The sequence below is a fragment of the Actinosynnema sp. NPDC053489 genome, from assembly GCF_044544865.1.
Classification (GTDB): domain Bacteria; phylum Actinomycetota; class Actinomycetes; order Mycobacteriales; family Pseudonocardiaceae; genus Actinosynnema.
This window is the reverse complement of record NZ_JBITXT010000006.1, coordinates 171,347-227,213: the sequence shown is the minus strand read 5'-3', so window position 1 is coordinate 227,213 and position 55,867 is coordinate 171,347. Positions and strand designations below refer to the sequence as shown.

Here is a 55,867-nt window from a genome sequence, read left to right as displayed (position 1 = left end):
GCGGTGATCGCGGAGCTGTCGCAGGAGAACGCGCGGCTGCGCGCGGAGCTGGACCGGCTGACGTCGTCGACGCTGGTGCGCGCGGGCCGGGAGTACCTCTGGCCGGCCGCCAGGCTCGCCCGCGGTACGCGTGACCTGCTGCTCGGCCGGGGCGGGCAGGAGCCCGACGGGGTGCTGCGCCGGGTCGGCAGGCGGGCGCCCGCGGTCGCGCCGTTGCTGGCGAGCCGGGTCCGGTCGGTCAGCGAGCGCGACGACCGGCTGCGGTTCGCGGTGGACGCGCCCGCGGAGGTCGAGGTCGGTCGCGGCCAGGTGGTCGAGGTCGAGGGCTGGGTCTCGCACGCCGACCTGCCGGTGCGCCAGGTCGCGGTGGTCGCGGGCGGGCGGGCGTTCCGCGCCACGACCGGCCACCCCCGGCCCGACGTGGCGGCGGCGATCGGCGGCGAGCCGAACAGCGGCTTCCGCGCGCGGGTGCCGGTGCGCGCCGGCACGGTGCCGCTGGAGCTGGTGGTGACCCTCGTCGACGGCACCGTGCTGCGGCGGGAACTGCCCGCGGTGCGCGGGCGCGACCGCGCCGGCCGTCCCGCGGAGGTCCGCTGGCCGGGCGACGGCCCGCGGGTGGCGATCTGCCTGGCGTCCTACCGCGCGCCGCGCCGCCACTTCGCCGCGCAGGTCGAGTCGATCCGGGCGCAGACCCACTCGAACTGGGTGTGCGTGATCAGCGATGACGGCTCGGGCGCCGAGGGCCTGGCGGTGCTGCGGGACGTGGTCGGGGACGACCCGAGGTTCGTCGTGGTGGCGCACGAGGACAACGTGGGCTTCTACCGCAACTTCGAACGCGCGCTGTCGCTCGTGCCGGCCGACGCGGACCTGGTCGCGCTGTCGGACCAGGACGACCTGTGGGACGCGGACAAGCTCGCCGTGCTGGTCTCCCGGTTCGCCGATCCCGCCGTGCAGCTCGCGTACTGCGACATGCGGCTGGTGGACGACGCGGGCGAGGTCGTCGCGGAGAGCGTGTGGTCCGACCGCGTGAACCAGTCCGCCGACCTGGAGCAGCTGCTGCTGCTCAACACCGTGACGGGTGCGGCCAGCGTGGTGCGCGCCGACCTGGTCCGGGACCGGGTGCTGCCGCTGCCGCCGGGCACGCCGAGCGCCTACCACGACCAGTGGATCGCCGCGTGCGCGCTGGCCGTCGGCACGATCTCGTTCGTCGACCGGCCGCTGCACTCCTACCGGCAGCACGGGGCGAACGTCACCGGCTGGCAGCGACCGCGCCTGGCCGACGGGCTGCCGGGCCTGCGCGGCCTGGCCGCCGCCGGCGTCGGGGTGGGCGTGGGGCGGCTGGCCGCCCGGCAGGCGGAACTGGACCACATCACCGAGCACGAGCTGCGCCGGATCGCCCAGTTCGCGACCGTGCTGCTGATGCGCAACCGGGACCGGCTGGACCAGGGCGACCGGCTGCGGCTGACCCGCCTGGCCTCGGCCGAGCGCCGGCTGTGGCCGCTGGTCCGGCTCGCGCTGGAGGGCGAGGAGCGACCGGGGACGGCGGGCGCGGAACGCAGGCTGCTGGCCGCCGCGCTGCTGCGGCGCGCCCAGCGCTGACAGCCCGGCGCTGACAGCCGGCGCTGATCTCGGGCCCCGCCGCCGAGCCGCCGCCGCCGAGCCGCCGCTGCCAAGCCGGCCCCGCCAAGCCGCCTCGTCGAGCCGCCTCGTCGAGCCGCCCCCGCCAAGCCGCCCCGCCGAGCGCCGCCGTCAGGCTCGCGGCACGACCGTGCACTCGACGAGCACCCGGGCCATCGCGGTGCGGAATTCGTCCGGCTCGTCCGGCACCAGGTGCGGCTCACGGCCGGCGGCGCGCGCCCACTCGGCGACGTCCGGCTCCCGGCACGACACGACCTCGGCCCACTCCAGCGACGCGAGGGTCGCGGCCCGCTCCCGCCCCGCCCGCACGGCGTCGGCGCGGGCACCGGTCGCGGCGAACCGCCCCTCCCACTCCGGGTGTGTCAACGACGCCAGGTCCACGGCTCGCACCGCGGTGGGCTGCCACCCGGTCACCTCGGCCGCGGGCACGTCGGTGCCCAGCGCCACGACCACGTCGTAGTGGCCGGGCCGGGACCGGCTCCACGCGGCGAAGTCGTCGGCCACCTCGACCTCGACCCCGGTCGCCCGCCACGCCGCCGCGTCCGCCTCGCCCGCCGCCGCGAGCAGCGTGACCGCGGCGGTCGGGTCGCAGCGCCGCCACTCGGCCACCACCGCGGCGGCCCGACCACCGGTCGGCACCCGGGACGCCAGCAGCAGCACGCGCACCGACGCCGGGTGGTCGCGCAGCCACCACAGCCGGTGCGGGTGCTCGTGCGCGCCGACCGACGGCGGCCGCGTCGCCAGGTCCTCCGACCACCGCCGGCGGAACACCTCGCGGTTGATGTCGGACAGCTCCTCGGCGCGCGAGGTGGACGACGTGCCGTGCCGCACGTGCACGACCCGCGACGCCGGCTGCACCCACACCTGCCACCCGCGCGCCCGCAGCCCGAACTGGAGGTCGGTGTCCTCGTAGTAGGCGATGTGGTACTCCGGCGAGAACCCGCCGACGTCGTGGAACGCCCGCCGCCGCAGCACCAGGCACGCGGCCGAGGCGTAGTCGACCACCCGCGGGTACAGCGGTTCCGGGTCGGTCCACCCGTCGCCCCAGCCCCGGCTGTACGCGTCACCGCCGAGCAGGCTCCCCGCCTCCTGCAACCGGCCGTCCGGGAACACCATCAGCGGGGCGGCCGCCGCGGCGGCGGGCGTGCGGTCGAGCAGCTCCAGCAGCGGGTCGAGCCAGCCCGGGGTGACCTCGACGTCGGCGTTGAGGAAGCAGACGAACTCGGTGCGGGCGTGCTGCACGCCGAGGTTGCAGCCCGCGCCGAAGCCGAGGTTCTCCGCCATCCGCACGACGGTCGCGCCGGTGAGGTTCTCCTCCAGCCACCGCCCCGTGCCGTCGGGGGAAGCGCTGTCCACCACGACCACCTCGTACGGGACGCCGGTGTGCCGGGCCAGCACGTCGAGGCAGTGCCGGGCCAGCTCGCCACCGCCGTAGGTGACCAGGACGAACGTGACGCGGGGCGTCACCGGAGCCTGCCGTAGACCGCGCGCGGCAGCCGGGTCCAGCGGAACAGCCGGGTGGCGCGCAGCGCGGCCAGCTCCCGCTGCTCGGCCTCCAGCCGCGCCACCACCTCGCGGTGCCGCTCGGCGAGTTCGCGGTGCAGCCGCCGCTCCTCCTCCAGCTCCGGCCCGTCGTCGCGCCGGTCCTCGAGCAACCGCTCGACCAGCACGTGCCGGTCCGCGACGATCCGCTCGCGCATCCGCTGCTGCGCCGCGCGCAGCGCCCGGTTCTCCTCCACCAGCGCCGCGAGCCGCTGCTCCAGCGACCCGCCGCGCGCGGCGAACGCCCGCTCGGCCTCGGCCGCCACCGCGTCGAGGTGCTCGTCCAGCCGGCGCACGGCCTCGGGCGAGCGGTCGTCGTCGCGCAGCGCCCGGCGGAACGCCGCGGCCAGGCCGCTGGGCCGCGCCACGACGCGGTCGGCGGAGGCGAACTGCTCCGCGCCGGCGCGCTCGGCACCGGTGGGGTCGAACAGCACCCAGCGACGGCCCAACGCGTGGGCGGCGGCGGCCACGTGCTCGTCGGCGGCGATCACGGCCGCCGCGCCGGACAGCACCGCGAGCCGGTCCTCCAGCACCGTGTCGGACGGCAGCGCGCGCCACCCCGCGTCGGGCACCGGACCGCCGGTGGGCAGCAGCACGACCTCGGCGATGGCCAGCAGCTCCGCCGTCTTCACGACCGCGGGCCGCAGGGCGGTGAACGACGAGGGCGGCGCCTGCACGACGAGGTAGCTGTCGCCCTCCGGGGGCAGCTGGCCGAGCTGGCGCAGCTGCGCCGCCCTGGTGCGCAGGTCCGCCGCCGGCAGCAGCCGGTCGGCCAGCAGCGCCGGGTTCGGCACGACCGCCACGTCGTGCCGCAGGCCGGCGGCGCGCAGGCGGTCCCGCGACACCTCGTCCCGCACCGACGCCAACGGCTGCCGCTCCACCCACCGGACCAGCTCGGCGGGCACGTCCTCGGCGACCCTGGCGCAGACCCACAGCGCGTCGGGGTCGACGCCGAGGCCGCCGGTGAAGAAGGGTTGCGCGGGCACGTCCTCGCCGTAGCGCCCGGACAGGTCGCAGCCGAGCGGGAACGACGGCGCGACCAGGTGCAGGTGGTGCGACCCGACCAGGTCCCGGACCCGGCCCGGGGTGCGCTCGCCCAGCGGCTCGGCCACGTGGCCGCCGTCGGCGCGCACCGGCCGGTCCCAGCCGAACGGCGCCAGCGCGCGCACCCGCCAGTCGCCCAGCCTGCGCGTCAGCTCCCGTTCGAGCACGCGGACGACGAGCTGGTCGCCGAGGCCGGGGAGGTCGCCGCCGCACCACAACCCGATGGTCCCGCCCGGCTGCCGAGGATGTTGTGCGCGCACGCGAGGACTCTACTCAGCGGGGTCGCTTGGCGAGCTCGGCTCGGATCAGTTCGATGTTCTGGGTGGACAGCACCGCGCTGTTGCCGGAGAGCATGTTGCGCTCCACCACCTCGATCACCACCGCGCTCGCGTCGGCCATCCGCGCGGCGGTGCCCCCCGGGTCGGTGGCGATGGTGTTGAGGTGCTGGAAGGTGAGGTCGGCGAACCCCGCGGACAGGTAGGCGGCCATCGGGGTGGCGAACGAGTCGCCGATCACCAGCGCCTTGGGCTTCACCACGCCGGTGCCGGGCGCCTGGGTGGAGTGCCGCGGCTCGGGGAACGGCTCGGCGAGCTTCTTCTCCCGCACGACCTTGCCGTCCGGTGCCAGCTCGTAGTGGTTGATCGTCATGGTCGCGGACTGGCCGAGCAGCGGCGGCAGGCCGGCCTTGGTCTCCGAGGAGCCCGCCGGGCGGAAGTCCCACGTGCGGGTCACGCCCTGCTGGACGCGCTCGGCGATGGCGCGGACCATCACCAGGCCGCCCTCGGTCGTCCAGTGCGAGTCGAGCTTCTGGTAGACGGGCTCCTTGCGCTCGGCGGCGGCGTTGCGCAGCACGCCCCGCAGGTCGATCGCGCCGGTCTCGCGCACCAGCCCGCGCCAGAACTCCTCGCGGGTCCTCGCGGCGCACTCCGCGCCGAAGTACTTGGCGGGCAGGAACTCCGGCACGGTCGTCACCTTGTCCGGCGCGACGACGAGGACCAGCTTGCGCCCGGACGACTCGACCGCGGCGCGCAGCGCGCGGAGCCGGTCGAACACCTCGGCCACCGGCAGCTTCGGCTCGCACGCGCGCTCGACGTCCTCGCCGAGGTAGAGCCAGCCGTCCTTGCCCTCGATGGCGCGGACGTACGCGGTCGGGTCGGGCCGGTCCAGCGACGGGTCCTTCGGCGGCACGGGGATCGGGCCGTTCGGCTCCTGGTGCTGGGTCGCGACGGGCGGCGCCTCGCCGAACACGCCCCGGCTGATGCCGCTCGCGGCGGCCACGGCCTGGTCGCGCAGCGGGATGTGGTCGTTCGCCCAGGCGTTGAGGCCCGTGAAGAAGCCCCAGCCCGAGGTGATCGACGGGAACTCGGCGAGCTTGCGGTTCTCGAACTCGGCCGGGCGGACGCCGACGAGCAGCAGCAGGGCGGGCGCGCAGAAGAAGACGACGGCGAGGGTCAGCGCGGTGCGCTGGCGGCTGCTGTGCCGGGGCCGGTAGAGGGCGTGCTCGCGGGGGAGCAACGACTCGGGCACCGCCGGGAGGCTCTTGGGCGGGTCGGCGCTCACGCCGGACAGCGTAGTTGGCGGCCGCGTCACTCGTCGGTGTTCAGAGGAAGGTGGGATTGACAAGACCCTTCGCGTGCAACCCACCCGCCATGACGGACGTCTCCCGGGTGACGGGCACCCGATGTCACGGAGGAAGCGGATGTGGCCCACTGTGATCCTGGTCACCTCTGGGGGGTTGGCATTTCTCGTGCGAACCGTTCGGGTGCTGCGCTCCGCTTCGAAATCCGGCGGTGTGCGACCCCGTATTGAGACCGCCCCACCGGTCTAGTCCCTATGGCGGCTTGTCCGCTTGCCGTACGATCATTTTCGGGTCGAACGACCTGTGCCTGCTAGGGGACCTCAGAACAGAGGTAGGTGCGTCATGGATCTCGCACTCAGCAAGGTGATCGAGCTGCGCGAAAGCGGGTTCCAGTTCCTCCACCTCCGGGACGAGGACGGGCAGCTGGACCGCATCATGGCGTTCAAGCAGCGCAAGGGGTTCATCGACTCGATCCTGTTCTGGTCGGAGACCGAGGCCCGCGCGGGCAGGCTGCCGGCCGTCCGGGACAGCCAGCGCACCGCCCAGGCGGTCTGGATCTACGAGGGTCCGCTGGTCGAGGCCGTGGACCGGTTGCTCGACCTGCCGGAGCCCGGCACGCGCAACGCGCCGACGCTGATGAAGAGGACGGCGTCGGACCTCGCGGTCGTGACCACGCTGCCGTTCAAGCTGAACCTGCCGCCCGGCGCTATCGCCTAGACATCTTCCGTTAACCTCACCCGCCGCACACAGAATGCGGCGGGTGTTGGCGTTTCTGTCACTGTGCGTAATTTTTTATCACATTACGAAGAACTTGCGGGCTCGGTCCACGTGCACCCGCGGCGCGTTCAACAATGAATATTCACCCCCGACGCGGGGACACCAAACCCGATTCGTAGGCCAGCACGACGAGTTGCGCGCGGTCCCGCGCGCCCAGTTTCGTCATCACGCGGCTGACGTGGGTGCGCGATGTCGCCGGGCTGATGACGAGGTGCCCGGCGATCTCCTCGTTCGACATGCCGGCGGCCACGAGCGCCAGGATCTCCCGCTCCCGCGCGGTCAGCTCGCGCAGCGCCGCCGGGTCGGGACGGCGGTGCTCCGGTCGGCTCGCGAACTCCTCGATCAACCTCCGGGTGACACTCGGTGCGAGGAGCGCGTCACCCTGGGCCACCACCCTGAGGGCGTGCAGCAGCTCCACCGGGTCGGTGTCCTTGAGCAGGAAGCCCGACGCGCCGGCGCGCAGCGCCTCGAACACGTACTCGTCCACGTTGAACGTCGTCAGGACCAGCACCTTCACCCCCGGCAGCTCGGCGCACACCCGCCGGGTCGCGGCCAGGCCGTCGGTGCCGGGCATCCGGATGTCCATCACCACGACGTCCGGCCGGTGCTCGTGGGCCCGCCGCACGGCCTCCTCGCCGTCACCGGCCTCGCCGACGACCTCGAAGCCGTCCTCGGTGTCCAGCAGCAGCCGGAACCCGGCCCGCACCAGCGCCTGGTCGTCGGCCAGCACCACCCTGATCACCACGAACCTCCCACGGTAGGACCGCCCTGACGGTGAAGCCCCGGGCCGACGGGCCCGCCTCCAGCTCGCCGCCGAGCGCCTCGACCCGCTCCCGCATGCCGCGGATGCCGGAGCCCGCGCCCAGCGCCGGCCGGTCGGCCCGCGCCCCTCCGTCGTCGGCGACGGTGAGGACCAGCGCGTCCTCGGTGCGCTCGAACGAGATCACGACCTCGGACGCGTCGGGCGCGTACCGCAGCGCGTTGGTCAACGCCTCCTGCACCACCCGGTACGCGGCGACGTCGACCGCGGTCGGCAGGGCGCCCGGCTCGCCGACGACCCGGGCGACCGGCACGGGCCGGACCAGCTCGGCCAGCCGGTCCAGGCCCGGGGCCGGCGTCGTGCCCCCACCGGTGCGCAGCACGCCGAGGGTCGCCCGCAGGTCGTCCAGCGCGTGGCCGCTCGCCTCCTTGATCGCCCTGAGGGCCTTCACGGCCTCCTCGGGCCGGCGGTCGGCGACGTGCGCGGCGACCCCCGCCTGCACGTTGATCATGGCGAGGCTGTGCGCGACGACGTCGTGCACCTCCCGCGCGATCCGCAGCCGCTCCTCCTCGACCTGGCGGTCGCGCCGCTCGCGCAGGCGGGTCCGGCGCAGGGAGAGCACGGCGAAGGCGGGCGCGGCGACCAGCGGGCCCCAGTGGCCGGTGACGTAGTACAGCCAGGTGGACGCCCCGGTGACGGCGATGACCGCGACGGGGTAGCGCCTGCGCCAGATCAGCGGCGCGAACGTCGCCGCGAACCAGACCCACGCCAACCACGCCATGCCGGTGACGGTACGGGAGCGCGACCCCGGTCGGCGTCGGCTCGGGAGCGACCCCCGGCCGTACGTCAGCAGCCGTACACCCGCCGCCGGCACCCGGTGTCCTCGACGCGTCGACCGGGTGAAGTAATCCACCCGGCGGGATGAGCGGGCTTGAACCGGAGCCCCGGTGCGCGGAACTTTCGCGCCCATGAACCTCAGGAAGACCATCGCCGGAGCCGCGGTCACCGTCGGCGGAGCCGCCGTCCTGCTCGGCCTGGGCGGCACGGCGCAGGCCGCCGACCTCGGCGCGCAGGTCCGGCCCGCCGTCGACGGCGAGCTCGGCCCGGTCGCGAACCTCGGCGACGCGGTCCGCGTCGACACCTCGGACCCGGCGGGCCCGATCGACACCCGCCCGCCGGGCGACGGCGACGCGCCGTTGGCCCTGGGGATCGGCCTCGGTCGCTGACGCGACCACCACCAGCCGGAGCGGTCCCGGCCCCCTCCCCCTCGGGCCGGGGCCGCTCCAACCCCGTCCGACCGGCGGCTCAGCGGCCGACCGGCGGCTCAGCGGCCGACGGCGTAGCCCTGGGCGCCGCGCGGGTTGGCGGCGGCGCGCAGCAGGCCGTCGCGCGGGTCCCGCGCCACGGCGGACAGCCTGCCCAGCGTCCACGGACCGGCGTCGACCACGGCGTGACCGCGTTCCCGCAGCTCCGCCAGCACGCCCTCGCCGACCCGCGACTCGACCACCACCTCGCCGGGCGTCCACGAGCGCGGGTAGAACGAGCTCGGGAACGCGTTGGTGTGCCACATCGGCGAGTCGATGGCCTGCTGGAGGTTCATCCCGCCCGCCGTGTGCGCGAGCCAGAACCCGAGCTGCCACTGGTCCTGCTGGTCGCCGCCCGGGGTGCCGAAGGCCAGCGCGGGCAGGCCGTCGCGCAGGGCCAGGGTCGGGGACAGGGTGATCCGGGGGCGCTTGCCGGGCGCCAGCGAGTTCGGCAGGCCCTCCTCCAGCCAGAACATCTGGGCCCGGCTGCCGAGGGCGAACCCGAGCGAGGGGATGGTCGGCGAGGACTGCAGCCAGCCGCCGGACGGGGTGGCCGACACGATGTTCCCCCAGCGGTCGACCACGTCGACGTGCACCGTGTCGCCCTTGACCGCGCCCGCGCCGGACACCGTCGGCTCGCCGAGCGCGCCGCCGGTCTCCTCGCGGCCCACGGCGTGCGGACCGCGCAGGACGTGCCGCGGCAGGCGCGGCCCGGTCGGGCCCGCCGATCCGGGCCGCAGGTCGAGCGAGGCGTCGTCCGCGACGAGCCGCCGGCGCAGGTCCGCGTACTCGCGCGAGAGGAGCACGTCGAGCGGCACGCCCTCGTGGTCGCCGTACCAGGCCTCGCGGTCGGCGAACGCCAGCTTCGCGCACTCCACCGCCAGGTGGACGGTCCGCGCGGTCGGGGCCCCGCCCTCGTACGACAGCCGGTCGGCGAAGCCCTCCAGCAGCAGCAACTGCTGCAGCAGCACGGGGCCCTGGGTCCACGCGCCGGGCTTCACCACGCTCCACGGCCCGAAGTCGACCGACACGGCGTCCTCGTAGGTCGCCTCCCACGCGGCCATGTCGGCGCCGGTCAGCACGCCCGCGTGGTCCGCGCCCGAGTCGTCGCGGTGCGCCACCCGGGCGAACTCGTCCACCTGCGCCGCCACGAACCCCTGCGACCACGCCCGCCGCGCCGCCTCGATCTGCGCCTCCCGGTCGGACCCGGCGGCCTCGGCGGCGGCGATCAGCCACTCCCACGTGTCGGCGAGCCGGGGGTTGCGGAACCGCGCGCCCGGCCGCGGCGGCTCGCCGCCGGGCAGCCACAGCGCCGCCGACGACGTCCAGTGCTCGCGGAACAGGTCGGCCACCGTCGAGATCGTGAACGCCGCCCGCTCCAGCAGCGGGAAACCGTCGCGGGCGTAGCCGACGGCGTACCCCAGCACCTCGCGCAGCGACTTGGTGCCGTAGTCGCGCAGCAGCGTCAACCAACCGTCCCACGCGCCGGGCACGGTGGCCGCGAGCAGCCCGCTGCCCGGCACGAGGTCCAGCCCGAGGTCCCGGTAGTGGCCGATCGTCGCGCCGGCGGGCGCCACGCCCTGGCCGCACAGCACGCGCGGCGCGGGCTCGCCGGCGGCGGCGAACACCACCGGCACCTCGCCGCCGGGCCCGTTGAGGTGCGGTTCCACCACCTGCAGCACGAAGCCGACCGCGACCGCCGCGTCGAAGGCGTTGCCACCGCTCTCCAGCACCGCCATGCCCGCGCCGGACGCGAGCCAGTGCGTGGAGGCGACCATCCCGTGCGTGCCGACCAGTTCAGGACGCGTGGTGAACATCCCGACAACCTACGTCGGCCCGCGGCGATCTGTTACCCCCGCTAACGAGATGGGTGCTGAAGATCTACTGAACCGGGGCCCGGCCCACCTCGCGCCCCAGCCCGTGCAGCTCCAGGCCCGCCCGGGCCAGCGCGTCGGCGTCGAGGTGGTTGCGCGTGTCCAGCACGGTCGACCCGGACATCACCGACGCGACCAGCGCCCAGTCCAGCGCGCGGAACTCCGGCCACTCGGTCAGCAGCACGACCGCGTCCGCGTCCCGCACCGCCTCGTACGGCGACTCGACCACCGCCATGCCCACCAGCGGCCCGCGGATCTCCGGGTCGTAGGCCACCAGCTCCGCGCCCTCGAACGCCAGCAGCTCCGCCACCGCCAGCGCCGGCGAGTCGCGCAGGTCGTTGGTGCCCGCCTTGAACGCCAGGCCCAGCACGCCGATGCGGGCGCCGGCCAGCGACCCGACGGCGCGACGCAGCTTGCCCACCACCCGCCGCTGCTGCCGCGCGTTGGTGTCGATGGTGGCCTTGACCAGGGAGAAGTCGACGCCGACGGCGTCGGCGATGCGGACCATGGCGTGCGTGTCCTTCGGCAGGCACGACCCGCCCCAGCCCGGTCCGGGCTTGAGGAACGACTGGCCGATGCGCTTGTCGTAGCCCATGCCCTCGGTGACGGAGGTGACGTCGGCGCCGACCAGCTCGCACAGCTCGGCGACCGCGTTGACGTAGGACAGCTTCATCGCCAGGAAGCAGTTGGCCGCGTACTTGACCATCTCGGCGCTGGCCGCGTCCATCAGCACGGTGGGCGCGCCGAGCCTGGTGAACAGCGCGCCGACCCGCTCGGCGGCCTGCGGCGAGTCCGAGCCGACCACGATCCGGTCCGGGTGCAGGAAGTCGCGCACGGCGCTGCCCTCGCGCAGGAACTCGGGGTTGGAGACGACGGCGACGTCCTCCCGCCCGAGCAGGGCCGCGACCCTGGTCGACGTCCCGACCGGCACGGTGGACTTGCACACCACGACCGCGCCGTAGGGCAGGACGTCGCGGATCTCCCGGGCCACCGCCTCGACCGCGCCCAGGTCGGCCGCCCCGCCGGCCCCCATCGGCGTCGGCAGGCACAGGAAGACCACCTCGGCGTCGGACACGGCGTGCCGCGCGCCCTCCACGAAGCCCAGCCGCCCCGCGGACCGGCCCTCCACGACCAGGTCGGCGAGACCCGGTTCCAGGATGTCGACCTGCCCGGCGCGCAGCCGCGCCACCTTCAGCGCGTCCACGTCGGCGCACACGACCCGATGACCGAGGGAGGCCAGGCACGCCCCCGTCGTCAGGCCCACGTAACCCGTTCCCACGACCGCGATCCGTCGGACGAACATGGGGTGACGGTGACACCCGGAGTTGGCCGCGGGTCAAACACCAGGCGTATGCGGAGAGTGAGGTCGGTAGTCCCCTGGGTGTACGGCGAAACACCCCTCGCGGCCGACGCGGGCGCCGGGCGCGCGGGGGCATGGTCGTAGCCATGGAACTCGTCCTCTTCTCCCTGCTCTTCGCGGGCCTGGCGGTGCTGGCGGCCGTGCCGTTGGTCGCATTGCTCCACCTCTCCGAGCACCGGGGGCTGAACGACCGTTAACCTCCTGGTCCCAGGACAGGAGGATGTATGGAGATCTCGGGTACCGCGGCGATCGTCACCGGCGGCGCGTCCGGTCTGGGCCTCGCGACGGCGCGGGCGCTGGCGGCACGGGGTGCGGCCGTGTTCGCGCTCGACCTCGCCACCGACGACGCCCCGGAGGTCGCGGGCGTCACGTACCTGGCGGCCGACGTCACCTCGGAGGAGGACGTCCGGGCCGCCGTCGACGCGGCCGCCGGTTCCGGCTCGCCGCTGCGGGTCGTGGTGAACTGCGCGGGCATCGGCCCCTCGGCGCGCACGGTCGGCAAGTCCGGCCCCCACCCGCTGGACCTGTACCGCAAGGTCATCGACGTCAACCTGGTCGGCACGTTCAACGTGCTGCGGCTCGCGGCGGCGGCGATGGGCGCCACCGAGCCGCTGGAGCACGGGCAGCGGGGCGTGGTGGTCAACACGGCGTCCATCGCGGCGTTCGACGGGCAGGTCGGGCAGGTGGCCTACGCGGCGTCGAAGGCGGCCGTGGTCGGGATGACGCTGCCGGCGGCGCGCGACCTGTCGTCGGTGGGCGTGCGGGTGATGACGATCGCGCCGGGCATCGTGGACACGCCGATGCTCGCGACCGTGTCCGAGGAGTTCCGGGCGGGCCTGGCGGCCGGCGTGCCGTTCCCGAAGCGGCTGGCGCTGCCGGAGGAGTACGCGCGGCTGGCCGTCTCGATCGTCGAGCACGACTACCTGAACGGCGAGGTCATCCGCATGGACGGCGCGCTGCGGATGGCCCCGCGCTAGAGGTCGCCCGCGAACGGCAGGTCGTCCATGGCGTCCGACGTCATCCACACCCGCAGGGCGTGGGTGGCGCGGACGTCGTCCTCGTTGTACTCCAGCAGCCGGCGGCGCTGGGCCGGGTCCGGCGCGCGGCCGTCCAGGCCGACCGCGTCGCGGTACCAGCGCATCGAGTTCTCGCCGCCCGCCTCGGGGTCGCGCCAGCGGAAGCCCGCGACCGGGGCGATCGTCTTCAGGCCCTTGCCGTGGGCGCACAGGAACTGCTCCTGCACGATGCCGAACAGGTCGACCCACGAGTCGGACGTGATGAACTCGCGCACCTGGGCCGTCGTCGGGATGCCCGGCTGCCCCTTGAACCGCTCGGCCGAACCGAGCAGCCAGCGGTTCTCCGCCAGCTCGTTGTAGCAGTACGCCTTGAACGACAGCCCCCGCGCGCGGGCGCGCAGGCGGACGCCCGTCAGCCAGCCCCAGAACTCGGCGAACGAGCGGGCCTCGTCGGCGCACGGCAGCGGGTCCCAGGTGGCGAACGCCCGGTAGCCGGGCTCCTCGCCGACGTCCTGCCCCGACAGCCAGCAGCCCCACATGTACGCGCCCAGGTCGCCGAAGCTCTCCATGTCCACGTCGACCTCGACGTCGGCGCGCGGCACGTCCATCCGGGACACCCGGCGGACCACGGTGAGGTCGCGCAGCCACGCGCGGGCCAGGACGACCGCGTCGGAGTGCAGCATCCCGACCAGCGGGACGGCCTGCTCGGCCGGGTCGAGGGCGGCCAGCTCGTCCACCGTGGTCACGCCGACCTTGCGCAGCGCCGCGGCGTCCTCGCCGCGCACGACGAGGCTGACGTCCCGCCCGGCCTTGAGGTCGGCCTCGCACACCGGCCACCACGGGCAGCTGCGGCACTCCACGATCCGGGACGGGCGGGCCAGCGGCTCGGCGCCGGTGGCGGCGGCCGACGCCACGGCCAGCCGGTCGGCGAAGCGGGCGTCGTACTCGGCCAGGGCGGTGCGGCCCGCCGGCCACGTCGGTGCTTCCAGGTCGTGCCAGACCACGACGTCGGCGTCCATGCCGATCACCCCGCCGGTCGCCCGGCCGCGGGCGGCGAACCCGGAGGCCTGGAGCTGGCGCTGCGCGTGGGCGAGCCGGAGCTGGTCGCGCGGCTGGGGCCGGGCCTTGCGCAGCGGGTCGACGCGCGCGCCGCCGGGCAGCGGGTGCGACAGCGGTGACGTGCGCGCACCCTGGCCCGGGTCGCTGACCTTGTGCCGGACCACGAGCACCGGCACGTACCCGGTCGCGTCGCGGACCAGCAGGTCGATGCCACCGCGCCGGCCGCCCAGCGGGTCGCGCGGCAGCGCCGCGCCCCAGATGAAGGGCACGCCCGCGCCCATGGCGGCGGCGGTCACGCGCTCCCGGTCGGCCGACGGCACGTCCTGCGGGACCTCCAGCAGCTCGGACCCGACGGCCCGGCCCAGCGCCGCGGCGACCGCGCGGCGGTGCTCCTCGGCGTCGGCCTTGCGCTGCCGGCCGGTCGGGTCGGGCGGCAGCGTGGGCGCCTCGCGCATGGTCGGATCGTGTTCGAGGTGCACCCGCCGCCGGCAACGAGTGACCACACCGGCGTCGAGCTGCACCTGGGAAGTCACCGGTGCAGCGTAGGACGCCGGGCGTGTCGCCGTGCCGGCAACCTCGCGGAGTCGAGTCGATCTTTTTCCGGAACGGCCTTAGGGTTTGCCGTGAGGAGGTGCGGCCATGGCGCGTGAGAAGGGCAAGGGGTTCACCCCGGGCAGGGCGAAGAACCTCGTGGGCGTGGCCAAGGTGCTGGCGCCGGCGTTGATCCCGGTGGTGGCGCCGGTGGCGGCTCGCGCCGCCGCGCTGCTGGGCGACCGCTACGACCGCTTCCGGGCGTCGCGGCTCGGCGTGCCGGTCGACCAGCTGACGCGGTACTCGGGCCGGGGCGCGCGGCTGCACGCCCGGATCGCCGGGTTCGCCGACGCGCTCGCGCAGCTCGGCGACGCCGAGCCGACCTACGTGCGGGACACCGAGAAGCGGCTGGCGCAGCTGCTGGCCGCGGTGCGGGCGGCGGAGCGGATGCCCGCGTCGCGGCGCAAGGCGGCGCACCGCGCGGTGTCGACCGACCTGGACGCGATGGAAGCCGACCTGCTCAAGCGGCTCGGCGTCTGAGCGCGGCCGGGTGCGACGACCCGGCCAACCGGCACGCCCGTTCGGAGCAGCCGCTACCGCGTCCGTGCGGTGGGGGCTCACGCCGGGGCGGTGCGACCTCCTAGGCTCTGGGGCGTGACCAGCCGGCCCGCCCCGACCCGCCTCGCGCGGGCCGTGCTGCTGGCCGTCACGTCCTCGGCGCTCAGCGTCACCGCGCACGGCGCGGCGGGCGGCGCGGTGACCGAGTTCGCGCCCGCGCTGCCGCTGGTGGTGCTCGTCGCGTTCGCGGGCACGGCGCTCGCCGAACGCGGTCGCCGGCCGTGGGCGATCCTGGCCACGCTGGGGGTCGCGCAGGTCGGGCAGCACGCGCTGCTCTCCCTCGGCCACCACGCCGCCGACGGTCGCGGCCTCGGGTTCGGCCCGACGGCCATGACCGCCGCGCACGCGGTCGCGGCCCTGCTCACCGGCCTGCTGCTGGCCCGCGCCGACGCCGCGCTGCACGCGCTCGCGGACGCCGTCATCCGGCTGCTGCCGCCGCTCACGCCGCCCGCGCCCGCGGTGGCGCTGTGGTCGCCCACCCCCTCCACCACGACGAACGCGCTGGTCGACGTGCTGCTGCGGCGCGTGCACGGCCGCCGCGGCCCGCCCGGCTCCTGATCACCCGAGTCCCCGAACACACCTCAGGCCCAGGAGCCACGACTTCATGTCGACGAACCAGTTCGGCGTGCGCACGCTCGCCAAGGGTGGCGCCGTGCTCGCCACCGCCGCTTTCCTCGCGCTGACCACCGCGGGCCTCGCGTCCGCGCACGTCACCGCGTCCACGCCGAAGGACGCCGTCCAAGGCGGCTACACCAAGGTCACGTTCCGCGTGCCCAACGAACGCCCCGACGCGGGCACGGTCAAGGTGGAGGTGACCCTGCCCGCCGAGTACCCGCTGGCGTCGGTCGGCACCAAGCCGACGCCGGGCTGGAAGGTCGAGGCGGTCAAGGAGAAGCTCGCCACCCCGGTCAAGAGCCACGGCCGCGAGGTCACCGAGGCGGTCCGGACCGTCACGTGGACCGCCGACCCGGGCACCCGGATCGAGCCCAACCAGTTCAACGAGTTCGACCTGTCGGTCGGGCCGCTGCCGGACAACACCGACAAGCTCGTCCTGCCCACCAGGCAGACCTACGACAGCGGCGAGGTCGTGGAGTGGAACGCCCCGCCGCCCGCCGAGGGCGCCGAGGAGCCGGAGCGCCCCGCGCCGGTGCTGAACCTGGTCGCCAAGGCCGGTGACGCGCACGGCGCGGCCACCGCGACGGCGACCGCCGACGACGACCACGGCGCGGCGGCGGCCGGCACGACCGACGAGACCGCCCGCTGGCTGGGCGGCATCGGCCTGGTGGTCGGCGCGCTCGGCCTCGGGTTCGGCGCGGGAGCCGTGCTGCGGTCCCGCCGCGCGGGCAAGCCGACGGCATGAGGCGCGTCGTCTCGCTGCTGCTGACCGGCCTGGTCGCGGGCGCGGTCGCGCTCGGCACGGCCGCGCCGGCGCTCGCCCACAACGTGCTGGTCGGCAGCGACCCGAAGGACGGGGCGAGGCTGGACGCGGGACCGGCGGCGATCACGCTGACCTTCGACCAGCCCGTGCAGGCGGGCGAGAAGTTCAACACGGTCACCGTCACCGGGCCCGAGGGCACGCGCTGGGAGGCGGACGGCGAGCCGACGGTCAGGAACAGCAGCGTCACCTTCCCGGTCCGCCCGCTGGGCCCGGCCGCCGAGTACGTCGTCGGCTACCGGGTCCTCTCCGCGGACGGCCACCCGGTGACCGGCTCGCTCAGGTTCACCCTCACGAAGGCCGGTGACGGCACGCCCGCGCCCGCGGCGGCCGCCGAGCAGGACCAGGAGGGCACGTCGTCCGGCGGCGTGCCCATCTGGGTGTGGATCGTCGGCGCGGCCGTCCTGCTGGGCGGTGGCGCGTTCCTCGCCCTGCGCGTCGGCGGCGGGGAGAGCAGCGGGCGATGACAGTGGACCGGACCACCACCACCGGGACCAGGTACTGGGTCGTCGGCGGCCTGCTGGCAGGCGGTGCCGTCGGCGTGTTCCTGGGCCTGGGGCTGTCCACGACACCGGAACCGGTGGGCGTGGCCGAGCCCGGGGTGGTGGTCCGGTTCGCGCACCCGCTGGTGCGCACGCTGCTCGACCTGGCCGCGACGGTCGTGGTCGGCCTGTCGCTGCTGCCGAAGCTGCTCGGGTTCAGCCGGCCCGCGATCACCGAGCCGGTGATGCGGGTCGCCCGGCCGGCGGCCGTGGTCGGCGCGGCGGTGTGGGCGTTCACCGCGCTGCTGTCGATCGTGATCCGGGCCTACGAGACCCGGCCCGACGCCGAGCTGACCATGCCGATGGTCGTGGACTACGTGCAGCGCGTCGGCGCGGGCAAGGGCCTGCTGTTCAGCGCGGTCTGCGCGCTGGTGTACCTGTGGATCGGCGTCATGGCCGTGCGGCGCGGCGAGTCGGTGCCCGCGGAGCTGCGCATCCTGATCGCCATGTTCGGCCTGCTGCCGCTGCCGGTGACCGGGCACGCGTCGAACTGGAAGTACCACGACTACTCGATGATCTCGATGGAGCTGCACGTGCTCGGCGCGGCGGCGTGGACCGGCGGGCTGGCGGTGCTCGTCGCGCTGGTCGCGCACCGGCGCGGGCTGCTGGCCGAGGCGCTGCCGAAGTTCTCCAAGCTGGCCACGCTGGCGCTGGCGCTGGTGTCGGTGACCGGGCTGTTCAACGGGTTGCTCGAACTCGCGCTCAACCCCGTCGTCACGCTGCCCGGCTCCCTCTTCACCACCTCCTACGGGCTGGTGCTGCTCGGGAAGGTCGGGTGCGCGGCGCTGCTGGCGCTGCTGGGCGCGAACATCCGCTGGCGGTTCCTGCCGCACATCGCCCAGCACAAGCCGACCGCGATCGTCGGGTGGGCCGCGGCGGAGCTGGCCGTCATGGGCGTCGCCTTCGGCCTGGCCGTCGTGCTGTCCCGCGCGCCGGTCGCCTGAGCCCTCCCGGCGGTTTCCCACTCGGGGCCCACCACCCGGCGACCGCAGTCGGCGAGTGGTCCGTCCGGTGCGGCGAACTGCGCCGAACGCCCTAGTCGGCGACCAGCCGGGAGGAAGGGTCGTCCCGCAGCCGGTCCATCGCCGCCACCGCGTCGCGACCGCGGCGTTCCAGCTCCCCGGCGTCGATCCAGCCGTTGGCGAAGCACCGGTAGTCGTCCGCGAGCTTCACCAGCTCGGCCAGGTAGTCGGCCGAACGGCGGCGGCGGTGCTCGTCGAAGGTCGCCAGGAACGGCAACTGGGTGTCCACGACCTCGTCCAGCATGCGCGCGGCGTCGAGGGCCTGCTTGACCCTCCGCCGCCGCACCACCGGCAGATTCCCGACCACGCGCACCTCGCCGACCCCGTCGTGCGTCCCCGTCGATGCCTCAGTCGCGCGGCGCGTGCCGGGTGTTACCGGTTCGTTCCCCCACGGGGGTCGTTTCAGCGGTAAGGGGTCCACGGGGTCGTGGTGTCGCCCGCGCGCAACGCCTTGAGCCGGCTGTGCAGCTCGTCGCGCACGCCGGGGTGGCTGCGCATGATCGGCAGCACGCTCGTGGTCAGCTTCAGCTCCCTGACCTCGCGCAGCACCGGGAACCCGGCCCACCCCGTGACGTCGAAGCCGTACTCGTCGGCGAGCTGCCGGTACCACTCGGCGGGGTGGCCGAACCGGGCCACGCCGACCGGCAGCGTGCTCAGGTCCCACTCGCGCGGCCCGACGCTGGTGGAGTCGAAGTCGCAGATCACCGGCCCGTCGGGGCTCGGGATCAGGTTGCCCAGGTGCGCGTCGCCGTGCACCACGCCCTGCGGCAGCACGGTCCGCAGCCCGGCCAGGCGGTCGGCGGCCTCGGCGCAGCGCCGCTCCAGGAACCGGCGGTCCGGCGCGGACAGCTCCTCGGCGTCCGCGATGCGCCGGCGCACGTCGTCCAGCGGCGCCCAGCGCGGCAGCTCGAACCCCGGCAGCGGCAGCGCGTGCACCCGGCGCAGCAGCCGGCCCAGGTCGCGGCCGTCGACGGGCCTGCCGCCGGAGGGCACGGCGTGCCACACGGTGGCCAGGTGCTCGCCCACCCGCACCGGCTGCGGCACGTCCTCGACCAGGCGCACGGCGGGCACGTCGTGCGAGGCGAGCCACCGCGCGACGTCGACCACCTTGCGCGCCCGGTGCCGCAGCTTGGTCGACCCGACGATCCGCACCACCACGCGGTCGCCGGGCAGGTCAAACACGGCGTTGCTGGTGAACTTCACGAGCCGCGCGCCGCGGTGCGCGAACCCCAGCTCGGCGCACAGCCGCTCGAGAACGGCCGTCAGCGCGGCGGAGGTGAACCTGCCGTCCAGGGTCCCGACTCCCCGCGGTTCAGGCGGCGCTGTCGTTGCCGGTGAACTTCGCCAGGCGTTCGGCGAGCTCACGGGCATCGGGGTTGTTGCGGCGCTTCTCGGCCTCGTGCTGCAGCGGCTTCATCCGGTCCTTGGTGCGGACCGACTTCAGGCCCTCCGACAGCTCGATCGCCTGCCTGCCCAGCCGCGCGCCGTGGTCGATGTCGCCGTCGAGCAGGTGGTTGATCGACAGCGACGTCAGGTTGAACGACCGGCTGCGGGTCATGTCGTCGCCGTAGCCGCCGATGGCCTTGGTCAGCGCGGGCACCGCGGTGCGCGTGTACTTCGCGTCCACCGTCTGCGCCAGTTCCGTGTGGACCGTCCCGATCATCGCCGACAGGTCGTTGGCGTCGAAGAACTTGGCCCAGGCGGGCGCCTCGCCGATGTTGGCGCGGGCGAACTCGTCGCGGGCGCGGCCGAGCAGCTTGAGCGCCTGGTCGTCGGAGCCCATCTTCGCGTAGGCCCACGCCTCGTTGGCGCACAGGATGCCGACGGCCAGCTCCGAGCCGGAGTTCTGCGCGGCCAGCTGGCCGAGCTGGAACACCTTCAACGCGTCGTCCGGGGCGTTCTGGTGCAGGTAGACGCGGCCCATCCGGTACAGGATGTTGGCCACCAGCTCTTCCTTGCGGCCCTGCTTGGCCAGGCCGAGCGCCTGGCCGAAGTGGTTGCGGGCCGAGTCGTACAGGCCGGTGTCGAACGAGGTCCAGCCGGCCAGGTTGTGCAGGTCGGCGAGCGCCACGTAGAGGCGCTCCTTGACCAGGTCGGTCGCGTTGGCGCCGAGCATCTGCTGGCCCCACGACAGCTGGGCCACCACGGCGTCGCGGCACGAGCCGCCGCCGTACTGGTAGTCGAGCGTGCGCAACGCCCTGGTCGCGGCCTCGACCTGGCGGACGTCGGTCATGCCGATCCGGCCGGGGGCCGGAGTCTGCGCGGGCGATGAAGCCCAAGACCCGGAGTCCGTACCGAACACGGCCGCGCCGACGGTGATGGCGGCGGCGTGCGCGAGGAACTTCCTTCGCTTCACCGACTCGTCCTCCTCAGAATGGGGTGACTCCGCCGTGGCGGCCACCCTCACTGCCGTGGCCTCGTCGTAGGCGAGGCCCATGTATCCCCTCGGGACACCCAAGCCCTGGGCGATCCGGGCCAGGACGTCGTAGGCCATGACCTGGCGTCCCTTGAGGATCTCCGAGACTTCGGACTGCGACTGGCCCGTCAGCGCGGCGATCTGGCGTTGCGAGACGCCGTGGCGTCGCAGCAACCGGTAGACCGCGCTGATCTCCCGCTTCGCCAGCGCGTCGCGCATCTCCTGCTGGTCCCAGACGTCTGGTGTAACAGGAGAGCTCGGCGAACCGATGGTGTTCAATTGCGCCCCCTCACAGTCCTTTGGGCGTCAACGGCAGAGTAGGGGCACTCCCCCGACTGCGAGAAGTACCGATCGGCGAGGCTGATCGGCCCTGCCGAACTCCGCTGACCGCTTACCGTGGAACGGCCACCGGCCAGCGCTGTGACGTCCCGATCCGGCGTGAATCATCGCAATCTGGGTTCCGGTAAGCGAGCGAGCACGGAGAGGACACGGTCGTGGAGCTGATCGAGCGGGCGGTGACCACCCCTGGTGGGTCGGCCGCGCCCGTCGGCGCCGCGGCCGCCCCTCCCGCACCCCTGGCCGTCCGGGAGTCGACCGACCTCGACCCCGGGTGGCGCGGCACGACCGGGCACCGTCGCTGGTGGCGCATCCGCTGCAGCGACGTGGTCGACCGGGAGCGCTGCCTCACCGTGGTGGTCGACCGGGGCCGCGTGGTCCTGGTCGGCCCGCCCGGTGAGACGGCGGTCCTCTCGGCCGACCAGCTCGGGCAACTCAGGGCCGCGCTCCGTGAAGCCGCCGAGCAGGCGGAAAGGTGACGGTGACGTTTCGGTGGACGAGATCCTCGGACAAGTTCTTCGCAACGCGGTGTGGGAGCGGCTGGACCTGCTCACGGAGCTGGCCAACGAAGCCGACGCCCCGTCCCTGCTGTCGGTGGCGCGGTCCGAGCTGCCTCGGCTGACCGAGGGGTGGCGGGCCCTGCTCGCCGCGCACGAACCGGACGAGAAGGGCAACTGCCCGGAGTGCTCCGGGCGGTGGCGGCAGCAGAAGAGCCCCTGCTCGGTGTGGCGCGCCGCGTACGAACACCTGGTCGCGGGCGGCCTCGCGCCGCGGCCCGCTCGGCACCTCCGCTCGGCGCCGGTGACCCCTCCGGTCACCCGGTCCCGCCGGGGAGTGGTGGTGCGAGCCCACTGACGGGCGGCCCCGACCTGTCGTTCCCCCGACGCGACCAGGTCGAGCACCCGCCTACTGGCCGGCGGTCCGGGACGTGCGAACCCCCGACCGCGACGAACGGACCGCCGGCCGGCCGAAAACCCCGCCAGGGGGACAACTCCACAGACATCCGCGGGCCGGTGTCGTGCACACCTTCCCTCCCCGACCGGCACCGGTCCGCGGGCACCAACCCGGCCCGGACGCCCGCACCTCCCGCGCGGACGTCCGGGCCGTTTCAGCGGTGGGTGCCGGTGCGCCAGGTCAGGTAGCCGGTGAGGCCGGGGAACAGCCGCCCGGCCAGGTCGAACGCCCTGAGCTGCCACGGGAAGACGACCTCGGCGCGCTCCCGCCGCACGGCGTCGGCGATCCGCGCGGCCACCTGCTCCGGCGTGACGGTCGGGATCACCCGGGCCAGCGCCGGTATCCGCTCCTCCGCGCCGGGGTTGTTGGCGAAGTAGCGGCTGCTCACCTTGCCCGGCACGACCTCGCTCACCCCGACGCCGGTGCCGCGCAGGTCCAGCCGCAGCGCCGCGGTCAGCCCCCGCAGCGCGTAGCGGGCCGCCGCGTACCCCGTCGCGCCGGGGATGGGCAGGCGGGAGACCGGGGAGTTGACGTTGACCACGCGCCCCGAGCCGCGCGCCCGCATCCCCGGCAGGAACTCCCTGGTCAGGTGCAGCGCGGCGGTGAAGGGCAGGGCGATCATCCCGGCCAGCTCGGCGGTCGGCGTGTCGTCCAGGAACAGCCAGCGGCCGACGCCCGCGTTGTTGACGAGCACGTCGGGCACGCCGACGAGGTCGTGGACCCGTGCGGCGAGCGCGGGGATCCCGTCGACGTCCGCGAGGTCGGCGGGCACGGCGAGCGCACGCCCGCCGATCGCCGTGATCCGCTCGACCTGCTCGTCGAGCGCTTCGGCGCCGCGCGCCACGAGCACGACGACCGAACCGAGGCCCGCGAGCGTCCGCGCGGTCGCCGCGCCGATCCCCTGCGAAGCGCCGGTCACCACCACCGTCTTGCCGGCCAACCGCACCGAACTCCCCCTAAGCCACCGAACGGACCCTGGTCACGAGCACCGCCGCGCACAGCGTGGCGGCGGCCGACACGGCGAACAGCCCCCGGTAGCCGCCCAGCGACGCCAGCACGGCGGTCGTCAGCAGGGGCGCGACCACCTGGGGCAGCGAGTTGGCGGTGTTGAGCACGCCGAGGTCCTTGGCGCGGTCCGAGGCGGCGGGCAGCACCTGCGTCAGCAGGGCCAGCGCGACCGCCCAGTAGCCGCCGAAGCCGACGCCGAGCAGCGGCGCGGCGACGAGGGCGGCGGGCCACGTCGGCCAGACCACGAGCAGCAGCGCGGCCACCGCCATCACGCCCGCCGCCAGCAGCACGTACGGCTTGCGGGCGCCGGTGCGGTCGGAGTGGGCGCCGACGGCGAACGCGCCGCCGGCCAGCGCCACGCCGTAGAGCAGCATCAGCACCAGCAGGCCGTCCTCGGGCGAGGGGTGCCGGACCACGTCGCCGAGGAAGTACAGCAGGTAGAGGGTGCCGAACGCGTTCCCGAGGTTGATCATGAAGTGGGCGCACCAGGCCCAGGCGAAGTCGGGGTGCCGCCGGGGCGACACCCACAGCTCGCGCCACCGCAGCGGCGGGCGGGCGGCGAGGGGCAGCCGGGCGTCCGGGGTGATCAGCACGAACGCCAGCGCGCCCGCCACGACCAGGGCCGCGCACGCCAGGTAACCCGCCGCGAGACCGCTGACCAGGACCGTCACCACGACCGCGCCGAGCACGGTGCCGAGCATCTGGGAGGTGCCGACGAGGCCGCCGACCTTGGCCCGCTGCCGCACGGGCACCCGGTCGGGCACGGCGGAGGTGAGGCTCGCGAGCATGCCGTTCAGCCCGGCCTGCACGAGGCACCACCCGGTCACCATCACCCCGACGGAGGACGCGGAGGACAGGACCACGAGGCCGGCCGCGCCGAGCAGCGCGCCGGCGAGCGTCCACGGGTGCCGGCGGCCGAACCGGGACGTGGTGCGGTCCGACGACAGCCCGATCAGCGGGTTGGCGATCAGCGCCACGAGCGCGCCGATGCCCGTGACCAGGCCGAACACCGCTTCTTTGTCGGCGGCGCGCAGCAGTTCCGCCTGCTGCGGCAGCAGCACCTGGATGGGCGCGTAGATGCCGAGCCACAGGCCGAGGTTGGCCAGGAACAGCCACGTCATCCACGAACGGCGGACCGGGACGACCGGTTCCGCCAGCGCCTCGGCGGTCACCTCCTGATCCGATCGCGGTACCACCCGTACGAGGCGCGGGGCGTGCGCTGCTGGGTCTCGTAGTCGACGTGGACGAGGCCGAACCGCTGCGAGTAGCCCGAGTCCCACTCGAAGTTGTCCATGAGGGACCACACGAAGTACCCGCGCACGTCGGACTTCAGGGCCTCCTCCAGGTGCGCGTCGAGGTAGGCGATGCGCTCCGCGTCGTCCGGTGAGTGCGGGTAGCTGCACCCGTTCTCGGTCACGTACACGGGAGGCAAGTCGACAAAGCGATTTCGCAACAGGGAGATCGTCTCGGACAGCCCGGACGGCACCACCGGCCAGCCGAAGCCGGTCTTCGGGTACTCCTCGATGTCGACCAGCTCGAACGGCAGCGGGTTGCCCTCCGAGGGCAGGCGCAGCCGGGTCGGGTTGTAGTAGTTCACGCCGTAGAAGTCGAGCGGCTCGGAGGTGATCGCCAGGTCGCCGTCCACGATCGGCAAGCGGTCGGCCAGCGAGTCCGGGTAGCGGCCGGCGAGCTGCGCGTCGGCGTAGAGCCAGTTGTGCAGCTCGGAGTACGCCTCGGCGGCCGGGCCGTCGTCGGGGCCGGCGGGCCACGCGGGCGTGTGGTTGTTGGCGGTGCCCACGGCACGGGCGCCCTCGGCCCGCAGCGCCCGCACGGCCAGGCCGTGCGCCAGGTTGAGGTGGTGCGCGGTCGGCAGCGCGTCGTACAGCAGTGACTTGCCCGGCGCGTGCTGCCCGGTGGCGTACCCGAGCAGGGTCACCATCGCCGGCTCGTTGACCGGGATCCACAGCGCGACCCGGTCGGCCAGGCGGGCGGCGACCTCGGCGGCGTAGTCGGCGAACCTGAGGGCGGTGCGGCGGTCGAGCCAGCCGCCCTCCCGCTCGACCTCCAGCGGGGTGTCCCAGTGGTACAGCGTGACGACGGGTGCGATGCCGGCTTCCAGCAGCTCGTCCACCAGCCGGTCGTAGAAGGCGAGGTCGCCGGCGAGGACCCGCGGCCACGACACGGAGAACCGGTAGGCGTTCACGCCGAGGGACCGCATCAGCCCGACGTCCTCGCGGTAGCGGCGGTAGTGGTCGCACGCCGTGGCCGCGTCGTGCCCCCCGAACGCCGGGAAGCCGTCCCACACGGACGGTCGCCTGCCGGCGGCGGTGAAGGAGCCCTCGATCTGGAAGGCGGAGGTCGACACGCCCCAGAGGAAGTCGTCGGACGGGGTCACTCGCGCCTCCCAGAACATGAAAGTGATTCGGATCGTAGGCGTGTTGCGGCCCGATGTGAAGTGGAATGGTCCAGCACCGGGCACTATGGAGACCCGCCACCCAGCAAGCAGGAGAGTCGCCGTGACCAGTACGACCCCGCTGCGCCGCCAGCCGGTGCAGCAGCGCAGCGCCAAGCGCGTCGAGCGGATGCTCGAAGCCTGCGCCCAGCTCATCGAGGAGGTCGGGTACGACGGAGTCACCACGACGCTGATCGCCGAACGCGCGGGCGTCGCCGTCGGCTCGCTCTACCAGTTCTTCCCGGACAAGCGGGCGGTCGTGCAGGCGCTGACCCTGCGCAACCTGGAGAAGTTCATCCAGACGGTGGACGGCCGGTTCACCTCGACCACCCTCGACCACTGGTGGGACGCCGTCGACTCGATCTTCGACGTGTACGTCTCGATGCACCGCGAGGTGCCCGCGTTCTCGAAGCTGCACTTCGGCGACGTGGTCGACATGCGGCTGCTCGACGACCGGCGCGACAACAACACGGTCATCTCCGACCGCATCGCGGAGATGATCTCGGCCAAGTTCGACATCCCGCTCGCCGAGCTCGAACTGCCGATCTCGATCGCGGTCGAGGCGGCGGACGGGGTGCTGAACCTCGCGTTCCGCCGCGACCCAGCGGGCGACCAGCGCATCCTGGACGAGGCCAAGGTGATGGTCCGGGGCTACCTGTCGACCAGGCTGCCCGACTAGTCCTTCAGCCGAACGAGTGACCTTCGCCCCGGTAGGTGGGAACGGTCCGCTCGACCACGCCCCCGCGCACGACGTGGTAGTGGGTGAACCGCTCGGCCAGCTCCCCCGCCTTGGCGTGGCGCAGCCACACGCGGTCGCCCGGGCGCAGGGCGTCCGCCGCCCGGCCCACCACCGGGGTCTGCACCTCGCCCGCGCCCTCCAGCGGCAGCAGCCTCAGCCCGACCGGCAGGTACGGGCTCGGCTGGCGGTCGGCGGTCGCGGTGCCGGAGGCGATGTAGCCGCCCGAGAACAGCGTGGCCACGTGCCGCTTCGGCCGGCGCACGACCGGCAGGGCGAACAGCACGGCGGGCCTGGGCCGGAAGCCGCGGTAGCCGTCGAACAGGGTCGGGCCGATCAGGCCCGAGCCCGCGGCCAGCTCGGTGACCGACGCGTCGGCGGCGGTGACCTCCAGGCTGCCCGTGCCACCGCCGTTGACGAACTCCAGCTCGGCGACCGAGCGGACGGCGGCGACCGCGGCCGAGCGGCGCTCGACCAGCTCGGCGGCCGAGTGGCGCTGCATCCAGCGCAGTGCCGCGCCGCGCAGGGGCCTGCCCGGCGGCCGGTCGCCCAGGCCCGCGATCTGGCCCTCGTAGGCCATCACGCCGACCAGCCGGAACCCCGGCCGGCGCGCGATCGCCTCGGCGAGGGCGCGCGCGTCGCGGGCCGTGTGCACGGGTGAGCGGCGCGGGCCGACGTGCAGGCCGGGCACCGGCCGCCAGGACACGTCCAGCTCCAGGCACACCCGGATCTCCGGGTGGCCGGCGCCGAGCACGTCGGCGACCAGGTCGAGGTGCGCGGTCGAGTCGACCACGACCGTGACCCGCTCCCGCGCCCTGTCATCCTTTGCCAGCTCCACCAGCGCCGCCCGGTCGACGGTCGGGTAGGCGACCAGCAGGTCCTCGGCGAGGTCGACCGACGACAGCCACAGCGCCTCGGCCAGCGAGTAGCACATGACGCCCGCGAACCCCGGCCGCGCGAGGACCCGCTCCAGCAGCGAGCGGACCCGGACGGACTTGCTCGCCACCCGGATCGGCCGCCCGCCCGCGCGGCGCACGAGGTCGGCCGCGTTGCTGTCGAAGGCGTCCAGGTCGACGATCGCGAACGGCGGGTCGAGCTCCTCCGTCGCGGCGTCCAGGCGCGTGCGGTGCTGCATGGCCCTCACCGTACTTGAAAGGTGAATAGGTTTCACCTACGGTGCGTGCAACGCGTCACATCCGGAGGTGGGCATGGCGACCCCGTGGACCAACTGGGCCCGCACGGCGTCCGCGAACCCGCACCGGGTGGAGCACCCGGCGAGCGTCGCCGAGCTGGCCGAGGTCGTGGCCGGGGCCTCCAGTGTCCGCCCGCGCGGCAGCGGCCACTCGTTCACCGGCATCGCCGTCGCGCCCGGCGTCGCGGTCGACCTCGACGCGTGGACCGGCGTGGTCGAGGTCTCCGGCACGCTGGTCACGGTCCGGTCCGGCACCACGCTGCGGCAGCTCAACGCCCTGCTGGACGTGCTCGGGCTGGCCCTGGCCAACCTCGGCGACATCGACGCGCAGACCGTGGCCGGCGCGATCTCCACCGGCACGCACGGCACCGGCGCGAAGCTCGGCGGCCTGGCCACCCAGGTCGTGGCGCTGGAGCTGGTGCTCGCCGACGGCTCGGTGGCGCGGTGCTCGGCCGACGAGCGGCCCGAGCTGTTCCAGGCGGCCCGGGTCGGGCTCGGCGCGCTCGGCGTGATCAGCACCGTGACGCTGCGGTGCGTGCCCGCGTTCGTGCTGCACGCCCGCGAGTCCCCCGGCCGGCTCGACGCGGTGCTGGAGGAGTTCGACCACCTCACCGCGGTCGAGGACCACGTGGAGTTCCACTGGTTCCCGCACTCCGACCGGGTGATCCTGAAGCGGAACAACCGCGTCGACGGACCGCCCGCGCCGCTGTCGGCCGCACGGCGGTTCTACGAGTACGAGCTGCTGGAGAACGGCGCGTTCGGCCTGGTCTGCAGGGTGGCGAAGGCCCTGCCTGCGACCACCGGGGCGCTCAACCGGGTCTGCGGGTCGCTGATCTCCGAGCGCGACTACTCCGACGCCTCGCACCGGGTCTTCGTCACCCCCCGCCGGGTCAGGTTCGTGGAGTCCGAGTACGCGGTGCCCCGCGCGGCGGTGCACGACGTGCTGCGGGAGCTGCGCGCGGTCGTCGCCGGGCTGGACCGCGGCGTGATCGTGCCGGTCGAGGTGCGGGTGGCCCGGGGCGACGACATCTGGCTCTCCACCGCGCACGGGCGTGACACGGCTTACATCGCCGTGCACCAGTACCTCGGGATGCCGTACCGGCGTTACTTCGACGCCTTCGAGCGGATCGCGAGCGCGGTCGGCGGGCGACCCCACTGGGGCAAGATGCACTCCCTGGGCGCCGAGGCCCTGCGCGACCGCTACCCCCGCTTCGACGACTTCCGGCGGGTCCGCGCCGAGGTCGACCCGACGGGCAAGTTCACCAACACCTACCTCGACCGCGTGCTCGGCTGACCGCCCGGGCGGCCGACCGGCAGGATGGCGGGGTGACCGGCGGCGGCAGGGGGCGCGGGCGTCCCGACACGGGGGTGCGCGAGGCGATCCTGGCGGCGACCGAGGCGATCCTCGCCGAGGCGGGCGTCGCCCGGTTGTCGACCAGGGAGATCGCCCGGCGCGCGGCCGTGGCCGAGTCCAGCATCTTCTACCACTTCACCGACCGGCTCGGGCTGCTCCAGGCCGTGGTGCGGCTGCACCTGCCCCGGTACCACGAGGTGGCGGCCGAGGTCGGGCGGAGCGCGGGCGGGGGCAGCCTGCGCGACAACCTCGTCCGCCTGCTCGACGCCCTCGACGCGTACTACCGCCGGATCACGCCCATCCTCGCCGCCGTGCAGGCCGACGGGGACCTGCGCGCCCGGTTCGCCGAGCGCGGCGCCGACGGCGCGGTGGGCCCGCAGCGGGCGCTGCTGCCGGTGGTCGACTACCTGGCCGAGGAACGCCGGCTCGGTCGCGTGCGCGCCGACCTGGACCTGGAGCCGGCCGCCCTGGTCATCGTGGCGACCGCGTACCAGCGCGCGGTGTTCCACCACCTGGGCGCGCCCGGCGGGCCCGCCGACACCGGGCGGGTCGTGGACACGCTCCTACCGGCCCTGGCCACTCCCTGACCCCTCGCCCGGACGCTCCCGGCGACCCCGCGCCACCTTTACTGAGTGACTACTCAGGAAATCGCGGCGGCCCGGGCGGAGCGCTGGGCCGCGCGGGTGGCGCTGCTGTCCACCGGCCTGCTCGCCGGGACCTTCGGCTACGGGGCCGTCAACCTGGTGACCGCGTTCCACGCCGTGCCCCTCGACGTCCGGCTGACGTTCCACTCGGCGCTGATGCGGGTCAACGGGCCGGTCGTGCAGCCGGCCATGGCCGTGGCGGCGGCCGGCTCGATCGCCCTCGCCGCCCTGGCGCGCGGACGGGCGCGGGCGGCGGCGGTGACCGCCGGGGTGCTCGTGGCGACCTCGTTCCTGGTCACCCGCTTCGGCAACGTGCCCATCAACGCCCGGATCAGGCAGTGGGCCGTGACGGCGCCACCGGCCGACCACGCCGAGGTGCTGCGGCGCCGGGAGGCGTTCAACGCGGTGCGCACGGTGACCGCCCTGGTGGCGTTCCTGCTGGTCACCTGGATCGCCACCAGGTCACGGGCGGGCGGGCGCGCCGGTCAGAACGCCTCGGCGATCGGGGTGTCGCCGCTGATCAGCTCGTAGGTGCGGCGGGAGGCGCCGGGGCGGTCCAGGAGGGCCACCACGACCGTCGCGACGTCACCGCGCGGTACGGAACCCCGTAGTGGTTTCTCGGACAGCTCCACCAGGCCGGTCGGCTCGTCGTCGGTCAGCCGGCCCGGCCGCAGGATCGTCCAGTCCAGGTCGCGTTCCCGCAGGTCGTCCTCGGCGGCGCCCTTGGCCGCCAGGTAGGCGTCGAACACCTCGTCACCGGTGGTGCGGCCGATGCCGGTGGTGCTGATCTGGACGAACCGGCGCACGCCCGCCCGCTCCGCCGCCTCGGCGAACAACGCCGCCGCGGCCCGGTCCACGGTGTCCTTGCGCGCCACCCCGCTGCCCGGTCCGGCGCCCGCGGCGAAGAGCGCCGCGCCCGCGCCGGTCATCAGTTCCGCGACCGAAGCGACGTCCGTCGCCTCCAGGTCGCAGTGGACCGGGACCCCGCCCGCGTCCAGCACGTCGGCGTGGTGGTCCGGGTTGCGCACCAGCGCCGTGGCGCTGTCGCCCCTGGCGGCCAGCAGCCGCTCCACCCGCAACGCGATCTTGCCGTGCCCACCCGCGATGACTACCCGCATGGTCCGACCGTAGGTCAGGACGCGGTCGCCAGCACCTGCTCGTACACCAACTCGTTGACCCAGCGCGTGGTCGCGGTGTCCTCCACCGGCACGGTCTCGTTGCGGCCGGCCACGTCCGTGCTCAGCTGCAGCTCCTCGTCGGCCAGCAGCACCGAGACGCCGTAGCGGCGCACCCGCGGCAGGCAGTTGGCCAGGTAGTCGTGCGTGAACACGACCGACGTGGGCAGCACCGCGGCGGCGTTGCCGAAGCGGGCGAACGGCACCGCCGAGGCCAGCGCGGTCCGCCAGTGCCGGGCCACCGCCAGCACGCCCACGATCCGCACCGCGGCGGGCGGCACGCGGCCGTCCATCTCCGGCCACACCCAGGTCGACACCGTGGTGCGGTCCGTCTCCGGGCCCGCGCCCAGGCACACCCGCTCGGCGTGCGCGTCGGCGAGCAGCTCCGCCACCACGATCACCTTGCGGCCCATCAGGACCATCTCGGGCAGCACCACGCCGTGCCAGCCGAGGCGCACCGCCGCGGAGGCGGCCAGCTCCTCGACGGAACCGGGCAGTTCGGGAACCGGGATCGCGGTCGCCGACAGCGCCCTGGCGTCGTCGGTGTCCGCGATCCGTGCTGGTGTGCTGCTCACGCCAGGGCCTCCTCGGCAACCACGGCGGGCTGTCCGCCGCGTTTCGACTCGTGCTCTGGATAAGGCGTACCAGGTGGGACCGGTCGCACCCCCGGGGCGAAAGGCGGTCTGCGATCGACGGCGCCGAGCGGTCGGTAACCGGTCGGCGGCCGGTGGGGCGACTTCGGCCCGGCGGTGCTGCCGTCCGGGTGACCCCGACGGCCCGCGAAGGCCGAAAGGCTGCTCAGCGTGTGCGTCCCGCGCCTGGATCGCCGGCCCGAGAGGGGACACCGGCCCCACCGCAACCCGCAACGCCGACCGCTCGCCGCACGAAACCGACCGACCGACGCCGCCACGTCCGGCCGCGGCCGGGTGGGTGATGGACATCACGCAGGTGTGCGCGGAGCGAAAACGGGGAAAACCAAAAGTCCCACCCACTGATGTGGGTGGGACTTCCGGTTTGGTGGGCGAGGGGGGAGTTGAACCCCCACGTCCTTTCGGACACACGGACCTGAACCGTGCGCGTCTGCCATTCCGCCACTCGCCCGGAGCGACGTGGAGAACACTAGCACGGTCCACGTCCGGGTTACCAATTGCCCCGTGTACCGCCACGTCAGCCCGGATACGATCGGGTTGGAAGTCGACCGGGTCGGAGGGTTGTCGTGGGCCTCGTACAGCGCTTCGAGCGCCGTCTCGAAGGCATCGTCGGGAACACCTTCGCGCGGGTGTTCGGCGGCAACGTCGTCCCGCAGGAAGTGGCCCAGGCGCTGCAGCGCGAAGCGGAGGACAACATCCGCGAACTGGCGGGCGGCAGGCTGCTCGCCCCGAACCACTACCAGGTCCTGCTGGGTCCGCAGGACCACGACCGGCTTGCCGGGGACGGCCAGGATGAACTACGCATCACCCAGCTTCTGGGCGACTCCATCCGGGAGCACCTCGAAGAGAGCGGATGGGATACCTATGGTGACGTCGTAGTCTCCCTGAAGCGCTCCGACGCGCTGCACACGGGACAGTTCCGAACCAGCTCGTCCGTCGACCCCGACGTGAAAGTTGCCAGCCGACGGTCAGCACCACCTCGCACTGCAGGAGACGGATCCATGAGCCAGCCTCCCGGCTACGGACAAGGACAGGGCCAGCCCGCCTACGACCCCTACGCACAGGGCGGCTACGGCCAGCAGCAGCAGGGCTACGACCAGGGGTACGGCCAGCAGCCCGGTTACGACCAGGGCTACGGGCAGCAGCAGCCCGGCTACGACCAGGGCTACGGCCAGCAACCCGGGTACGACCAGGGCTACGGCCAGCAGCAGCAGGGCTACGACCAGGGCTACGGCCAGCAGCCCGGCTACGACCAGGGCTACGGGCAGCAGCAGCCCGGCTACGGCCAGCCCGGGTACGACCAGGGCTACGGCCAGCCCGGCTACGACCAGGGGTACGGGCAGCAGGGCTACGGCCAGCAGCCCGGCTACGACCAGGGCTACGGCCAGCAGGGCTACGGCGACCCGGCCCAGGGCTACGCGCCGCCCGCGGTGCAGTCCGGCCCGCGCCAGCTCAACGCGACGCTGCACCTGGACGACGGCTCCAACCGCACCTACAACCTCAAGCAGGGCGGCAACGTCGTCGGCCGCGGCCAGGAGGCGGACTTCCGGCTGCCCGACACCGGCGTCTCCAGGAGGCACCTGGAGATCACCTGGGACGGGCACAGTGCCATGCTCGCTGATCTCGGTTCGACAAACGGCACCACGGTGAACGGCACTCCAGTGCAGACTTGGCAGCTCGCGGAAGGCGACGTCGTCCGCATCGGCCACTCCTCACTGGTCTACCGCACCCAGGGCTGACCAGTAGATTCCGGGTGCGCCGATCCGGGCGCAGGCGTGACGGCACTCAAGTCAGGAGCGGTTACAACCGGTGCCAGAGCTGGTGATGCAGCTGACCAGAGCGGGTTTCCTCGTCCTGCTCTGGTTGTTCGTGTTGGCTGCGCTTCGAGTGGTCCGCTCCGACCTGTACGCGGCGTCGGGGCTCCGCGTCCCGACGCCGAAGTTCGGCAAGGGGGCCGCCAAGGCATCGAGGGGCGCCAAGGCGGCCCGGCAGCTCGTCGTCACGCACGGCGCGCTGGCGGGCACGCGGATCTCCCTGGACGGCAGGCCGATCCTGATCGGCCGCGCCGACGACTCGACGCTCGTGCTGGACGACGACTTCGCGTCCACCCGGCACGCGCGGCTGTCGATGCGCGGGACCGACTGGTACGTGGAGGACCTGGGCTCCACGAACGGCACCTACCTCGACCGGGCGAAGGTCACGGCCCCACTCCGGGTCCCGCTCGGCTCCCCGATCCGAATTGGCAAAACGGTGATCGAGCTGCGCTCATGACCCTCGTCCTCCGATACGCGGCCCGCAGCGACCGGGGCCTGGTCCGCTCGAACAACCAGGACTCCGTGTACGCGGGTCCCCGCCTGCTCGCGCTCGCCGACGGCATGGGCGGCCACGCCGCGGGCGAGGTCGCCAGCAAGGTCGTCATCGCCGCCCTGGCCCCGCTCGACGACGACGAGCCGGGCGACGACCTGCTCGGCCAGCTCCGCGACGCGGTGATCGCCGGCAACGGCGCGATCTCCGAGCTCGTGCAGAGCGACCCCGACCTGGACGGCATGGGCACCACGCTCACCGCCGTGCTGTTCGCGGGCTCGCGGCTGGGCATGGTGCACATCGGCGACTCCCGCGCCTACATGCTCCGCAACGGCACGTTCACGCAGATCACGCACGACGACACGTTCGTCCAGTCGTTGATCGACGAGGGGCGCATCACCGAGGAGGAAGCGGCCACGCACCCGCAGCGCTCGCTGCTGCTGCGCGCGTTGACCGGCCACGAGGTGGAGCCCCGGCTGATGGTGCGGGAGGCCCGGCCGGGCGACCGCTACCTGCTGTGCTCGGACGGCCTGTCCGGCGTGGTCAGCATGGAGACGCTGGAAGAGGCGATCCGCATCCCGGACCCGCAGGCGTGCGCGGACCGGATGATCGAGCTGGCGCTCAAGGGCGGCGGTCCCGACAACGTCACGGTCGTCGTCGCCGACGTGGTCGACGTGGACTTCGGGGAGGACGCGCCCATAGTGGGCGGCGCCGCCGGCGACGGCGGCGAGGACCCGCCACCCCCCGACTCGCCCGCCTCGCGGGCGAGTTCCATCACCGGGCCGCGGCCGGCGCCGCCGCGGGTCGAACCACCGCCGCCGCCGGACACCCGGCGGCGGCGCGGCAGTCGCCTCAAGGCGCTCGCCCTGGTGGTGTTCCTGCTCCTGCTGGTGGTCGCGGCGGGACTGGGCACGCGCTGGTACGTGCTGCGGCAGTACTACGTCGGCACCGCGGACAACGGCGAGGTGTCGGTGTTCCGGGGCGTGACCGGCAGCGTGTTCGGCTTCGACCTGCACCGCAAGGTGGAGGGTTCGTGCCCGCCGGGCGCGCAGGCGTGCGAGCCGATCACCGTGGACGACCTGAAGGTCGCCACCCGCGACGTCGTGCGCAACGGCATCACCGACGTGGACGGCCTGGAGGGCGCCCGGGAGGCGATCCGCCGGCTGCGCACCGAGCAGACGCTGCCGTTCTGCCCGAAGGACGCCGTCGGGACCAACCCCGGGTCGACCGGGACGGCGACGACGACCACGCCCACCCCGGTGACGACCACCGCCCCGGTGACGACCACCGCGCCGGCGTCGGCGACCTCGACCGAGGCGCCCGCGTCCACCACCGTGGAGGGCACCCCCCTCACCACGCCCGTGCAGAAGCCGGGCACGGATTGCCGAAAGGGTCAGTAGTCGCATGGGATCGCCGGTCCCCGGCGCTGAGGGCACACCGCTCGCGGCGAGCAGCACGTCGCCCGGGTTGAAGCCGCCCACGCGACGCAGCACCGAACTGTTGATGCTCGCGTTCGCCGCCATGCTGGTGACGGGCGCGCTCATCCTGGTCGAGGCCAACCAGGAGCAGGAACTCAGCCTGCGGATCCTGTGGCTGGGCCTGGCCTACCTGGGCGTGCTGACCGTGGCGCACCTCGCGGTGCGGCGGTGGGCGCCGTACGCCGACCCGGTGATCATGCCGTGCGTCGCGCTGCTCAACGGCCTGGGCCTGGTCATGGTCTACCGGGTCGACCTGGCCATGGCGGACGTGCAGCTGCCGGGCAACACCGTGTGGGAGCCCGTCGCGTCGAAGCAGGTCTTGTGGACGGCGATCGCGCTGGTGCTGTTCTGCACCGTGCTCAAGGTGCTGTCCGACCACCGCACGCTGGCCCGGTACGGCTACACCGCGGGCCTGCTCGGCCTGGTCGCGCTGGTGCTGCCCGGCGTGCTGCCGAGCTTCATCGCGCCGGAGATCAACGGCGCGAAGATCTGGCTGAGCTTCGGCGCGTTCTCCATCCAGCCGGGCGAGTTCGCGAAGATCCTGCTGATGGTGTTCTTCGCCGCGTTCCTGGTCTCCAAGCGCGACCTGTTCACCATCGCGGGCCGCCGGGTCCTCGGCCTGGACCTGCCGCGCGCCCGCGACCTCGGCCCGCTGATCGCCGCGTGGGCCGTCGGCGTGAGCATCATGGTGCTCCAGAAGGACCTGGGCAGCTCGCTGCTGTTCTTCGGCATCGTGCTGGTGCTGCTGTACGTGGCGACCGAGCGGGCCGCGTGGGTCGTCCTGGGCGTGATGATGTTCTGCGTCGGCGCGGTCGTGGCGTGGCGGCTGTTCGGCCACGTGCAGATCCGGGTGCAGAACTGGCTGGACCCGTTCGCGGACCCGTCGGGCACGGGCTACCAGATCGTGCAGTCGCTGTTCGGGCTGGGCACGGGCGGGCTGTTCGGCGCGGGCCTGGGCGGCGGGCGGCCGGACCAGATCCCGGAGGCCAACACCGACTTCATCACCGCGGTGATCGGCGAGGAGCTGGGCTTCGTCGGCCTGTCCGCCGTGCTGCTGATCTACACCGTGTTCGCGATGCGCGGCCTGCGCACCGCGCTCGCCGTGCGCGACACGTTCGGCAAGCTGCTGGGCGGCGGTCTGGCGTTCGCCGTGGCGTTCCAGATCTTCATCGTCGTCGGCGGCGTGACGAAGCTGATCCCGATGACGGGCATCACCGCGCCGTTCCTGTCCAAGGGCGGCTCGTCGCTGCTGGCCAACTACATCCTGGTGGCACTGCTCCTGCGCATCTCGGACGCGGCGCGCGCGCCGAAGTCCACGCCGAAGCCGCGGCCGCAGCAGCCGGCCATCGCCGACCAGTTCACTGTCATGGTGGAGCGTCCGAAATGAACACACCGCTCCGCCGGGTCGGCCTCGCCATGATGGCGATGATGCTCCTGCTGTTGGGCAACGCCACGTACGTGCAGGTCATCAAGGCCGACGACTACCGCAAGGACCCGCTGAACCGGCGGGTGATCCTGGACCAGTACTCGCGGGAGCGCGGCCAGATCATCGCCGCCGACGGCACGCCGCTGGCCAGCGTGCAGCGGGTCGACGACCGGTTGAAGTACCTGCGGACCTACGCCAACGGCCCGGCGTTCGCGCCGGTGACCGGCTACTTCTCCACCCTGTACGGCGCGGGCGGCATGGAACGCGCCGAGGACGACCTGCTCAACGGCTCCGACGACCGGCTGTTCGCCCGCCGGGTGTCGGACCTGATCACGGGCCGCGACCCGAAGGGCGGCAGCCTCCAGCTGACCATCGACGCGAAGCTCCAGCAGGCCGCGTACGAGCGGTTGCAGGGCGTGACCGGCACGGTGGTGGCGATCCGGCCGCAGACCGGGGAGATCCTGGCCATGGCCAGCACCCCGTCCTACGACCCGAACGTGCTGGCCAGCCACGACGTCGACGCGCAGGAAGAGGCCTGGACCGGCTACGACGCCGATCGGAACAAGCCGATGCTCAACCGCGCGGTGCACGAGAACTACCCGCCCGGTTCGACGTTCAAGCTGGTGGTCACGGCGGCGGCGCTGGCCGAGGGCAAGAACAAGGACACCCAGGTCGACGGCCGCCCGGTGATCACCCTGCCGGGCACCGACACCCCCCTGCCGAACTTCAACGACACCGTCTGCGGCAACGGCGTGACCGCCACGCTCCAGGAGGCGCTGGCGAAGTCGTGCAACACGGCGTTCGCGGTGCTGGCCGCGGAGCTGGGCCCGGACAAGCTGCGCGACCAGGCGGCGAAGTTCGGCATCGGCGAGCAGGACCTGTCGATCCCGCTGTCGGTGGTGCCCTCGACGCTCGGCCCGATGTCGGACAAGCCGTCGGTCTACCAGACCGGCATCGGCCAGAAGGACGTCCGGGTGACGCCCCTGGTCAACGCGGTGCTGGCGGCGACCATCGCCAACGGCGGCGTGCGGATGCGGCCGCACCTGGTCGGCAAGGTCCTCGCGCCCGACCTCCAGGTGATCAGCGAGACCAAGCCGGACGAGGCCGACGAGGCGATGGAGCCCGAGCAGGCCAAGGCGCTGCGCGACATGATGATCGCCTCGGAGAACAACACCGGTGGCGGCGGCAAGCTCAGCGGCGTCACCGTCGCGTCCAAGACGGGCACCGCCGAGCACGGCGACGACGTCCGCTCGACCAACCCGCACGCCTGGTACGTGGCGTTCGCGCCGGCCGAGAAGCCCGAGATCGCGATCGCGGTGATCGTGGAGAACGGCGGTCAGCAGGGCCTGTCCGCCACCGGTGGCCGGGTGGCCGCGCCGATCGGTCGCGCGGTCATCGGCGCCTACCTCGGGGGCCGCTGATGCTGACCTCCGGCCAGTTGCTCGCCGAGCGGTACCGCTTGAGCAAGCGGATCGCCGTCGGCGGCATGGGCGAGGTCTGGGAGGCCGACGACACCCGGCTGGACCGCAAGGTCGCGGTGAAGGTGCTCAAGGCGGAGCTGAGCGGCGACGCCGAGTTCCTCAACCGGTTCCGCATCGAGGCGCGCACCACCGCCTCGCTCAACCACCCCGGCATCGCCGCGGTGCACGACTACGGCGAGACGGCGTCGATCCCGGACGGGCCGGAGGACACGGCCTACCTGGTGATGGAGCTGGTGGAGGGCGAGCCGCTGGCCGCCATCATCGCCCGCGGCAGGCTGAACGCGGACCGCACGCTGGACGTGCTGGAGCAGGCGGGCAACGCGTTGCAGGCCGCGCACGAGCGCGGGCTGGTGCACCGGGACGTGAAGCCGGGCAACATCCTGGTGACGCCGACCGGCAAGGTGAAGATCACCGACTTCGGCATCGCGAAGGCCGCCGACGCGGCGCCCGTGACGCACAGCGGCATGGTGATGGGCACGGCCCACTACATCGCGCCGGAGCAGGCGCTGGGCCACGCCGCCGAGCCCGCGTCGGACGTGTACGCGCTCGCGGTGTGCGGCTACGAGTGCCTGACCGGGCACCGGCCGTTCCTGTCGGAGAACGCGGTGACGGTCGCCATGATGCACATCCGCGACCTCGCGCCGCCGCTGCCGCCGGACGTGCCGCCGGGCCCGCGGGCGCTGATCGAGGCGACCCTGGTCAAGGACCCCCGCCAGCGCTACCGCAACGGCGGCGAGTTCGCGTCGGCGGTGAGCGCGGTGCGGGCCGGCCAGCCGCTGCCGGCCCCGTCGGGCCTCGCGATGGCGGTCGGCGCGCCCCTGGCCGCGCCGATGACGCCGCCAGCGCAGCGCACCCCGCCGGGCACCCCGCCGGGCATGCCGGTGACCCACCCGGGGTCGCGCCCGGGCATGCAACCCGTCCCACCAGCCGTGAGCTCTCCGCACACGGGTGCTTTCGGTCCGTTGCCGCCCGGCGCGCGGCCACCGGGGCGCAACCGCGCCGTGCTGTGGGTTATGGTCGCTGTGCTGGTGGCCGCGCTGCTGGTGCTGGGCCTGGTCGTCCTGCGGTGGGCGCTGAAGGACGACGAGGTGCCCGGCGGGGCGAACCAGCAGGGCACCACGAGCGCCCGCCCGTTGGACGACTCGACCGATCGCCTCCCCGGCAAACCGAAGGTGACGATCAAGGAATCCGACTACGTCGACCGGCCGGTGGACGAAGTCGCGAAGGTGCTGTCCGGGCACGGCCTGGAACCCGAGGTGCGCTCCGAGGACGGGGGCGCGCCGCGGGACCCGGCGCGGTGCCTGGTGTCGGACGTGGCGCCGACCGGTGAGGTCTCGATCGGCTCACGGGTGACGGTGACGTGCGTGCCGACTTGATGACCGGGCGGCACGGAAGCGAACGCAAGGCTTGAAGGTGAGACCGTTGACGAGGAGCGGGACGAAGCACTGATGAGCACTCCGCGACTGCTCTCCAACCGCTACGAACTGGGTGAGACGCTCGGCTACGGCGGTATGTCGGAGGTGCACAAGGGCCGGGACGTCCGGCTCGGCCGCGACGTCGCCATCAAGGTGCTGCGCGCTGACCTCGCCCGCGACGCCCAGTTCCAGGAGCGGTTCCGCCGGGAGGCGCAGAACTCGGCGGCGCTGAACCACCCCGCGATCGTCGCGGTCTACGACACCGGTGAGACCCAGACCGAGTACGGCCCGCTGCCCTACATCGTGATGGAGTTCGTCGACGGCCGCACGCTGCGCGACATCGTCAAGACGCAGGGCCCGCTGTCGGCCAAGCGGGCGATGGAGGTCATGGCCGACGTGTCGGCCGCGCTGGACTTCAGCCACCGGCACGGCATCGTGCACCGGGACGTGAAGCCCGCCAACGTCATGATCACCCGGTCCGGCGCGGTGAAGGTGATGGACTTCGGCATCGCGCGGGCCGTGCACGACGGCCAGGCCGCGGTGACCCAGACCGCCGCCGTGATAGGGACCGCCCAGTACCTGTCGCCCGAGCAGGCGCGCGGCGAGGCGGTGGACGGCCGCTCCGACGTGTACGCGTCGGGGTGCGTGCTCTTCGAGCTGCTGACCGGCGAGCCGCCGTTCACCGGCGACTCGCCCGTGGCGGTGGCCTACCAGCACGTGCGGGAGGACCCGAAGCCGCCGTCGGCGCTGAACCCGAAGGTGCCGCCCACGCTGGACGCCATCGTGCTGAAGGCGATGGCCAAGGGACCGGCCAACCGCTACCAGTCGGCCGCGGAGCTGCGCGCGGACCTGGTGCGCGTGCTGTCGGGGCAGCGCCCCTCCGCGCCGGCCGTGATGACGGCCGAGGACCGCACCGCGGTGCTGAACCAGTCGTCGACCGCGCGCACCGAGGTCACGCCGTCGACCGGCGGCAGGCACCGGCCGTCGGCGGTGCGCGAGGAGGCCGAGTACGACGCGCTCGCCGAGGAGGAGCAGGAGCGGCGCGCCCGGCGCAAGAGGGCGGTGATGATCGGGCTGGTCGTCCTGCTGTGCGTCGCCGTGCTCGGGCTCGCCGTGTGGATCACCACGTCGCTGATGTCCGACGACGAGACCAACACCCCGACCGCGGACAAGGTCAAGGTGCCGGTGCTGATCGGCAAGGTGCAGTCGGCGGCGCAGGCGGAGCTGGAGGGCCAGGGCCTGCGCTCCACCATCGAGCTGCTGCCCTGCCAGCCGGGCCCGCGGCAGGGTTCCCAGCTGTCGTGCACCGCCGACCAGATCGGCAAGGTCGTCTCGACCGACCCGCCGGCGAACGACGAGGTAGCCAAGCGCTTCGAGGTCAAGCTGGTCATCGGCACCGCGCCCGAGCCCGCACCGGTGCCGAGCGTCGTCGGCCTGAGCCCCGCGGACGCGCAGAAGAAGCTGGAGGCCGAGAGCTGGGTCTACCAGCAGGCCACCCAGACCGTGGAGACGGAAGACCCGAACCTGGTCGGCAAGGTCGTGTCGCAGTCGCCGGACCCGGGCACCAGCGCCCCGAAGGGCAGCGCGATCACGGTGACGGTGGGCAAGGCCCCGGGCACCGTGCAGCTGCCGGACGTGACCGGCCAGACGCTGGACAACGCGCGCGCCACCCTCGAGGGCAACGGGTTCAAGGTGCAGACCAAGGAGGTCGACAGCGCCGAGTCCCTCAACAAGGTCATCGCCCAGAACCCCGGCCCCGGCCGGGCGGAGAAGGGCACGCTGGTCACGTTGAGCGTGTCGAAGAACAACCAGTTCCTGATGCCCGACCTGCGCGGGCTGACCGAGAACCAGGCGCGCAGCAAGCTGAGCCAGGCGGGCTGGAGCGGCAACGACCTGACCGTCAGCGACCGCGAGTCGGTCAACGACATCGGGCAGAACAACAAGATCCTGGACCAGGAGGTCAAGCCGAACACGGCCACGGCGAAGAACGCGCGGATCAACGTGATCCTGGGCGAGTTCAAGGTGGGCGGCGGCGGACCGACGACCACCCGGTAGTGATCGGTGCGAAGGGGCGCCCCTCCCGGTTCGGGAGGGGCGCCCCTTCGTCGGACCGGGTGGCGCTACTTCCGGTTGGCCGCCGCGGCGAGTTCGCGCATGCCGCCCTCCAGCTGCGCGACGGTCGTCTCGGGCACCTCGAAACCGCACACCGCGAGCCAGTTGGCCAGCATCCGGTGGCCGCCCTCGGTGAGCACGGACTCCGGGTGGAACTGGACGCCCTCGACCGGCAGCTCGCGGTGGCGCATCGCCATCACGACGCCGGACTCGGTGTGCCCGGTCACCTCGAACTCGGCCGGGATGGTGTCCGGCAGCACGGTCAAGGAGTGGTAGCGGGTGGCGGTGAACGGGCTGGGCACGCCCTTGAGCACGCCGCCGCCGTTGTGGTGCACGACGCTGGTCTTGCCGTGCAGGAGTTCCGGCGCGAGGTCGACCGTGCCGCCCCACACCGCGCCGATGGCCTGGTGGCCCAGGCAGACGCCGAACACCGGGACGCCGCGGTCCGCGCAGTGGCGGATGACGTCCATGCTCCGGCCCGCCCTGTCCGGCGTGCTCGGCCCCGGGCTGACGAGGACGCCACCGACCTCGGCGACCTCGTCCAGCTCGACGGCGTCGTTGCGCCGGACCACGCACTCGACCCCGAGCTGGGCCAGGTACTGGACGAGGTTGTAGACGAAGCTGTCGTAGTTGTCGACCACGAGCACGCGCATGGCGCCCAGCGTAGCCGTGACCAACCTCTCGCCAGAAGTGAGCTTAGGCTCACCTAACGTGGAGGCATGACCCGATCCCTGCGCGTCGCCGTCATCGGCGCCGGCCCCGCCGGCACCTACGCCGCCGACCTGCTCACCAAGTCCGCGGCCGAGTCGGGTACCGACGTCGCCGTCGACCTGTTCGAGCGCCTGCCCGCGCCGTACGGCCTGATCAGGTACGGGGTCGCGCCGGACCACCCGCGCATCAAGGGCGTCGTCACCGCGCTCCAGCGCGTGCTGGACCGGCCGGGGATCCGGTTCTTCGGCAACGTCGAGTACGGCGTCGACCTCAAGCTCGACGACCTGCGCCACTTCTACGACGCCGTCGTGTTCGCCACCGGCGCGGAGAAGGACCGGCCGCTCGACATCCCGGGCATCGACCTGGCCGGCTCCCACGGCGCGGCGGAGTTCGTCTCCTGGTACGACGGCCACCCCGACGTGCCGCGCACCTGGCCGCTGCGGGCGCGGGAGGTGGCCGTGCTCGGCGTCGGCAACGTCGCCCTCGACGTCGCCCGCGTGCTGGCCAAGACCGCCGACGAGCTGCTGGGCACCGACATCCCGGACAACGTCTACGAGGGTCTGCGGTCCAACCCCGTCACCGACGTGCACGTGTTCGGCCGCCGCGGCCCGGCCCAGGCCAAGTTCACCCCCCTGGAGCTGCGGGAACTCGACCACTCGCCCAACGTCGAGGTGGTCGTGCACCCCGAGGGCATCGACTTCGACGCGGCGAGCCTGGCCGCGATCCGGTCGAACAAGCAGGTCGAGATGGTGGTCCGGACGCTGCAGGAGTGGGCGATCCGCGACGTCGGCGACCGCCCGCGCCGGCTGTACCTGCACTTCCTCGAAGCGCCGGTGCGGGTGCTCGGCTCGACGGAGGTGACCGGGCTGCGCACCGAGCGGATGGAGCTGACCGGCGACGGGGGCGTGCGCGGCACGGGCGAGTTCACCGACTGGCCGGTGCAGGCGGTGTACCGGGCCGTCGGCTACCTGTCCACGCCCCTGGTGGACCTGCCGTTCGACCACGGCACCGGCACCGTGCCGCACCGGGCGGGTCGGGTGCTGGACCTGGCCGAACGGGCGCTGCCGGGCGTCTACGCCACCGGGTGGGTCAAGCGCGGCCCGGTCGGGCTCATCGGCCACACCAAGGGCGACGCGCTGGAGACCGTGACGAGCCTGCTCGCCGACGCGCCCGCGCTGCCCGCCGCGCCGGCCCGCGACCCCGGGGCCGTGGTGCGGTTCCTGGAGCAGCGCGCCGTGCCGTTCACCACCGCGGCCGGGTGGCTCAGGCTCGACGCGCACGAGGTCGCGCTGGGCGCCTCGCGCGGCCGTGCCCGGGTCAAGGTCGTGAACCGGGAGGAGATGACCGGGATCGCCCGGCCATAGCGGTCACGGGGGCGGTCACCGGGGCGGCTACTGGGGCGTCGTCACGTTGTTGAAGGGCAGCTTCGGCTCGGCCCACGGGAAGACGACGAACATCAGCAGCGCCACCACCCCGGCCACGAGCACCAGCGCCTCCAGGACGCGCACGGGCAGCGGGCCGGGGAGGTGCCGCCAGATCCACCCGTACATCACTGCTCCTTCATCTCTTCGGGCACGAAACCGGGCGCCTTCGGGTAGCTCATCGCCAGCACCGAGTGCACGATCAGCCGCTGCTTGTCGGAGAACCGCGGGTGGCAGGTGGTCAGCGTCATCAGCGCCGCCTGCTGCGCCGCGGGCACCTCGCCCTCGAAGTGCGGCACCGGGCTGATCACCTCGCCCTGGGTGGGCAGCACGATCTCCTGGCCGACCGTCTTGTCGTACGGCGCGCCCAGCGGGGAGACCTTCGCGCACTTCGGGTCGGACTGCCGCTGCGCCCAGCCCGCCGCCTCGCCCGCCTTCGGCAGCACCCGGTAGACGAACCAGTGGGTCTGCGTCTCGACCACGATCGCGTCGCACGAGTTCAGCAGGTCGAGGTCGTTGAAGGGCGCGCCCTTGCCGACCCGGTGGCCCGCCACGGAGAAGTTGCCCGGGTCGCCGGGCAGCGCCGTGCCCTTGTAGTGGCCGGGTCCGATCTCCAGGTCCTTGTCGGTGGTGCCCTCGACGATGGAGAACCGGTAGTCCGGCCCGAAGGAGGGGATGTACATCTTGGCGAACGCCTGGCCGTCGAGCAGGTCGTACCGGGCCTGGCGCTGCTCGTCGGCCTCGACGGTGTTGGAGTTCCACTGGTCGTCCAGCGCGTGGGTCGCGTCGTCCTGCTTGCCGGCCGAGATGAGGTCCGTCACGTACACCTCGTAGACCACGAACAGCAGGATGACGAGGCCGGCCGTGATGAGCAGCTCGCCGAACGCGCGGACGGCCTTGCGGGCCGCGCTGTCGGGCGGCGGTGCGGGGCGGTCGCCCTCCTCGTCGTAGGGCTCCTCGTCCCCGTAGTCGTCGTAGTCGTCGTAGACCTCGGCGGGGTCGTCGGCGGGGTCCTCGACGGGCGGGATGACCTCGGTGGGCGGGTCGACGGGGCGGGGACGGCGCTGCGGCGCCGGCGGCCCGGCCGGGCGGCCGTTGGGCGGCGGCGGGAGGCTGCCGGAGAACGCGTTGGTGTAGCGGGTCGCGTCGGCGTCGGGCGGTCCGGGCCGGGGTCGGGGCGCGCTGCCCGGTGTCACACCGCCCGGTGTCACACCGCCCGATGTCACGCCGCCCGATGTCACGCCGCCCGATGTCACGCCGCCCGGGGTCACGCCGCCCGGGTGGGCCCCGCCCTGGCGGGCACCGCCAAGCCGCGCGGCCACCTCGGAAGTCCCGCGGCCCGAACGCGGGGGTTCCCCGCGCACCGGTTCGACGTAGGCGGTCTCCTCGGCGTGCGGTGACACCGGCGGGGCAACGTCCTCGCGCCGGGCGCGGCGCGGCGGCGGGTACCCGTTCGCCGGTTCGACCGGGGGCGCGGCCTCGTCCCGGCGGGCGCGGCGGGCCGGTGGTTCCATCTGGGGCGGTTCCCCGTAGGACCACCCGTTCGGGGACGGGCTCCCCGCCCGGCGCACCGGCTGCTCGGGGCGCGGTCCTCCCCGGGGCGGCTCGGCGGGCGGGACCTCGCCCCGCAGGGCGCGCCGACCCGTCGGCGGCGGGTCGGCGGGGGTCGGGTAGGACTCCCCCGGACGGCTGAAACCTCCCGCCGGGGTGGCCGGGCGGTTCGGGCCGGCCGGGCGGGGCACCGGGCGCTCGACACCGGCGGGTGGGGTCGGCGGGCGGTCGAAACCCGCCGGTGGGGTCGGTGGCCGGTGGGGGCCGGCAGGCTGGTCGAAGCCGCCCGGCGGTGTCGCCGGCCTGGGAAAACCGCCCGGCGGCGTCGGCCGGCGCGGTGGTTCGCCGGTCGGCTGGGACGGGTGGGGCGTGGGGCGTGGCGGCCGGCCCGGCGGGCCGCCTTGCGGCGGAGGCGGGTCGTAGCTCACCGGAAAACCTCCCAAGCCGAACGTTCCAGGACTACACGGTGCTTCAGGGACCTGCTCGGTTACGTTAACGTGTTCATCCAGCGGTGGACGTGAACTCGCGGCCACTGGAGACCTATCCACCCGTCAGGCGAGGACAGCATGCCCAAGTCCAAGGTCCGCAAGAAGGCCGTCTACACGGCGCCTGCCGATCGCCGCACCCCGGTGAAGGTCAAGGCCGCGGGGCCGTCGCACCCCGTCTACGTCGCCGTGATGCTCGGCATGATGCTGTTGGGGCTGGCGTGGCTGGTGGTCAACTACATCGCGGGCGAGAAGGTCCCCGTGATGATGGACCTCGGGTCCTGGAACTTCGGCATCGGGTTCGCCCTGATGATCGTGGGCTTGCTGATGACCATGAAGTGGCGCTGACCGCGGACTACGCCGAGTGGCCGACGGCCCGGACGTGCACCACGTCCGGGCCGTTCCGCGTGACCGGGTGGTTCACCGGGCTCACCCACGGATCACGAAGCACACAGCTGTAAGTCATCCCCAATGGGGACAACTCCTGTGGACAACTTTGCGCCTCGGTGCACAAGCGCCGGTCGGAGGCCCCAGTTGTCCACAAGTGCGGCAGACTCGAAGGCGTGAACCCACCCCGCACCTGGTCGCCCCAACCCGGCATGGTCGGCCTCGCCTGGGGCCTCGCCGCCGTGTTCCTGCTGGTCACGATCATCAGCTCGGACCCGATGAGCCGGGTGTTCCTCGGCCTCGCCACGCTCGTCCAGCTCGCCCTGGGCGCTCACGGCACGTTCGTGCGCCCGAGGCTGCTGGTGGACGACTCGGGCCTCACCGTGCGGACCCTCTCCGGGCCGCGCCGCCTGCCGTGGCACGAGGTGAAGGTGCGCCTCGTGCGCACCCGCAGGTTCGGCCGCGAGACGCCGACCCTGGAGCTGGACTGGCAGCACGGCGAGGACGAGCAGCTGTTCGTCCTCACCACCGTGGACCTGGGCACCGACCCGCGCGACGTCGCCGACGTGCTGCACGCCCTGCGCCCGTGACCGCCGGTCAGACCAGCTGCCCGGTGCGCACGAGCGCGAGCACCACCAGCACCGCGACCGCGGCCACCACGGCGCCGGCCTGCCAGGTGGCCCGCCTCGGCGCGGGCGCGTAGACCAGCCCCGCCGTCAGCAGCGCGCCGACCACCAGGCCGCCGATGTGACCCAGCAGGGAAATACCCGGGAGGGTGAAGCTCAGCACCACGTTCAGGCCGATCACGCCCAGCGCCGGGCCGGGGTTCAGCTTGAGCCGCAGCACGGCCACGAGCATCGCGCCCATCAGGCCGTACACCGCGCCGGACGCCCCGGCCACCACCGTGCCGAGCCCGCCGAACAGGTACACCGCCACGCCGCCGCCCAGCAGCGACACCCCGTACAGCGCCGAGAACCGCGCCCGGCCGAACACCGGCTCCAGGTCACGGCCCAGCACGTACAGCGCGATCATGTTCAACGCCAGGTGCAGCGGTCCGAAGTGCAGGAACCCCGAGGTGACGAGCCGCCACCACTGCCCGTCCGCGGCCACCGCGGGCGTGTACATCACCAGGTCGGCGAACAGGTCGGCCCGCTGGTTGGTCGCCACGCTGCCCGCCTGCGCCGCGGTGATCGCGAACAGCAGCACGTTCACCGCGATCAGCACCGGCGTCACCACCAGGCGCTGCGAGAACTGCGCGCCGACGAACGTGCGCGGCCGGCGCACCGAGGCCCGGCCCTGGTTCACGCAGTCGACGCACTGGTAGCCGACGGACGCCTCGCGCAGGCACTCCGGGCACGCCGGCCGGTCGCAGCGGACGCAGCGCAGCCCGGTGGCCCGATCGGGGTGGCGCGGGCAGACCGGCAGGTCCGGCCGCGCCCCGATCGGCTCACCGGGCGGCGGGTAGGTCGGGTGGTCGGCCACTCAGGCCCGCTCGACCGAGACCTTCTCGATCACCACGTCGGTGACCGGGCGGTCGCCGGCACCGGTCGGGGCCGCGCCGATCGCGTCCACGACGTTGCGCGACTCCTGGTCCGCGACCTCGCCGAAGATCGTGTGCTTGAAGTTCAGCCACGTGGTCGGCGCGACCGTGATGAAGAACTGGGAGCCGTTGGTGTTGGGCCCGGCGTTCGCCATCGCCAGCAGGTACGGCCGGTTGAACTGCAGCTCCGGGTGGAACTCGTCCGCGAACTTGTAGCCGGGGCCGCCGCGACCGGTGCCCGTGGGGTCACCGCCCTGGAGCATGAAGCCCGAGATCACCCGGTGGAAGATCGCACCGTCGTAGAACGGACCGGACGACTCGCCCTTCGCGTTCGGCTCGGAGTAGCTCTTCGTGCCCTCGGCCAGGCCGACGAAGTTGGCCACCGTCTTGGGGGCGTGGTCGGGGAAGAGGTTGATGCGGATGTCGCCCTGCGAGGTGTGCAGGGTGGCCGTCACCTTGGTCCCGACGAACGATTCGTTGCTGTCTGCCACGCACCCCATCGTGCCATCACCGGGCGCGGGGGTTGGGGAAGGGGCACGATGGGTATTGCCTGGACGTGACTGACCGACAGCTTCTGGAGCGAGATATGGATGAGGTAGACGCCATGACCCGGGCCGGGGAGTCGGTCGGCAAGGCGGTGCGGGCTGTCCGCCGCAGTGCCGTCCGCGCTGGTCACGTCGGTGCGGACGCGGCGGTCCAACTCGCGGAGCGCGCCGAGGGCAAGCTCGCCGAGCGCGGCGTGACCAGGGACTACGTCCGGGGTCTCGTCGCCGACAAGGCGGGCGTGCTCGTGGAGAAGGCCGAGGAGTACGAGAAGTCCACCCGGCGCGGTCGCAAGCAGCTCGCGAAGAGGGCCAAGGGCGTTCGCAAGGAGGTCGCGAAGGCCGCCGAGCGGGCGCGCAAGGAGGCCAAGGTGCGCGCGAAGGACGTGCGCAAGGCCGCGAAGCAGGCGCGCAAGCAGATGGCCGCGGCCAACCAGCCCAAGCGTCGCCGGTGGCCGTGGGTCCTGGGCGTGTTCGCCGCCGCCGCGGTGGCGGGCTACGTCGCGCTGACCAAGCGGCCGCAGGAGGTGCACCTGGAGGAGGACGTGGAGGTCACGCCCGACGCCACGACGACGACCGGCGCTCCCGCCGCCGCGGAGTCGGTGCGCCCCCAGGCTGCCCGCAACGGCCAGGTCTCCGACCAGCACAGCCGCAGCTGACCGCAGTTCCGCTTCGCGCCCGCCACCCCCGCGGTGACGGGCGCGAAGCCCTGTCCGGCTAGAGGCCCAGGTTCCCGACCACGGTCTCGGCGACCGTGCGCGCCTTCACCGTCTGCTTCTGGTTGCTGGTCACGACCACCGCCGCGCCACCCTTGGCCACGGCGTACACCGCGCCGGTGTCGGTCGTCAGCGAGCCGCCGCTCCACCCGGCGGGCACCGTCGCGGGGTTCGAGTCCGCGACCGGCGCCGCCCGGTCGACCACGGCCTTCGCCGTCGCGGGCTCGCCCCGGAACACCCACACGGACAGCTGGACCTCCGTGGCGTTGGCGTAGAAGAAGCAGGCCGGGTCGGGCTGGTCTGCGGACAGCCGAACCTTCCGCACCAGCTGCCCGTTCGCCTCCTGCACGACCGAGGACGCCAGGTACGGGCACTGGCCGTCGGTGCTGGGCTCCGGCGCGGGAGGCGGCCCGGCGGGCTTCGGTGTCGTCGTCTTCGCCGCCGCGCTGGTCGTGGTCGCCGCGAGGGGCGTCGAGGTGGTCGCCTCGCTCGCGCAGGCGGTCAGCGCGCCGAGGACCAGCAAGGAGGGCAGGGCGGTGAGCAGCACTCGGTTCATAGGGGCGCCAGTCAATCAGATGGTGGACAGCGAATCGACACGGTGACCACCTAGGCACGCACGGTGAACCACCATTACGGTTGTCCCTACCCTGCCGGCCGCCCCTGCAATGTGAGGAACTGAGTCAAGATGAACTTCTTTGACCGCGGCCGAGACCACGCCATCGCGGTGTTCCGGATCGTCGTCGGCGCGCTGTTCATGTGCCACGGCGCGCAGAAGCTGTTCGGCGTGCTGGGCGGCAAGGGTGCCGTCTCGATCACGGACTGGCCCGCGGGCCCGGCCGGTTTGATCGAGCTGGTCGGTGGCGCGTTGATCGTCATCGGCCTCGGCACCCGGGTCGCCGCGCTGATCGCGTCCGGTTCGATGGCCTACGCGTACTTCGTCGTCCACCAGCCCGCCGGGCTCCTGCCCATCCAGAACAAGGGCGAGCTGGCCGCCGTGTACGCGTGGGTGTTCCTGCTGCTGGCGTTCACCGGTCCCGGCGCTTGGGCCGTGGACAACGTGATCGCCGCTCGCAAGCAGCGGGAACCCGTGCTCGTCAACGCATAGCAGTGGGCAAGACGAGGGCCCGCACCCAGCGGCATTGGGTGCGGGCCCTCACTTGTCGCCTTACCGCGAGTGCCGCCCCCGGCCACCCGTGGGATGACCGGGAACCGCCCGTCCAGTAAAACACGAAACCCGAAACTTTCGCGCCCCCCACTCGACGGGGATCCGCCGGAGGCCCGGAAAACACTTCGAGCGAGGCGGTTCGCGCAGTTCGCGAACTCACCTCGCTCGGAGCGAGAGGATGGAGACGAGGGGAATCGAACCCCTAACCCCCGCCTTGCAAAGGCGGTGCTCTGCCAATTGAGCTACGTCCCCTCGACGGGGGCGGCAGACCGACCGCCCTCGCGGGATCAGGCGGTGGGGGCCGTGGCCTCGCGCCACAGGTCCGCGTCGGCCTTCGCCGAGCGGCTGCGCTTGACGAAGAACAGGACCGCACCGGCGACGGCGACAAGTGCGATGATCTTCTTCACGGCGATTCCCCTCTGCAACACCTGTGAACTTCCGGTGGGCCTAGGAGGACTCGAACCTCCGACCTCTTCGTTATCAGCGAAGCGCTCTAACCGTCTGAGCTATAGGCCCTCGGGGCAACGACGGAAAGACTACAGCACCCCCCGTCGCCGCCCCAAATCGGGTGGTCGTGGATCACTCGCGCTCGGACAACGTCACTTCCAGGCCGCCGGCCAGGTCCGCCGAGACGTTGTAGACGAACGACCCGACGGTCGCCAGGGCGGTGAACAGCACGATGTTCACCGCGCCCACGATCGCCGCCACGCCGAACACGCGCCCGGCGCTGATCAGCGGGTCACCGCTGGGCTCGTTGCCCTGGAGCAGGTCGTTCGCGGTGTTGTTGATCTTGTCCCACACGCCCATGCCGTTCAGCACGCCGTACAGCACGCCGACCGCCACGAGCCACACGAAGAACAGCGCCACGCTGAGCACCAGGGCCAGCTTGAGCACCGACCACGGGTCGACCCGCTTGACCTGCAGGCTCGCCCGCCGCGGACCGCGCCCGGGACGGCGGGCCGTCGGCGTGGCCGCCGCCGGACGCCCGTTCGCGCCGCCCAGGTTCACCTGCGTGCGCGCCGAACCCGCGCCCACCAGGGGTCGGGCCACCGCGACCGTGTCCGGGTCGCTGGCCGGGTACGCGGGCTGCGCCGCCTCCTCCTGCTCCTCCGGCGAGGACACCAGGTCGGCCGGGCCGACCTGCTGCGCCTCGCCGTACCGCGTGTCGCTCGTCACGCGCTGCCACGGCGGCGGCCCGGCGTGCCCGTCGTCCTCCGCGGCCGGCCGCTCGACCTTCACGGTCTTGCCGTCGGCCGCCGTCGCGCCGGCCGCGGACGTCTCGGGCTGCTCGGACGCCCCCGGGGCGTCGACCGCCGGCTCCTCGGCGCCGGTGGGCGCGCCGCCCGCCGCCGGTGTCGACCCGGCACCTGGCCGGGTGATCACCGCGGTCTTGTCCTCTGGCTTCTCGGGTGGAGTCACGAGCAGTCCCTCAACCTCTCGTTCGCGCTAGTTGGCAGGCTCGGCCTGCCCACCGTCGGCGGGACCGACGGCCGGGTTCGGGTCGGCGGCCTCGGCGACCGCGCCACCCTCACCACTGGTGACGTCCGCCGGTTCATCGGCGTTGCGCGCCACAGCGATCAGGGTGGTCCCTTCACCGAGGTTCATCAACCGGACGCCCTTCGTCTGCCGCCCCGCCTTGCGCACCTCCTTGGCACTGGTCCTGATGACCCCGCCCGAAGAGGTGATCGCGTACAGCTCGTCGTCGACGTCGACGATGAGCGCGCCGACCAGCCTCCCACGCCTGCGGTCGTGCTGGATGGTGAGCACACCCTTGCCACCCCGACCCTGGACCGGGTAGTCCTCGATCGGAGTGCGCTTGGCGTACCCGCCATCGGTGGCGACCAAAACAAACAAACCCTCTTGGACGACGCCCATCGACAGCAGCTCGTCACCGCTGTTGAACCGCATGCCCAGCACGCCCGACGTGGCCCGGCCCATCGGCCGCAGCGCCTCGTCGCTCGCGTGGAACCGGATCGACTGGCCGTCGGCCGACACCAGCAGCAGGTCGTCGTCCGCCGAGCACAGCACCGCGCCGACCAGCTCGTCGTCGTCGCGCAGGTTGATGCCGATCAGGCCACCGGACCGGTTCGAGTCGAAGTCGGACAGCTTCGACTTCTTGACCAGGCCCTTCTTCGTCGCCAGCACCAGGTACGGCGCCACGTCGTAGTTCTTGATCTGGATGACCTGGGCGATCTCCTCCTCGGGCTGGAAGGCCAGGAGGTTCGCCACGTGCTGGCCGCGCGCGTTGCGGTTGGCCTCGGGCAGCTCGTACGCCTTCGCCCGGTACACCCGGCCCTTGTTCGTGAAGAACAGGATCCAGTCGTGCGTGGAGCACACGAAGAAGTGCTGCACGATGTCGTCCTGCTTGAGCTGCGCGCCCTGCACGCCCTTGCCGCCGCGCTTCTGCGAGCGGTACAGGTCCGTCTTCGTGCGCTTCGCGTAACCCGTCCGGGTGATCGTGACGACGACGTCCTCGACCGCGATCAGGTCTTCCATCGACACGTCGCCGTCGAACGGCACGATCCGCGTCCGCCGGTCGTCACCGTGCCTGTCCACGATCGCCAGCAGCTCCTCGCGCACGATCGCGCGCTGCCGCTCCGGCTTGTCGAGGATGTCCTTGTAGTCCGCGATCTCCAGCTCGATCTCGGCGAGCTGGTCGACGATCTTCTGCCGCTCCAGGGCCGCCAGGCGGCGCAGCTGCATCTCCAGGATCGCGTTGGCCTGGATCTCGTCGACGTCGAGCAGCTCCATCAGGCCGGTGCGCGCCACCTCGGGCGTGTCCGACCGGCGGATCAGCGCGATCACCGCGTCGAGCTGGTCGAGCGCCTTGACCAGGCCGCGCAGGACGTGGGCGCGCTCCTCGGCCTTGCGCAGCCGGAAGCGCGTGCGCCGGACGATGACCTCGATCTGGTGCTTCACGTAGTGCCGGATCATCTGGTCCAGGCGCAACGTGCGCGGCACGCCGTCGACCAGCGACAGCATGTTCACGCCGAAGGAGTACTGCAGCTGGGTGTGCTTGTAGAGGTTGTTCAGCACCACCTTGGCCACCGCGTCGCGCTTGAGCGTGATCACGATGCGCATGCCGGAGCGGCGGTTGGACTCGTCGGCGATGTTCGCGATGCCGGTGAGCTTCTGGTCGCGGACCAGCGTGGCGATGTTCTCGACCAGGTTGTCCGGGTTCACCTGGTAGGGGAGCTCGGTGACGACCAGGATCGTCCGCCCCTTGGCGTCCTCGTCGATCTCGACGACCGCGCGCATCTTCACCGAGCCGCGGCCGGTGCGGTAGGCGTCCTCGATGCCCGCCGTGCCGAGGATCTGGCCGTAGGTCGGGAAGTCGGGGCCCTTGACCCGCTGGATCATCGCCTCCAGCGTCTCCTCGTCGGAGGCGTCGGGGTTGTCCAGCGCCCACACGACGCCGTCGGCGACCTCGCGCAGGTTGTGCGGCGGGATGTTGGTCGCCATGCCGACCGCGATGCCCGAGCTGCCGTTGATGAGCAGGTTGGGCACCCGCGACGGCAGGACCGTCGGCTCCTGGATGCGGCCGTCGTAGTTGTCGCGGAAGTCGACCGTGTCTTCCTCGATGTCGGCCAGCATCTGCATGGCCAACGGCGTGAGCCGGCACTCGGTGTAGCGCATGGCGGCTGCCGGGTCGTTGCCCTGGGAGCCGAAGTTGCCCTGGCCGTCGATCAGCGGGTAGCGCATCGCCCACGGCTGGGCCAGGCGGACCAGCGCGTCGTAGATCGCGGAGTCGCCGTGGGGGTGGTAGTTGCCCATCACGTCGCCGACCACGCGGGCGCACTTGTTGTAGCTGCGGTCGGGGCGGAAGCCCGAGTCGAACATCGAGTACAGGACGCGGACGTGCACGGGCTTCAGGCCGTCGCGCACGTCGGGCAGCGCTCGTCCCACGATCACGCTCATCGCGTAGTCGATGTACGAGTTCTGCATCTCCTGCTGGATGTCGCGCGGCTCGGTGCGGTCTCCACCGGCCGGGGGCAGCGTCGTCTCGCTCAAGGTCCTACTTCCTTAACCAGGGGCCGGGGGTGGTCAGACGTCGAGGAACCGCACGCCCTTGGCGTTGCGGGTGATGAACGCGCGGCGGGCTTCCACGTCCTCGCCCATCAGCACGCTGAACAGCTCGTCGGCCGTCGCGGCGTCGTCCATCGTGACCTGGGTCAGGACCCGGTTGGCCGGGTCCATCGTCGTCTCCCACAGCTCGGCGGAGTTCATCTCGCCGAGGCCCTTGTAGCGCTGGATGTTGTCGTCCTTGCCGATCTTCTTGCCCGCCGCGAGGCCCGCCTGGATGATGCCGTCGCGCTCGCGGTCGGAGTAGGCGTACTCCGGCTCGGCGCGCTGCCACTTGATCTTGTACAGCGGCGGGTTCGCCAGGTACACGTGGCCGTTCTCGATCAGCGGGCGCATGAAGCGGAACAGCAGGGTCAGCAGCAGGGTGCGGATGTGCTGGCCGTCCACGTCGGCGTCGGCCATCAGCACGATCTTGTGGTAGCGCAGCTTGGAGATGTCGAAGTCCTCGTGGATGCCCGTGCCGAACGCCGTGATCAGGGCCTGGACCTCGTTGTTCTTCAGCACGCGGTCGATGCGCGCCTTCTCCACGTTGATGATCTTGCCCCGGATCGGCAGGATCGCCTGGAACATGGAGTCCCGGCCCTCCTTGGCCGAGCCGCCCGCGGAGTCGCCCTCCACGACGTAGATCTCGCACTCCTCCGGGTTGGTGGAGCGGCAGTCCTTGAGCTTGCCGGGCAGGCCGCCGATGTCCAGCGCGCCCTTGCGGCGCACCAGCTCGCGGGCCTTGCGGGCGGCGATGCGGGCCTGCGCCGACGACACCGCCTTGGTGACGATCGTCTTCGCCTCGTTCGGGTGGCGCTCGAACCAGTCCGCCAGGTGCTCGTTGGTGGACTTCTGCACGAACGACTTGGCCTCGCTGTTGCCCAGCTTGGTCTTCGTCTGGCCCTCGAACTGCGGCTCCTTGAGCTTGACCGACACGATCGCGGCCAGGCCCTCGCGGATGTCGTCGCCGGTGAGGTTCGAGTCCTTCTCCTTGAGCAGCTTCTTGTCGCGCGCGTACTCGTTGACCACGCGGGTCAGCGCGGCGCGGAAGCCCTCCTCGTGCGTGCCGCCCTCGTGGGTGTTGATCGTGTTGGCGAACGTGTACACCGACGGCGTGTAGCCGGTGTTCCACTGCATCGCCACCTCGACCTCGAGGTCCTCGCCCTTGGCCTCGAACGAGACGACCTTCTGGTGCACGGCCTCGCGGGTGTGGTTGATGTGGCGGACGAAGTCCTCCAGGCCGCCCGGGTAGTGGAAGGTGCGCTCGCGCACGCCCGCCACGTGGCCCTCGGCGTCGGCCTCCGCGTCGGCGTCGACCACCCGCTCGTCGCGCAGGATGATCGTGAGGCCCTTGTTGAGGAACGCCATCTCCTGCAACCGGCGGGAGATCGTCTCGATGTTGTACTCGGTGGTCTCGAAGATCTCCGGGTCGGCCCAGAACGTGATGGACGTGCCGGTGGCGTCCGTCGGCTCCCCCTTGCGCAGCTCGTGCGCGGGCTTGGTGGCCTCGAACCGCTGGTTCCACGTGAAACCCTCGGTCCTGACCTCCACGTCGACGGCGCTGGACAGCGCATTCACCACGGAGATGCCGACGCCGTGCAGGCCGCCGGACACCGCGTAGGAGTCGCTGTCGAACTTGCCGCCCGCGTGGAGCTTGGTGAGCACCACCTCCAGCGTCGGCTTCTTCTCGACGGGGTGCATGCCGACCGGGATGCCGCGACCGTCGTCGATCACCCGGACGCCGCCGTTGGCCAGCAGCGTCACGTCCACGACCGTGGCGTGGCCCGCCATCGCCTCGTCGACCGAGTTGTCCACGACTTCCCAGATCAGGTGGTGCAGACCGCGCTCGCCGGTGGAGCCGATGTACATGCCTGGGCGCTTGCGGACCGCTTCCAGGCCCTCCAGGACGGTGATCGAGGACGCGTTGTACTCATTCTTCTTGGCTGCCACGGGCCTGGTGTCTCCTCGGACTTCACGCGACTGGGACCGTCGCCGGGCGACGCTGGGTTGCGCTACCCCTCCGATTCTACCGGGGCAGACCGACAGAAAC

The 55,867-nt window shown here is 72.9% G+C and carries 53 protein-coding genes, 3 tRNA genes and 1 pseudogene (1 of these 57 only partly in view); 27 read left to right on the top strand and 30 right to left on the bottom strand.

What is annotated here, in order from left to right:
• Window positions 1–1,599: the 3' end of a glycosyltransferase gene (locus ACIGNX_RS15905; RefSeq protein ID WP_396540522.1), read on the top strand. 1,851 nt of this gene lie to the left of the window's left edge; only the last 1,599 of its 3,450 coding nucleotides appear in the window; the start codon falls outside the window, past its left edge; the stop codon is at window positions 1,597–1,599.
• Between the two features lie 150 nt (window positions 1,600–1,749).
• Here ACIGNX_RS15905 and ACIGNX_RS15900 read toward each other — a convergent pair whose 3' ends face one another.
• From ACIGNX_RS15900 to ACIGNX_RS15890, 3 genes are read right to left on the bottom strand one after another with little or no spacing between them, the layout of a single operon-like run.
• Complete coding sequence (locus ACIGNX_RS15900) at window positions 1,750–3,105, bottom strand: glycosyltransferase family 2 protein (RefSeq protein WP_396540520.1); 1,356 nt, start codon at window positions 3,103–3,105, stop codon at window positions 1,750–1,752.
• Window positions 3,102–4,484, bottom strand: coding sequence for a hypothetical protein (locus tag ACIGNX_RS15895; protein WP_396540518.1), 1,383 nt, complete (start codon window positions 4,482–4,484; stop codon window positions 3,102–3,104). Before ACIGNX_RS15895 ends, ACIGNX_RS15900 begins: the two co-directional genes overlap by 4 nt.
• 13 nt (window positions 4,485–4,497) lie before the next feature.
• Window positions 4,498–5,784, bottom strand: a complete 1,287-nt coding sequence (locus tag ACIGNX_RS15890) for a hypothetical protein (RefSeq protein ID WP_396540516.1) — start codon at window positions 5,782–5,784, stop codon at window positions 4,498–4,500.
• A 361-nt stretch (window positions 5,785–6,145) separates the two neighbouring features.
• Between ACIGNX_RS15890 and ACIGNX_RS15885 the strand changes: the two genes are divergently transcribed.
• The gene (locus tag ACIGNX_RS15885; RefSeq protein WP_396540514.1) at window positions 6,146–6,520 is read left to right on the top strand and encodes a hypothetical protein; all 375 of its coding nucleotides are present in this window, start codon (window positions 6,146–6,148) and stop codon (window positions 6,518–6,520) included.
• Window positions 6,521–6,662: 142 nt separating this feature from the next.
• On the opposite strand, the gene ACIGNX_RS15880 is transcribed toward ACIGNX_RS15885, so the two are convergent.
• Entirely contained in the window at window positions 6,663–7,322 is a 660-nt protein-coding gene (locus tag ACIGNX_RS15880; protein WP_396541057.1) for a response regulator, read from the bottom strand.
• A complete protein-coding gene (locus ACIGNX_RS15875) occupies window positions 7,219–8,121 on the bottom strand; it encodes a sensor histidine kinase (protein WP_396540512.1) in 903 nt (300 codons plus the stop codon). The genes ACIGNX_RS15880 and ACIGNX_RS15875 overlap by 104 nt, the downstream gene beginning before the upstream one ends.
• A gap of 187 nt (window positions 8,122–8,308) precedes the next feature.
• On the opposite strand from ACIGNX_RS15875, the gene ACIGNX_RS15870 reads away from it, so the two are divergent.
• The gene (locus ACIGNX_RS15870; protein WP_396540510.1) at window positions 8,309–8,566 is read left to right on the top strand and encodes a hypothetical protein; all 258 of its coding nucleotides are present in this window, start codon (window positions 8,309–8,311) and stop codon (window positions 8,564–8,566) included.
• A 98-nt stretch (window positions 8,567–8,664) separates the two neighbouring features.
• Here ACIGNX_RS15870 and ACIGNX_RS15865 read toward each other — a convergent pair whose 3' ends face one another.
• Together ACIGNX_RS15865 and ACIGNX_RS15860 are read right to left on the bottom strand one after the other, a co-directional pair.
• Window positions 8,665–10,461, bottom strand: a complete 1,797-nt coding sequence (locus ACIGNX_RS15865; protein ID WP_396540508.1) for a gamma-glutamyltransferase family protein — start codon at window positions 10,459–10,461, stop codon at window positions 8,665–8,667.
• Window positions 10,462–10,525: 64 nt separating this feature from the next.
• A complete protein-coding gene (locus tag ACIGNX_RS15860; RefSeq protein ID WP_396540506.1) occupies window positions 10,526–11,821 on the bottom strand; it encodes a UDP-glucose dehydrogenase family protein in 1,296 nt (431 codons plus the stop codon).
• Between the two features lie 281 nt (window positions 11,822–12,102).
• Here ACIGNX_RS15860 and ACIGNX_RS15855 point away from each other — a divergent pair, with 281 nt between their 5' ends.
• Window positions 12,103–12,855 (top strand): SDR family NAD(P)-dependent oxidoreductase, encoded by a 753-nt coding sequence (locus ACIGNX_RS15855; protein WP_396540504.1) that lies wholly within the window; start codon window positions 12,103–12,105, stop codon window positions 12,853–12,855.
• Here ACIGNX_RS15855 and ACIGNX_RS15850 read toward each other — a convergent pair.
• Complete coding sequence (locus ACIGNX_RS15850; protein ID WP_396540502.1) at window positions 12,852–14,486, bottom strand: TM0106 family RecB-like putative nuclease; 1,635 nt, start codon at window positions 14,484–14,486, stop codon at window positions 12,852–12,854. The genes ACIGNX_RS15855 and ACIGNX_RS15850 overlap by 4 nt on opposite strands.
• Window positions 14,487–14,592: 106 nt before the next feature.
• On the opposite strand from ACIGNX_RS15850, the gene ACIGNX_RS15845 reads away from it, so the two are divergent.
• From ACIGNX_RS15845 to ACIGNX_RS15825, 5 genes are all read left to right on the top strand, one after another.
• Complete coding sequence (locus ACIGNX_RS15845) at window positions 14,593–15,024, top strand: DUF6474 family protein (RefSeq protein WP_396540500.1); 432 nt, start codon at window positions 14,593–14,595, stop codon at window positions 15,022–15,024.
• A 114-nt stretch (window positions 15,025–15,138) separates the two neighbouring features.
• Complete coding sequence (locus ACIGNX_RS15840; protein ID WP_396540498.1) at window positions 15,139–15,660, top strand: hypothetical protein; 522 nt, start codon at window positions 15,139–15,141, stop codon at window positions 15,658–15,660.
• A gap of 46 nt (window positions 15,661–15,706) precedes the next feature.
• Complete coding sequence (locus ACIGNX_RS15835) at window positions 15,707–16,462, top strand: YcnI family protein (protein WP_396540496.1); 756 nt, start codon at window positions 15,707–15,709, stop codon at window positions 16,460–16,462.
• Window positions 16,459–17,004, top strand: a complete 546-nt coding sequence (locus ACIGNX_RS15830; RefSeq protein WP_396540494.1) for a copper resistance protein CopC — start codon at window positions 16,459–16,461, stop codon at window positions 17,002–17,004. The genes ACIGNX_RS15835 and ACIGNX_RS15830 overlap by 4 nt, the downstream gene beginning before the upstream one ends.
• Window positions 17,001–18,023 carry a copper resistance D family protein gene (locus tag ACIGNX_RS15825; protein WP_396540492.1) on the top strand — a complete coding sequence of 341 codons (1,023 nt, stop codon included), beginning with the start codon at window positions 17,001–17,003 and terminating at the stop codon, window positions 18,021–18,023. The genes ACIGNX_RS15830 and ACIGNX_RS15825 overlap by 4 nt, the downstream gene beginning before the upstream one ends.
• 91 nt (window positions 18,024–18,114) lie before the next feature.
• Here ACIGNX_RS15825 and ACIGNX_RS15820 read toward each other — a convergent pair whose 3' ends face one another.
• From ACIGNX_RS15820 to ACIGNX_RS15810, 3 genes are all read right to left on the bottom strand, one after another.
• Entirely contained in the window at window positions 18,115–18,408 is a 294-nt protein-coding gene (locus ACIGNX_RS15820; RefSeq protein WP_396540490.1) for a hypothetical protein, read from the bottom strand.
• Between the two features lie 95 nt (window positions 18,409–18,503).
• Entirely contained in the window at window positions 18,504–19,394 is an 891-nt protein-coding gene (locus ACIGNX_RS15815) for an aminoglycoside phosphotransferase family protein (protein WP_396541055.1), read from the bottom strand.
• A 19-nt stretch (window positions 19,395–19,413) separates the two neighbouring features.
• A complete protein-coding gene (locus tag ACIGNX_RS15810; RefSeq protein WP_396541053.1) occupies window positions 19,414–20,736 on the bottom strand; it encodes a helix-turn-helix domain-containing protein in 1,323 nt (440 codons plus the stop codon).
• A 275-nt stretch (window positions 20,737–21,011) separates the two neighbouring features.
• Here ACIGNX_RS15810 and ACIGNX_RS15805 point away from each other — a divergent pair, with 275 nt between their 5' ends.
• Both ACIGNX_RS15805 and ACIGNX_RS15800 read left to right on the top strand, forming a co-directional pair.
• Window positions 21,012–21,332 (top strand): hypothetical protein, encoded by a 321-nt coding sequence (locus ACIGNX_RS15805; protein WP_396540488.1) that lies wholly within the window; start codon window positions 21,012–21,014, stop codon window positions 21,330–21,332.
• Between the two features lie 13 nt (window positions 21,333–21,345).
• Window positions 21,346–21,708 (top strand): hypothetical protein, encoded by a 363-nt coding sequence (locus ACIGNX_RS15800; protein WP_396540486.1) that lies wholly within the window; start codon window positions 21,346–21,348, stop codon window positions 21,706–21,708.
• A gap of 253 nt (window positions 21,709–21,961) precedes the next feature.
• Here ACIGNX_RS15800 and ACIGNX_RS15795 read toward each other — a convergent pair whose 3' ends face one another.
• The 3 genes from ACIGNX_RS15795 to ACIGNX_RS15785 are packed head-to-tail and all read right to left on the bottom strand — an operon-like array spanning window position 21,962 to window position 25,228.
• Window positions 21,962–22,753, bottom strand: a complete 792-nt coding sequence (locus ACIGNX_RS15795; protein WP_396540484.1) for an SDR family NAD(P)-dependent oxidoreductase — start codon at window positions 22,751–22,753, stop codon at window positions 21,962–21,964.
• Between the two features lie 10 nt (window positions 22,754–22,763).
• Complete coding sequence (locus ACIGNX_RS15790; protein WP_396541051.1) at window positions 22,764–23,936, bottom strand: MFS transporter; 1,173 nt, start codon at window positions 23,934–23,936, stop codon at window positions 22,764–22,766.
• 47 nt (window positions 23,937–23,983) lie between these two features.
• Complete coding sequence (locus ACIGNX_RS15785) at window positions 23,984–25,228, bottom strand: glycoside hydrolase family 1 protein (RefSeq protein ID WP_396540482.1); 1,245 nt, start codon at window positions 25,226–25,228, stop codon at window positions 23,984–23,986.
• Window positions 25,229–25,295: 67 nt separating this feature from the next.
• Between ACIGNX_RS15785 and ACIGNX_RS15780 the strand changes: the two genes are divergently transcribed.
• Window positions 25,296–25,946 (top strand): TetR/AcrR family transcriptional regulator, encoded by a 651-nt coding sequence (locus tag ACIGNX_RS15780; protein WP_396540480.1) that lies wholly within the window; start codon window positions 25,296–25,298, stop codon window positions 25,944–25,946.
• A gap of 4 nt (window positions 25,947–25,950) precedes the next feature.
• Here ACIGNX_RS15780 and ACIGNX_RS15775 read toward each other — a convergent pair whose 3' ends face one another.
• Window positions 25,951–27,138 (bottom strand): amino acid deaminase/aldolase, encoded by a 1,188-nt coding sequence (locus ACIGNX_RS15775; RefSeq protein ID WP_396540478.1) that lies wholly within the window; start codon window positions 27,136–27,138, stop codon window positions 25,951–25,953.
• Window positions 27,139–27,211: 73 nt separating this feature from the next.
• Between ACIGNX_RS15775 and ACIGNX_RS15770 the strand changes: the two genes are divergently transcribed.
• From ACIGNX_RS15770 to ACIGNX_RS15760, 3 genes are read left to right on the top strand one after another with little or no spacing between them, the layout of a single operon-like run.
• Window positions 27,212–28,489, top strand: a complete 1,278-nt coding sequence (locus ACIGNX_RS15770; protein WP_396540476.1) for a D-arabinono-1,4-lactone oxidase — start codon at window positions 27,212–27,214, stop codon at window positions 28,487–28,489.
• Window positions 28,490–28,521: 32 nt separating this feature from the next.
• The gene (locus tag ACIGNX_RS15765; RefSeq protein WP_396540474.1) at window positions 28,522–29,136 is read left to right on the top strand and encodes a TetR/AcrR family transcriptional regulator; all 615 of its coding nucleotides are present in this window, start codon (window positions 28,522–28,524) and stop codon (window positions 29,134–29,136) included.
• A 45-nt stretch (window positions 29,137–29,181) separates the two neighbouring features.
• Window positions 29,182–29,724, top strand: a complete 543-nt coding sequence (locus ACIGNX_RS15760) for an anthrone oxygenase family protein (protein ID WP_396540472.1) — start codon at window positions 29,182–29,184, stop codon at window positions 29,722–29,724.
• On the opposite strand, the gene ACIGNX_RS15755 is transcribed toward ACIGNX_RS15760, so the two are convergent.
• From ACIGNX_RS15755 to ACIGNX_RS15745, 3 genes are all read right to left on the bottom strand, one after another.
• Complete coding sequence (locus tag ACIGNX_RS15755) at window positions 29,679–30,311, bottom strand: NAD(P)-binding oxidoreductase (protein WP_396540470.1); 633 nt, start codon at window positions 30,309–30,311, stop codon at window positions 29,679–29,681. The two genes, ACIGNX_RS15760 and ACIGNX_RS15755, sit on opposite strands and share 46 nt — an antisense overlap.
• A 14-nt stretch (window positions 30,312–30,325) precedes the next feature.
• Entirely contained in the window at window positions 30,326–30,943 is a 618-nt protein-coding gene (locus ACIGNX_RS15750; RefSeq protein ID WP_396540468.1) for a hypothetical protein, read from the bottom strand.
• A gap of 440 nt (window positions 30,944–31,383) precedes the next feature.
• Window positions 31,384–31,469, bottom strand: a tRNA-Leu gene (locus ACIGNX_RS15745).
• A 115-nt stretch (window positions 31,470–31,584) separates the two neighbouring features.
• On the opposite strand from ACIGNX_RS15745, the gene ACIGNX_RS15740 reads away from it, so the two are divergent.
• From ACIGNX_RS15740 to pknB, 7 genes are all read left to right on the top strand, one after another.
• Window positions 31,585–32,757 (top strand): DUF3662 and FHA domain-containing protein, encoded by a 1,173-nt coding sequence (locus tag ACIGNX_RS15740; RefSeq protein ID WP_396540466.1) that lies wholly within the window; start codon window positions 31,585–31,587, stop codon window positions 32,755–32,757.
• Window positions 32,758–32,827: 70 nt separating this feature from the next.
• Complete coding sequence (locus tag ACIGNX_RS15735) at window positions 32,828–33,289, top strand: FHA domain-containing protein (protein ID WP_396540464.1); 462 nt, start codon at window positions 32,828–32,830, stop codon at window positions 33,287–33,289.
• Complete coding sequence (locus tag ACIGNX_RS15730; RefSeq protein WP_396540462.1) at window positions 33,286–34,722, top strand: PP2C family protein-serine/threonine phosphatase; 1,437 nt, start codon at window positions 33,286–33,288, stop codon at window positions 34,720–34,722. The genes ACIGNX_RS15735 and ACIGNX_RS15730 overlap by 4 nt, the downstream gene beginning before the upstream one ends.
• Before the next feature lie 4 nt (window positions 34,723–34,726).
• On the top strand, window positions 34,727–36,187 hold the full coding sequence (locus tag ACIGNX_RS15725) for an FtsW/RodA/SpoVE family cell cycle protein (RefSeq protein ID WP_396540460.1): 1,461 nt from the start codon (window positions 34,727–34,729) through the stop codon (window positions 36,185–36,187).
• On the top strand, window positions 36,184–37,647 hold the full coding sequence (locus ACIGNX_RS15720) for a peptidoglycan D,D-transpeptidase FtsI family protein (protein ID WP_396540458.1): 1,464 nt from the start codon (window positions 36,184–36,186) through the stop codon (window positions 37,645–37,647). The genes ACIGNX_RS15725 and ACIGNX_RS15720 overlap by 4 nt, the downstream gene beginning before the upstream one ends.
• Window positions 37,647–39,083 carry a serine/threonine-protein kinase gene (locus tag ACIGNX_RS15715; protein ID WP_396540456.1) on the top strand — a complete coding sequence of 479 codons (1,437 nt, stop codon included), beginning with the start codon at window positions 37,647–37,649 and terminating at the stop codon, window positions 39,081–39,083. Before ACIGNX_RS15720 ends, ACIGNX_RS15715 begins: the two co-directional genes overlap by 1 nt.
• A gap of 72 nt (window positions 39,084–39,155) precedes the next feature.
• Entirely contained in the window at window positions 39,156–41,177 is a 2,022-nt protein-coding gene (pknB, locus tag ACIGNX_RS15710; protein ID WP_396540454.1) for a Stk1 family PASTA domain-containing Ser/Thr kinase, read from the top strand.
• A 65-nt stretch (window positions 41,178–41,242) separates the two neighbouring features.
• On the opposite strand, the gene ACIGNX_RS15705 is transcribed toward pknB, so the two are convergent.
• Window positions 41,243–41,887, bottom strand: coding sequence for an aminodeoxychorismate/anthranilate synthase component II (locus tag ACIGNX_RS15705; RefSeq protein WP_396540452.1), 645 nt, complete (start codon window positions 41,885–41,887; stop codon window positions 41,243–41,245).
• A gap of 66 nt (window positions 41,888–41,953) precedes the next feature.
• On the opposite strand from ACIGNX_RS15705, the gene ACIGNX_RS15700 reads away from it, so the two are divergent.
• The gene (locus ACIGNX_RS15700; protein WP_396540450.1) at window positions 41,954–43,309 is read left to right on the top strand and encodes an FAD-dependent oxidoreductase; all 1,356 of its coding nucleotides are present in this window, start codon (window positions 41,954–41,956) and stop codon (window positions 43,307–43,309) included.
• 27 nt (window positions 43,310–43,336) lie between these two features.
• Here ACIGNX_RS15700 and ACIGNX_RS15695 read toward each other — a convergent pair whose 3' ends face one another.
• Window positions 43,337–43,495, bottom strand: coding sequence for a hypothetical protein (locus tag ACIGNX_RS15695; protein WP_170185175.1), 159 nt, complete (start codon window positions 43,493–43,495; stop codon window positions 43,337–43,339).
• Complete coding sequence (locus tag ACIGNX_RS15690; RefSeq protein ID WP_396540448.1) at window positions 43,495–44,562, bottom strand: class E sortase; 1,068 nt, start codon at window positions 44,560–44,562, stop codon at window positions 43,495–43,497. Before ACIGNX_RS15690 ends, ACIGNX_RS15695 begins: the two co-directional genes overlap by 1 nt.
• Window positions 44,563–45,483: 921 nt before the next feature.
• Between ACIGNX_RS15690 and crgA the strand changes: the two genes are divergently transcribed.
• Window positions 45,484–45,750: a cell division protein CrgA gene (gene crgA / locus ACIGNX_RS15685; protein WP_053714567.1), complete on the top strand. Its 267-nt coding sequence runs from the start codon at window positions 45,484–45,486 to the stop codon at window positions 45,748–45,750.
• 215 nt (window positions 45,751–45,965) lie between these two features.
• On the top strand, window positions 45,966–46,379 hold the full coding sequence (locus tag ACIGNX_RS15680) for a PH domain-containing protein (RefSeq protein ID WP_396540446.1): 414 nt from the start codon (window positions 45,966–45,968) through the stop codon (window positions 46,377–46,379).
• A 7-nt stretch (window positions 46,380–46,386) separates the two neighbouring features.
• On the opposite strand, the gene ACIGNX_RS15675 is transcribed toward ACIGNX_RS15680, so the two are convergent.
• Both ACIGNX_RS15675 and ACIGNX_RS15670 read right to left on the bottom strand, forming a co-directional pair.
• Complete coding sequence (locus ACIGNX_RS15675; protein WP_396540444.1) at window positions 46,387–47,271, bottom strand: rhomboid family intramembrane serine protease; 885 nt, start codon at window positions 47,269–47,271, stop codon at window positions 46,387–46,389.
• Window positions 47,272–47,829, bottom strand: coding sequence for a peptidylprolyl isomerase (locus tag ACIGNX_RS15670; RefSeq protein WP_396540443.1), 558 nt, complete (start codon window positions 47,827–47,829; stop codon window positions 47,272–47,274). It lies immediately after the preceding gene.
• A gap of 86 nt (window positions 47,830–47,915) precedes the next feature.
• On the opposite strand from ACIGNX_RS15670, the gene ACIGNX_RS15665 reads away from it, so the two are divergent.
• Window positions 47,916–48,530 carry a hypothetical protein gene (locus ACIGNX_RS15665; protein WP_396540441.1) on the top strand — a complete coding sequence of 205 codons (615 nt, stop codon included), beginning with the start codon at window positions 47,916–47,918 and terminating at the stop codon, window positions 48,528–48,530.
• Between the two features lie 58 nt (window positions 48,531–48,588).
• Here the strand turns inward: ACIGNX_RS15665 and ACIGNX_RS15660 are convergent, their stop codons facing one another.
• Complete coding sequence (locus ACIGNX_RS15660) at window positions 48,589–49,143, bottom strand: DUF2020 domain-containing protein (protein ID WP_396540440.1); 555 nt, start codon at window positions 49,141–49,143, stop codon at window positions 48,589–48,591.
• 129 nt (window positions 49,144–49,272) lie between these two features.
• On the opposite strand from ACIGNX_RS15660, the gene ACIGNX_RS15655 reads away from it, so the two are divergent.
• Window positions 49,273–49,692, top strand: coding sequence for a DoxX family protein (locus ACIGNX_RS15655; protein WP_396540438.1), 420 nt, complete (start codon window positions 49,273–49,275; stop codon window positions 49,690–49,692).
• A gap of 239 nt (window positions 49,693–49,931) precedes the next feature.
• On the opposite strand, the gene ACIGNX_RS15650 is transcribed toward ACIGNX_RS15655, so the two are convergent.
• From ACIGNX_RS15650 to gyrB, 6 genes and pseudogenes are all read right to left on the bottom strand, one after another.
• A tRNA-Ala gene (locus ACIGNX_RS15650) sits at window positions 49,932–50,004 on the bottom strand.
• A gap of 41 nt (window positions 50,005–50,045) precedes the next feature.
• Window positions 50,046–50,159 (bottom strand): annotated as a pseudogene (locus tag ACIGNX_RS15645) (DLW-39 family protein); the annotation flags it as partial.
• 35 nt (window positions 50,160–50,194) lie between these two features.
• Window positions 50,195–50,268: transfer RNA gene (locus ACIGNX_RS15640), tRNA-Ile, on the bottom strand.
• 63 nt (window positions 50,269–50,331) lie between these two features.
• Entirely contained in the window at window positions 50,332–51,171 is an 840-nt protein-coding gene (locus ACIGNX_RS15635; RefSeq protein WP_396540436.1) for a DUF3566 domain-containing protein, read from the bottom strand.
• A 27-nt stretch (window positions 51,172–51,198) separates the two neighbouring features.
• Window positions 51,199–53,763, bottom strand: a complete 2,565-nt coding sequence (gene gyrA, locus ACIGNX_RS15630; RefSeq protein WP_396540434.1) for a DNA gyrase subunit A — start codon at window positions 53,761–53,763, stop codon at window positions 51,199–51,201.
• 33 nt (window positions 53,764–53,796) lie between these two features.
• Window positions 53,797–55,767 carry a DNA topoisomerase (ATP-hydrolyzing) subunit B gene (gene gyrB, locus ACIGNX_RS15625; RefSeq protein WP_396540432.1) on the bottom strand — a complete coding sequence of 657 codons (1,971 nt, stop codon included), beginning with the start codon at window positions 55,765–55,767 and terminating at the stop codon, window positions 53,797–53,799.
• Between the last annotated feature and the right edge of the window lie 100 nt (window positions 55,768–55,867).

Coding starts and splice junctions, on each gene's coding strand:
- ACIGNX_RS15885 (WP_396540514.1), top strand. CDS start 6,146: ATGGATCTCGCACTCAGCAAGGTGATCGAGCTGCGCGAAAGCGGGTTC.
- ACIGNX_RS15875 (WP_396540512.1), bottom strand. CDS start 8,121: ATGGCGTGGTTGGCGTGGGTCTGGTTCGCGGCGACGTTCGCGCCGCTG.
- ACIGNX_RS15870 (WP_396540510.1), top strand. CDS start 8,309: ATGAACCTCAGGAAGACCATCGCCGGAGCCGCGGTCACCGTCGGCGGA.
- ACIGNX_RS15865 (WP_396540508.1), bottom strand. CDS start 10,461: ATGTTCACCACGCGTCCTGAACTGGTCGGCACGCACGGGATGGTCGCC.
- ACIGNX_RS15860 (WP_396540506.1), bottom strand. CDS start 11,821: ATGTTCGTCCGACGGATCGCGGTCGTGGGAACGGGTTACGTGGGCCTG.
- ACIGNX_RS15855 (WP_396540504.1), top strand. CDS start 12,103: ATGGAGATCTCGGGTACCGCGGCGATCGTCACCGGCGGCGCGTCCGGT.
- ACIGNX_RS15845 (WP_396540500.1), top strand. CDS start 14,593: ATGGCGCGTGAGAAGGGCAAGGGGTTCACCCCGGGCAGGGCGAAGAAC.
- ACIGNX_RS15835 (WP_396540496.1), top strand. CDS start 15,707: ATGTCGACGAACCAGTTCGGCGTGCGCACGCTCGCCAAGGGTGGCGCC.
- ACIGNX_RS15830 (WP_396540494.1), top strand. CDS start 16,459: ATGAGGCGCGTCGTCTCGCTGCTGCTGACCGGCCTGGTCGCGGGCGCG.
- ACIGNX_RS15825 (WP_396540492.1), top strand. CDS start 17,001: ATGACAGTGGACCGGACCACCACCACCGGGACCAGGTACTGGGTCGTC.
- ACIGNX_RS15810 (WP_396541053.1), bottom strand. CDS start 20,736: ATGCGCGACGCGCTGGCGAAGCGGGAGATCAGCGCGGTCTACCGGTTG.
- ACIGNX_RS15790 (WP_396541051.1), bottom strand. CDS start 23,936: ATGACGTGGCTGTTCCTGGCCAACCTCGGCCTGTGGCTCGGCATCTAC.
- ACIGNX_RS15785 (WP_396540482.1), bottom strand. CDS start 25,228: ATGTTCTGGGAGGCGCGAGTGACCCCGTCCGACGACTTCCTCTGGGGC.
- ACIGNX_RS15780 (WP_396540480.1), top strand. CDS start 25,296: ATGGAGACCCGCCACCCAGCAAGCAGGAGAGTCGCCGTGACCAGTACG.
- ACIGNX_RS15775 (WP_396540478.1), bottom strand. CDS start 27,138: ATGCAGCACCGCACGCGCCTGGACGCCGCGACGGAGGAGCTCGACCCG.
- ACIGNX_RS15770 (WP_396540476.1), top strand. CDS start 27,212: ATGGCGACCCCGTGGACCAACTGGGCCCGCACGGCGTCCGCGAACCCG.
- ACIGNX_RS15755 (WP_396540470.1), bottom strand. CDS start 30,311: ATGCGGGTAGTCATCGCGGGTGGGCACGGCAAGATCGCGTTGCGGGTG.
- ACIGNX_RS15730 (WP_396540462.1), top strand. CDS start 33,286: ATGACCCTCGTCCTCCGATACGCGGCCCGCAGCGACCGGGGCCTGGTC.
- ACIGNX_RS15725 (WP_396540460.1), top strand. CDS start 34,727: ATGGGATCGCCGGTCCCCGGCGCTGAGGGCACACCGCTCGCGGCGAGC.
- ACIGNX_RS15720 (WP_396540458.1), top strand. CDS start 36,184: ATGAACACACCGCTCCGCCGGGTCGGCCTCGCCATGATGGCGATGATG.
- ACIGNX_RS15715 (WP_396540456.1), top strand. CDS start 37,647: ATGCTGACCTCCGGCCAGTTGCTCGCCGAGCGGTACCGCTTGAGCAAG.
- pknB (WP_396540454.1), top strand. CDS start 39,156: ATGAGCACTCCGCGACTGCTCTCCAACCGCTACGAACTGGGTGAGACG.
- ACIGNX_RS15705 (WP_396540452.1), bottom strand. CDS start 41,887: ATGCGCGTGCTCGTGGTCGACAACTACGACAGCTTCGTCTACAACCTC.
- ACIGNX_RS15700 (WP_396540450.1), top strand. CDS start 41,954: ATGACCCGATCCCTGCGCGTCGCCGTCATCGGCGCCGGCCCCGCCGGC.
- ACIGNX_RS15695 (WP_170185175.1), bottom strand. CDS start 43,495: ATGTACGGGTGGATCTGGCGGCACCTCCCCGGCCCGCTGCCCGTGCGC.
- crgA (WP_053714567.1), top strand. CDS start 45,484: ATGCCCAAGTCCAAGGTCCGCAAGAAGGCCGTCTACACGGCGCCTGCC.
- ACIGNX_RS15670 (WP_396540443.1), bottom strand. CDS start 47,829: ATGGGGTGCGTGGCAGACAGCAACGAATCGTTCGTCGGGACCAAGGTG.
- ACIGNX_RS15665 (WP_396540441.1), top strand. CDS start 47,916: ATGGATGAGGTAGACGCCATGACCCGGGCCGGGGAGTCGGTCGGCAAG.
- ACIGNX_RS15660 (WP_396540440.1), bottom strand. CDS start 49,143: ATGAACCGAGTGCTGCTCACCGCCCTGCCCTCCTTGCTGGTCCTCGGC.
- ACIGNX_RS15655 (WP_396540438.1), top strand. CDS start 49,273: ATGAACTTCTTTGACCGCGGCCGAGACCACGCCATCGCGGTGTTCCGG.